Origin of the sequence: Flavobacterium chungangensis, from assembly GCF_042654045.1 — a bacterium.
Taxonomy (GTDB): domain Bacteria; phylum Bacteroidota; class Bacteroidia; order Flavobacteriales; family Flavobacteriaceae; genus Flavobacterium; species Flavobacterium chungangensis.
On the sequence record NZ_JBHSFY010000008.1, the window covers coordinates 1 to 57,671 of the forward strand.

General features: G+C 33.7%; 48 protein-coding genes and 2 tRNA genes (1 of these 50 running past the window's edge). 16 read left to right on the forward strand and 34 right to left on the reverse strand.

Translation table 11 applies throughout. The features are described 5' to 3' along the window. Positions 1-288: 288 nt before the first annotated feature. On the forward strand, positions 289-1,122 hold the full coding sequence (gene rluF, locus ACFO3N_RS13790; RefSeq protein ID WP_379798588.1) for a 23S rRNA pseudouridine(2604) synthase RluF: 834 nt from the start codon (positions 289-291) through the stop codon (positions 1,120-1,122). Positions 1,123-1,167: 45 nt separating this feature from the next. Here rluF and ACFO3N_RS13795 read toward each other — a convergent pair whose 3' ends face one another. The 11 genes from ACFO3N_RS13795 to ACFO3N_RS13845 form a co-directional block, all read right to left on the reverse strand. Beyond that, positions 1,168-2,559 (reverse strand): DUF4153 domain-containing protein, encoded by a 1,392-nt coding sequence (locus tag ACFO3N_RS13795; protein ID WP_379798590.1) that lies wholly within the window; start codon positions 2,557-2,559, stop codon positions 1,168-1,170. A gap of 60 nt (positions 2,560-2,619) precedes the next feature. Then, positions 2,620-2,910 carry a winged helix-turn-helix domain-containing protein gene (locus tag ACFO3N_RS13800; RefSeq protein ID WP_095929406.1) on the reverse strand — a complete coding sequence of 97 codons (291 nt, stop codon included), beginning with the start codon at positions 2,908-2,910 and terminating at the stop codon, positions 2,620-2,622. Between the two features lie 4 nt (positions 2,911-2,914). Beyond that, complete coding sequence (locus tag ACFO3N_RS13805) at positions 2,915-3,529, reverse strand: hypothetical protein (RefSeq protein ID WP_379798592.1); 615 nt, start codon at positions 3,527-3,529, stop codon at positions 2,915-2,917. A 301-nt stretch (positions 3,530-3,830) separates the two neighbouring features. Further along, complete coding sequence (locus ACFO3N_RS13810) at positions 3,831-4,757, reverse strand: magnesium transporter CorA family protein (RefSeq protein ID WP_250837351.1); 927 nt, start codon at positions 4,755-4,757, stop codon at positions 3,831-3,833. Between the two features lie 219 nt (positions 4,758-4,976). Then, positions 4,977-5,864 (reverse strand): bifunctional 5,10-methylenetetrahydrofolate dehydrogenase/5,10-methenyltetrahydrofolate cyclohydrolase, encoded by an 888-nt coding sequence (locus tag ACFO3N_RS13815; RefSeq protein WP_379798594.1) that lies wholly within the window; start codon positions 5,862-5,864, stop codon positions 4,977-4,979. 130 nt (positions 5,865-5,994) lie between these two features. Further along, positions 5,995-7,359 (reverse strand): signal recognition particle protein, encoded by a 1,365-nt coding sequence (ffh, locus tag ACFO3N_RS13820; protein ID WP_095929402.1) that lies wholly within the window; start codon positions 7,357-7,359, stop codon positions 5,995-5,997. 330 nt (positions 7,360-7,689) lie between these two features. Further along, entirely contained in the window at positions 7,690-9,372 is a 1,683-nt protein-coding gene (locus tag ACFO3N_RS13825; protein ID WP_379798597.1) for an MBOAT family O-acyltransferase, read from the reverse strand. A gap of 1 nt (position 9,373) precedes the next feature. Then, on the reverse strand, positions 9,374-10,702 hold the full coding sequence (locus ACFO3N_RS13830) for a GDSL-type esterase/lipase family protein (RefSeq protein WP_379798599.1): 1,329 nt from the start codon (positions 10,700-10,702) through the stop codon (positions 9,374-9,376). Between the two features lie 89 nt (positions 10,703-10,791). Continuing rightward, positions 10,792-12,270 carry an SGNH/GDSL hydrolase family protein gene (locus ACFO3N_RS13835; protein WP_379798601.1) on the reverse strand — a complete coding sequence of 493 codons (1,479 nt, stop codon included), beginning with the start codon at positions 12,268-12,270 and terminating at the stop codon, positions 10,792-10,794. Between the two features lie 287 nt (positions 12,271-12,557). After that, positions 12,558-13,973 (reverse strand): HmuY family protein, encoded by a 1,416-nt coding sequence (locus ACFO3N_RS13840; RefSeq protein ID WP_379798603.1) that lies wholly within the window; start codon positions 13,971-13,973, stop codon positions 12,558-12,560. 12 nt (positions 13,974-13,985) lie between these two features. Next, positions 13,986-16,151, reverse strand: a complete 2,166-nt coding sequence (locus ACFO3N_RS13845) for a TonB-dependent receptor plug domain-containing protein (RefSeq protein WP_379798605.1) — start codon at positions 16,149-16,151, stop codon at positions 13,986-13,988. A gap of 105 nt (positions 16,152-16,256) precedes the next feature. On the opposite strand from ACFO3N_RS13845, the gene ACFO3N_RS13850 reads away from it, so the two are divergent. Beyond that, positions 16,257-17,159 carry a DUF6607 family protein gene (locus tag ACFO3N_RS13850; RefSeq protein ID WP_379798607.1) on the forward strand — a complete coding sequence of 301 codons (903 nt, stop codon included), beginning with the start codon at positions 16,257-16,259 and terminating at the stop codon, positions 17,157-17,159. A gap of 79 nt (positions 17,160-17,238) precedes the next feature. Here ACFO3N_RS13850 and ACFO3N_RS13855 read toward each other — a convergent pair whose 3' ends face one another. From ACFO3N_RS13855 to argS, 3 genes are all read right to left on the reverse strand, one after another. Then, positions 17,239-18,696 carry a SusD/RagB family nutrient-binding outer membrane lipoprotein gene (locus ACFO3N_RS13855; RefSeq protein WP_379798609.1) on the reverse strand — a complete coding sequence of 486 codons (1,458 nt, stop codon included), beginning with the start codon at positions 18,694-18,696 and terminating at the stop codon, positions 17,239-17,241. Between the two features lie 16 nt (positions 18,697-18,712). Next, positions 18,713-21,874, reverse strand: coding sequence for a SusC/RagA family TonB-linked outer membrane protein (locus tag ACFO3N_RS13860; RefSeq protein ID WP_379798611.1), 3,162 nt, complete (start codon positions 21,872-21,874; stop codon positions 18,713-18,715). Positions 21,875-22,235: 361 nt separating this feature from the next. Continuing rightward, positions 22,236-24,014: an arginine--tRNA ligase gene (gene argS / locus ACFO3N_RS13865; protein ID WP_379798613.1), complete on the reverse strand. Its 1,779-nt coding sequence runs from the start codon at positions 24,012-24,014 to the stop codon at positions 22,236-22,238. A 330-nt stretch (positions 24,015-24,344) separates the two neighbouring features. On the opposite strand from argS, the gene ACFO3N_RS13870 reads away from it, so the two are divergent. Next, positions 24,345-26,765 carry a TonB-dependent receptor gene (locus ACFO3N_RS13870; RefSeq protein WP_379798615.1) on the forward strand — a complete coding sequence of 807 codons (2,421 nt, stop codon included), beginning with the start codon at positions 24,345-24,347 and terminating at the stop codon, positions 26,763-26,765. 100 nt (positions 26,766-26,865) lie between these two features. Here ACFO3N_RS13870 and ACFO3N_RS13875 read toward each other — a convergent pair whose 3' ends face one another. The 3 genes from ACFO3N_RS13875 to ACFO3N_RS13885 form a co-directional block, all read right to left on the reverse strand. Further along, complete coding sequence (locus tag ACFO3N_RS13875; RefSeq protein WP_379798617.1) at positions 26,866-27,537, reverse strand: copper homeostasis protein CutC; 672 nt, start codon at positions 27,535-27,537, stop codon at positions 26,866-26,868. A gap of 273 nt (positions 27,538-27,810) precedes the next feature. Beyond that, on the reverse strand, positions 27,811-28,134 hold the full coding sequence (locus ACFO3N_RS13880) for a GIY-YIG nuclease family protein (protein WP_379798619.1): 324 nt from the start codon (positions 28,132-28,134) through the stop codon (positions 27,811-27,813). Between the two features lie 480 nt (positions 28,135-28,614). Next, complete coding sequence (locus tag ACFO3N_RS13885) at positions 28,615-29,622, reverse strand: 3-oxoacyl-ACP synthase III family protein (RefSeq protein WP_095929390.1); 1,008 nt, start codon at positions 29,620-29,622, stop codon at positions 28,615-28,617. A 264-nt stretch (positions 29,623-29,886) separates the two neighbouring features. On the opposite strand from ACFO3N_RS13885, the gene ACFO3N_RS13890 reads away from it, so the two are divergent. Further along, entirely contained in the window at positions 29,887-32,295 is a 2,409-nt protein-coding gene (locus tag ACFO3N_RS13890) for an alpha/beta hydrolase family protein (protein WP_379798621.1), read from the forward strand. Between the two features lie 108 nt (positions 32,296-32,403). Here ACFO3N_RS13890 and ACFO3N_RS13895 read toward each other — a convergent pair whose 3' ends face one another. The 3 genes from ACFO3N_RS13895 to ACFO3N_RS13905 all read right to left on the reverse strand — a co-directional run bounded on the left by ACFO3N_RS13895 (position 32,404) and on the right by ACFO3N_RS13905 (position 34,680). Continuing rightward, positions 32,404-33,354 carry an ABC transporter ATP-binding protein gene (locus ACFO3N_RS13895; RefSeq protein ID WP_379798623.1) on the reverse strand — a complete coding sequence of 317 codons (951 nt, stop codon included), beginning with the start codon at positions 33,352-33,354 and terminating at the stop codon, positions 32,404-32,406. A gap of 107 nt (positions 33,355-33,461) precedes the next feature. After that, complete coding sequence (locus ACFO3N_RS13900) at positions 33,462-34,157, reverse strand: YiaD family glycine zipper/OmpA-like lipoprotein (RefSeq protein WP_250837367.1); 696 nt, start codon at positions 34,155-34,157, stop codon at positions 33,462-33,464. Between the two features lie 19 nt (positions 34,158-34,176). Continuing rightward, positions 34,177-34,680, reverse strand: coding sequence for a lipocalin family protein (locus ACFO3N_RS13905; protein ID WP_250837368.1), 504 nt, complete (start codon positions 34,678-34,680; stop codon positions 34,177-34,179). Positions 34,681-34,884: 204 nt separating this feature from the next. On the opposite strand from ACFO3N_RS13905, the gene htpG reads away from it, so the two are divergent. The 3 genes from htpG (at position 34,885) to ACFO3N_RS13920 (ending at position 38,688) form a co-directional block, all read left to right on the forward strand. Continuing rightward, entirely contained in the window at positions 34,885-36,768 is a 1,884-nt protein-coding gene (gene htpG, locus ACFO3N_RS13910; protein WP_379798625.1) for a molecular chaperone HtpG, read from the forward strand. Between the two features lie 195 nt (positions 36,769-36,963). After that, positions 36,964-37,797, forward strand: coding sequence for a hypothetical protein (locus tag ACFO3N_RS13915; protein ID WP_379798627.1), 834 nt, complete (start codon positions 36,964-36,966; stop codon positions 37,795-37,797). A gap of 135 nt (positions 37,798-37,932) precedes the next feature. Then, positions 37,933-38,688 (forward strand): DUF4369 domain-containing protein, encoded by a 756-nt coding sequence (locus tag ACFO3N_RS13920; protein WP_379798629.1) that lies wholly within the window; start codon positions 37,933-37,935, stop codon positions 38,686-38,688. Between the two features lie 54 nt (positions 38,689-38,742). Here ACFO3N_RS13920 and ACFO3N_RS13925 read toward each other — a convergent pair whose 3' ends face one another. From ACFO3N_RS13925 to idi, 8 genes are all read right to left on the reverse strand, one after another. Beyond that, entirely contained in the window at positions 38,743-39,156 is a 414-nt protein-coding gene (locus tag ACFO3N_RS13925; RefSeq protein ID WP_379798631.1) for a helix-turn-helix domain-containing protein, read from the reverse strand. Between the two features lie 490 nt (positions 39,157-39,646). Continuing rightward, positions 39,647-39,720 (reverse strand) — tRNA-Thr (locus ACFO3N_RS13930). Between the two features lie 112 nt (positions 39,721-39,832). Then, positions 39,833-39,906, reverse strand: a tRNA-Thr gene (locus tag ACFO3N_RS13935). A 76-nt stretch (positions 39,907-39,982) separates the two neighbouring features. Continuing rightward, positions 39,983-40,249, reverse strand: coding sequence for a hypothetical protein (locus ACFO3N_RS13940; RefSeq protein ID WP_111364281.1), 267 nt, complete (start codon positions 40,247-40,249; stop codon positions 39,983-39,985). 57 nt (positions 40,250-40,306) lie between these two features. Continuing rightward, positions 40,307-41,275 carry a type I phosphomannose isomerase catalytic subunit gene (locus ACFO3N_RS13945; RefSeq protein WP_379798633.1) on the reverse strand — a complete coding sequence of 323 codons (969 nt, stop codon included), beginning with the start codon at positions 41,273-41,275 and terminating at the stop codon, positions 40,307-40,309. A gap of 56 nt (positions 41,276-41,331) precedes the next feature. Then, positions 41,332-41,790 carry a peroxiredoxin gene (locus ACFO3N_RS13950; protein WP_379798635.1) on the reverse strand — a complete coding sequence of 153 codons (459 nt, stop codon included), beginning with the start codon at positions 41,788-41,790 and terminating at the stop codon, positions 41,332-41,334. A gap of 3 nt (positions 41,791-41,793) precedes the next feature. Next, a complete protein-coding gene (locus tag ACFO3N_RS13955) occupies positions 41,794-42,204 on the reverse strand; it encodes a 6-carboxytetrahydropterin synthase (RefSeq protein WP_066033610.1) in 411 nt (136 codons plus the stop codon). 20 nt (positions 42,205-42,224) lie between these two features. Continuing rightward, positions 42,225-42,752 (reverse strand): isopentenyl-diphosphate Delta-isomerase, encoded by a 528-nt coding sequence (gene idi, locus ACFO3N_RS13960; protein ID WP_379798637.1) that lies wholly within the window; start codon positions 42,750-42,752, stop codon positions 42,225-42,227. A 295-nt stretch (positions 42,753-43,047) separates the two neighbouring features. On the opposite strand from idi, the gene msrB reads away from it, so the two are divergent. The 5 genes from msrB (at position 43,048) to ACFO3N_RS13985 (ending at position 46,790) form a co-directional block, all read left to right on the forward strand. Beyond that, on the forward strand, positions 43,048-43,602 hold the full coding sequence (msrB, locus tag ACFO3N_RS13965; RefSeq protein WP_250837374.1) for a peptide-methionine (R)-S-oxide reductase MsrB: 555 nt from the start codon (positions 43,048-43,050) through the stop codon (positions 43,600-43,602). Positions 43,603-43,609: 7 nt separating this feature from the next. Next, complete coding sequence (gene msrA, locus ACFO3N_RS13970) at positions 43,610-44,215, forward strand: peptide-methionine (S)-S-oxide reductase MsrA (RefSeq protein WP_379798639.1); 606 nt, start codon at positions 43,610-43,612, stop codon at positions 44,213-44,215. A 397-nt stretch (positions 44,216-44,612) separates the two neighbouring features. Then, positions 44,613-45,065 carry a carboxymuconolactone decarboxylase family protein gene (locus ACFO3N_RS13975; protein WP_073408982.1) on the forward strand — a complete coding sequence of 151 codons (453 nt, stop codon included), beginning with the start codon at positions 44,613-44,615 and terminating at the stop codon, positions 45,063-45,065. 81 nt (positions 45,066-45,146) lie between these two features. After that, entirely contained in the window at positions 45,147-45,485 is a 339-nt protein-coding gene (locus ACFO3N_RS13980) for a YciI family protein (protein WP_012022379.1), read from the forward strand. A gap of 60 nt (positions 45,486-45,545) precedes the next feature. Beyond that, a complete protein-coding gene (locus ACFO3N_RS13985) occupies positions 45,546-46,790 on the forward strand; it encodes an RNA polymerase sigma factor (protein WP_379798642.1) in 1,245 nt (414 codons plus the stop codon). A gap of 206 nt (positions 46,791-46,996) precedes the next feature. On the opposite strand, the gene ACFO3N_RS13990 is transcribed toward ACFO3N_RS13985, so the two are convergent. Continuing rightward, complete coding sequence (locus ACFO3N_RS13990) at positions 46,997-47,434, reverse strand: META domain-containing protein (protein ID WP_379798644.1); 438 nt, start codon at positions 47,432-47,434, stop codon at positions 46,997-46,999. A 261-nt stretch (positions 47,435-47,695) separates the two neighbouring features. On the opposite strand from ACFO3N_RS13990, the gene ACFO3N_RS13995 reads away from it, so the two are divergent. Beyond that, complete coding sequence (locus ACFO3N_RS13995) at positions 47,696-49,108, forward strand: aminopeptidase P N-terminal domain-containing protein (RefSeq protein WP_379798647.1); 1,413 nt, start codon at positions 47,696-47,698, stop codon at positions 49,106-49,108. A gap of 172 nt (positions 49,109-49,280) precedes the next feature. Next, positions 49,281-50,240: a quinone oxidoreductase family protein gene (locus tag ACFO3N_RS14000; protein ID WP_379798649.1), complete on the forward strand. Its 960-nt coding sequence runs from the start codon at positions 49,281-49,283 to the stop codon at positions 50,238-50,240. A gap of 132 nt (positions 50,241-50,372) precedes the next feature. Here the strand turns inward: ACFO3N_RS14000 and ACFO3N_RS14005 are convergent, their stop codons facing one another. The 4 genes from ACFO3N_RS14005 to ACFO3N_RS14020 all read right to left on the reverse strand — a co-directional run bounded on the left by ACFO3N_RS14005 (position 50,373) and on the right by ACFO3N_RS14020 (position 54,262). Next, positions 50,373-51,458 (reverse strand): DUF6630 family protein, encoded by a 1,086-nt coding sequence (locus ACFO3N_RS14005; protein ID WP_379798651.1) that lies wholly within the window; start codon positions 51,456-51,458, stop codon positions 50,373-50,375. Positions 51,459-51,478: 20 nt separating this feature from the next. Then, positions 51,479-52,180, reverse strand: a complete 702-nt coding sequence (locus tag ACFO3N_RS14010; protein WP_379798653.1) for an SMI1/KNR4 family protein — start codon at positions 52,178-52,180, stop codon at positions 51,479-51,481. A 74-nt stretch (positions 52,181-52,254) separates the two neighbouring features. Beyond that, positions 52,255-53,814: an NAD(P)/FAD-dependent oxidoreductase gene (locus ACFO3N_RS14015; RefSeq protein ID WP_379798655.1), complete on the reverse strand. Its 1,560-nt coding sequence runs from the start codon at positions 53,812-53,814 to the stop codon at positions 52,255-52,257. Between the two features lie 25 nt (positions 53,815-53,839). Beyond that, complete coding sequence (locus ACFO3N_RS14020; RefSeq protein WP_379798658.1) at positions 53,840-54,262, reverse strand: hypothetical protein; 423 nt, start codon at positions 54,260-54,262, stop codon at positions 53,840-53,842. 479 nt (positions 54,263-54,741) lie between these two features. On the opposite strand from ACFO3N_RS14020, the gene ACFO3N_RS14025 reads away from it, so the two are divergent. Next, complete coding sequence (locus ACFO3N_RS14025; protein ID WP_250837385.1) at positions 54,742-54,981, forward strand: hypothetical protein; 240 nt, start codon at positions 54,742-54,744, stop codon at positions 54,979-54,981. A gap of 151 nt (positions 54,982-55,132) precedes the next feature. Here ACFO3N_RS14025 and recQ read toward each other — a convergent pair whose 3' ends face one another. Continuing rightward, entirely contained in the window at positions 55,133-57,328 is a 2,196-nt protein-coding gene (gene recQ / locus ACFO3N_RS14030; protein ID WP_379798660.1) for a DNA helicase RecQ, read from the reverse strand. An 86-nt stretch (positions 57,329-57,414) separates the two neighbouring features. Here recQ and ACFO3N_RS14035 point away from each other — a divergent pair, with 86 nt between their 5' ends. Then, positions 57,415-57,671, forward strand: the 5' end (the start) of a protein-coding gene (locus ACFO3N_RS14035; RefSeq protein ID WP_379798662.1) for a KpsF/GutQ family sugar-phosphate isomerase. It continues 709 nt past the right edge of the window; the window shows 257 of its 966 coding nt (coding positions 1-257); its start codon is at positions 57,415-57,417; its stop codon lies off the right edge, out of view.

Here is a 57,671-nt window from a genome sequence, read left to right on the forward strand (position 1 = left end):
CTAAAGTCTTAATCAGGATATGAGTCTCAAGCTCAGAGGAACGAACAGTTTACTTTTGCTTCCTTTCTCAATCATAAATCTACTTAAATTTTAAAAAACAAATCTAAAGGAGGAACGAAGGATCACACAAGAAACTACGCAATCAAAATCGCCAATCTTTGTCGAGCTACGAGTGTGATCCTTCGTTCCTCAGGATAACAAAACGGTATGAAATTCAAAACACCCCAATAATCTAAAGTCTAAATTCTAAAATTCTAAGATATCTAAACTTTTGTCTACTTTTGCAGTATGGAAGAAAATTTGAAACGTCTCAATAAATTTATAGGAGAAACTGGTTATTGTTCTCGTCGTGAAGCCGATAAATTAATCGAAGAAGGACGCGTTACAATAAATGGCGCTGTGGCTGAAATGGGAACTAAAGTTTCGCCAGATGATGAAGTACGTATAGACGGAAAATTAATCGTTGAAAAAAACGAGAAACTGGTTTATCTGGCTTTCAACAAACCAGTTGGCATTGAATGCACGACCAACTTAGAGGTTAAAAATAATATTGTTGATTATATCAATTATCCGAAACGTATTTTCCCAATTGGAAGATTGGATAAAGCCAGCGAAGGATTAATTTTTATGACCAATGATGGTGATATCGTAAACAAGATTCTTCGTGCCAGAAACAATCACGAAAAAGAATATACAGTTACCGTTGACAGACCAATTACAGATCGTTTTATTCAGCGAATGGGAAATGGTGTTCCGATTCTGGATACAGTTACTAAAAAATGTAAAGTAGAGCAAATTAGCAAATACACTTTCAAGATCATTTTAACGCAAGGATTAAACCGTCAGATTAGAAGAATGTCAGAATACTTGGGTTATGAAGTTACGGCGTTAAAACGTATCAGAATCATTAATATTTCTTTGGATGTTCCTGTTGGAAGATATAGAGATTTAACAGATGCTGAAATAAAAGAATTAAATCAGTTGATTGAGCCTTCTAGTAAAACAGAAGAAGCAAGTTTCCCTAAAGTTGAAACTTTGGATTCAGCTTCCACTCCAACTAGAAGAAAAAATTTCATCTCAAAACACGATCCTCGATTTAAAAAAAGAGGAGATAGTAAATAAACAAAAATCCCATTCACTAACGGAATGGGATTTTTCATTTTTGTTCTATTTCTTTTCTTTATTCAAAAAATCATAATACAAAGCTTTAGATAAAAAGCTAGCGTCTTGATAATTCCATATCATTTCTTCTCTAACTGATTCCGCATATTTTCCGTCTAAATTGTTCTTTTTAAAATATTCTCGTCGAGCTTCATCATTAAAATTTAATCCGCTAAGGAAAACTGGCTGTACTCCTTTGTTTACAGAAATATTGTAATTCGTAATTAAACCGCCCCAATTTACATAACTGCACAAAAGAATCGTTCCGTAGAAATACCAAAGCATTTGATTGAAAAGAAAAGCATTTGTTTTCTGTTTGCTGATTTTCTGAAATGAAACTACTAATCCGATAATGGCTAAAATTAGAAAAGCATAAACCCCTAACCTTTTATAAGTAAGACCATAAAAAGAAACATACTCTGAATTTTTAATAATCGCACTTATAATTAAAATCACATTTAGCCCTAGCCAAACTTTAGCCAGCGTTTTTAAAGAAGATGCTTTTTCATCAAAATTAAACCCTCCTTTAAAATAAAATAAGATTACGCCCACTGCCATTAAGATTGAAAAAATTACGGCGTTTACGCGTTCGTGCGTATCAGAACTTAGATTTGTTTTTTCTACTGCTTCAAAAAACTGTTCGTAATTGTAGGTTGCTATAAAAACTAGCAACATTATATTTAAAAGAAACAAAGTAATTGCGCCACTTTTCCTTTCAAAATCAAGATCTAAAAACGAAAAAGTACTTTGATTTTTTATTTCAGAAATATTGCTGAAATCATTATTTAATTTCGGATTATACTCATAACAAGTTTCTGGAACCCAATAATTCCAAAAACTGAATGAAATGTAAAATCCTAAAATAGTGATTCCGATTAATTGTGGCAAATTGATATCCAATTCATAATCGGTAAATAATGAAGAAAAATGATCACTTCCGAAAGAATACACGATAAAAAACAATCCGAGAAAAATAATTGGAATAAGAACAAAGGCAATTAATTTTTTAGCAAAATCATTATGGATCTTGCGCTCTGGAAGCCATTGTCTAAAAATAAATATTCTACCCACAGAAGTTAATCCGTTTAAGACTATTAGCGGGAAAACCTGAATCATTTTAAGTTCTCCATTTTGTGTTTTAAATTGTAAGAATAAAATGGATAAAGCTAAAGCAAAAAATGATGCTGCATCTCCGTACCATGCAAAGGCGAAACAAGACAAGATTGACGTCACTACAAGAACTAAATGTGATCTGTCGACAAACTTCTCCTGAAAGAAATAACTAATCAAGAGCGTAAGAACTACACCGAAAATAGAAATATTGATTCCTACCGATTGGTTGTAAAAAAGCAGTATAAAAACCGCTGTACAGGCTAAGATAATTTGATGTTTTTTCATGATTGATAGATTTAAAAGTACTTTGTAATTCAAAGTTTTTAGATAAAAAAATAGCGTTATTTATGATTTCATTAATTTTTCAAGGTACGATAAGTGCTCTTTAAAAGCTGCACGCCCCAGATCGGTTACCTGATAAGAGGTTTTTGGCTTTTTGCCCACAAATTCTTTCTTTACTTCGATATAAGCTGCTTTCTCAAGCGCAGAGGAATGACTCGCTAAATTACCGTCGGTGATATTTAAAAGCGCTTTCATCTCGGTAAAATCTACCCAGTCGTTAACCATCAGAACGGACATTATACCCAGTCTGACACGGCTTTCAAAATCTTTATTTAGCTTATCAATAATTCCCATTGGGTTATTTGTATTTTTTGAACATCACTAATCCGTATACAATATGTAGAATTCCGAATCCGATAATCCAGAAAACCAAACCATATCCTATATTAAAAAGTGCAATACATCCTAAAATCAGTTCCGAAAAACCTAGATATTTAATATCTGAAAATGTATATTTTTCTGCGTTTATAACGGCTAATCCGTAAAATATTAATGTCGATGGTGCCACTAAACCAAAATAACCGTGGTACATCATTGCCAAGCAAAACACTCCACCTGCTAAAAGCGGAACACCTAGATTGAACAACATCTTTTTTGTTGCCGAAGTCCAGATTGGCAAATTGTATTTTCGGCTTTTTCGAATGGTAAAAAAGATTCCGAATGCAAATGCAAATACTAAAATTATGATTCCGATCCAGAATAATTTTGAAACGAGATTGGCAGAATATAATCTATGCTCATCATTGAGATAATCCATTCCGTTTGCTTTAAAAAGCTGGTAAACATAGATTCCGCCAATTAAAGCCGAAAGACCTGCGAAAACTCCCGAAAGTCCGCTTAATGATATAAATCGTGAAGAGCGCTCCATCATGGAACGAATATGTGCTAAATCTTCTTGGTGCTTTTGATTCATAATTAAAGTACTTTGCGATACAAAGTTATTATTTATTTTGAATTGACAAATAAAAAAAGTGATTTTTTTATTTAAGTAAGACCTAACAGGTTTTTAAAACCTGTTAGGTCTCTCCGTAAAGTTGCGTGAGGGATAGGAGCTGGCTACCAAAGTAGCGCGGATAGCCCGACCGTACCGAGATAAGAAGGCGCATATAAGCAAAGTATGTTTGCCTTCTTATCTCGGTACGGTCACGCCCAAATTATAAAAACGAAAAAGCCCATTCTTAACGAACAGGCTTTTAATATTATGAAATTTGGAATTAAAACCATCTTCTTCTTTTGAATAGAAGAACTCCGAAAGTAGATAGAATTATAGAGACTAAAAGCAGAATCCAGATTCCGTATTTGCTTTCTTCTAAACCGTTTGGCACGTTCATTCCGTATAAACTGGCGATTAGGGTTGGAATCATTAAGATGATCGAAATCGACGTCATCTGTTTCATGATTGTATTCATATTATTTGAAATTACAGAAGCGTAGGCATCCATCATTCCTGTTAAGATGTTGTTGTAAATATTGGCGGTATCTTGTGCCTGATTTAATTCGATTTCGACATCTTCTAATAATTCTGGGTCGTAATTGGCTTTGTGTGCTTTTAGATTTTTAATTCTTTGAAATAAAACGTCATTTGCCTTTAATGAAGTGATGAAGAATACAAAACATTTTTCGATTTGAAGCAAGGCTTGCAATTCTTCATTTTTGATCGATTTCTCTAAGTTATCCTCGGCAAGTTTTATTTTATGATTGATTTGTTTAAGATATTTCAAATACCAAACGCTTGACGACAAAAGCAATCTTAGTACAAGGTTGAAATTGTCTTCAATTTCGATGTTTTTACGTTGTGAATACGACACAAAGTCGGCAATGATTTCTGTTTTATAAAAACTGATGGTCACACAGATATCATCTTTAAAAATGATTCCGAGAGGAACGGTATGAAAAGGAATTTTAATATCACCACTTTTAACTGGAATACGCATAATAATAAGTGTCCAGCCGTCTTCGATTTCGATACGGGGTCTTTCGTCGATATCCTCGATATCATTATAAAAGGCTTCAGGAATTTGAAGTTCTTCTACTAAATAGTTTTTATCTGATTCTGTTGGAGATTCGATATGAATCCAGCAATTTGAAGTCCATTTTTGGATTTCTACCAATCCGTTGTTGTTTGTGTAAAAGGCTTTCATTTCAAAATACAGGTTTTTAGCGCAGCATTTTGAAATTTCAAAAGCTGCTTAATTTAATACTAACGAATAATAATAATCGTCCATTTGGAGAAGTGTTTTTTAAGTGGTGCAAAAGTATCCTTTATTTTTAAGAACCAAAACTTTAAACTATTAATTATATATTAAAAAGACAAAGCCTGTTCGATTGAACAGGCTTTGTAACTATATCTGAACGAAATATTATTTATTTCTTGCGCTTCTCAACTTTCTTGCTAAAAGCGTATTTTTAAGCAACATTGCAATTGTCATTGGTCCTACTCCACCAGGAACTGGCGTAATAAACGACGCTTTTTTACTTACTCCGTCAAAGTCAACATCTCCTTTGATCACGTATCCTTTTGCGTTTGAAGCATCTTCTACGCGTGTAATTCCAACATCAATAACTGTTACTCCTTCTTTTACCATATCGGCTTTTAAAAATTCTGGAACTCCTAAAGCTGTAATAATTATATCGGCGTTTTTAGTAAATTCTGCTAAGTCTTTTGTACGGCTGTGAGTTAACGTAACTGTAGAATCACCTGGATTTCCTTTACGGCTCATTAAGATACTCATTGGACGCCCTACGATATGGCTTCTTCCAATTACGACTGTATGTTTTCCTGCAGTTTCTACTTTGTAACGCTCTAACAATTCCATAATTCCAAATGGAGTTGCTGGAATAAAACTTTCCATTTCAAGAGCCATTCTTCCAAAGTTAGTTGGGTGGAATCCGTCAACGTCTTTGTCTGGATCAATTGCTAATAAAATTTTCTGCTCGTCGATATGTTTTGGCAAAGGCAACTGAACGATGTATCCGTCTAGATTATCGTCTTCGTTCAATTCTTTAATTTTAGCCAATAATTCGTCTTCTGTAATGGTTTCTGGTAAAGCAACCAAAGTTGAATCGAAACCAATCTCTTGGCATGATTTTACTTTACTTCCTACGTAAGTTAAACTTGCTCCGTTATTACCCACTAAAACCGCTGCTAAATGAGGCACTTTTCCTCCAGCTGCTTTTATGGATTGAACTTCGGCTGCAATTTCGTTTTTAATGTCGTTAGATGTTTTTTTACCGTCTAGTAGTTGCATTGTGTGTTGTTTCAGGTTTTAATTTTTGTTTCAAGTTTCATGTTATTGTTGAAACTTACTATTTATTGAATTAAAAAAGTTTCAAGTTTTGGTTTCTTAACTTGAAACCTTAAACTTGAAACTCTTTTTATTATTTCGGCATTCCTCCTGGCATACCACCCGGCATCCCTTTCATACCTCCCATCATTTTCATCAGATTTTTTCCGCCTGGGCCTTGCATCATCTTCATCATCTTGCTCATTTGGTCAAACTGTTTCATCAGCTGATTTACTTGCTCGACTTTAGTTCCCGAACCTTTTGCGATTCTGGCTTTTCTTTTTACGTCGATAATGGCTGGTTTGCTTCTTTCTCCTGGCGTCATCGAATAAATGATCGCTTCGATATGTTTGAAAGCGTCGTCTTCGATTTCAACATCTTTCATGGCTTTTGAAGCTCCTGGAATCATTCCAACCAAGTCTTTCATGTTACCCATTTTCTTTACTTGTTGAATCTGCGTTAAGAAGTCATCAAAACCAAATTCGTTTTTAGCGATTTTCTTTTGAAGTTTTCTTGCTTCTTCTTCGTCAAATTGCTCTTGAGCTCTTTCAACAAGAGACACAACGTCTCCCATTCCTAAGATACGCTCTGCCATACGTTCTGGATAGAAAACATCAATTGCTTCCATTTTTTCTCCAGTACCAACAAATTTGATTGGTTTGTTTACAATCGATTTGATTGAAAGTGCAGCTCCACCACGAGTATCACCATCTAATTTCGTTAAGATAACTCCATCAAAGTTTAAGATATCGTTGAAAGCTTTTGCTGTGTTTACAGCATCTTGTCCTGTCATAGAGTCTACAACGAACAATGTTTCTTGTGGCTGAATTGCTTTATGAACACGTGCAATTTCGTCCATCATTTCCTGATCTACTGCTAAACGTCCTGCTGTATCGACAATAACAACATTGAATCCGTTTGCTTTAGCATGTTTAATTGCGTTTTGAGCAATTTCTACAGGATTTTTATTTTCTGGCTCAGAGTAAACCTCAACACCTATTTGATCTCCCACAACATGTAACTGGTTAATCGCCGCTGGACGGTAGATATCACACGCTACAAGAAGTGGTTTTTTATTTTTCTTTGTTTTTAAGAAGTTGGCTAATTTTCCTGAGAAAGTAGTTTTTCCAGAACCTTGAAGTCCTGACATCAAAATCACTGTTGGATTTCCTGAAAGGTTCACACCAGCAACGTCTCCACCCATCAATTCGGTAAGTTCGTCTTTTACTAACTTAACCAATAATTGTCCTGGCTGTAATGTTGTTAATACATCCTGACCAATTGCTTTGTCTTTTACTCTTGCAGTAAAATCTTTAGCAATTTTAAAGTTAACATCGGCATCAAGTAATGCACGACGAACTTCTTTTAAGGTATCGGCAACGTTTACTTCTGTAATTTTACCGTGTCCTTTTAATATATGGAACGCTTTATCTAACTTATCACTTAAATTATCAAACATATCATTTTCTTTATATGAAGTGCAAAGATAATCTAATTAGATATTTCAGGCAATTTTTATTTAACCGCTTTTTTTGCCACGAAGGCACTAAGGCACAAAGTTTTTTGGCTGCCAATTACACTAATTCCACGAATTACTGAAACGAATAGTTTTCTCTCGCAGATCTCGCAGATTTTGCAGATTATTTTTTGATTGAGAATAAAAAATCTCCTAAATCTGCGAGATCTGCGAGAAAAAAACTTTGCGCCTTAGCGTCTTTGTGGCAAAAACAAAAAAGCGCAAAGAATAAACCTTTGCGCCTTTGTTGCTATGTCTCTTTGAACCTTTATTTTAGAATTGAAAATAAATGAAAGGCTGTGAACCGGCTACTGCAGTTGCGTAAACAATCCAATAAACAAATCCTAAGATTATTGCTTTTACTAATAATGGCGTTTTATCGAAAACAGATTTCATTCCGTTTGTGAATGATTCTGGCAAGAAATGCCAAACATAACCGAACAGCATCAATCCGAAAACATTTTTATAACCTAATACAATTGTTTTCCAAAGTTCTGGTTCGAATGTTAATTGACCAATATTATTAATTACCTGCAAAGCTGTTTCGAAATCTCTAGCGCGGAAGAAAATCCAACAGAAAACCACAAAATGGAATGTGATTAGGATTGAGAAAAATCTCCACAAGAAATTTGGACTTTTGTCTTTCTTCGAAGGGAAAAATTCCATAAATATTTTATGAACTGCCAATGCTAATCCGTGTAATGCTCCCCAAACGATGAACTGTGCTCCTGCTCCGTGCCACAAACCTCCTAAAAGCATCGTGGTAAACAGATTGAAATTGGTTACTAAGGTTTGTTTTATTTTGCTTGAAAGCAAAAATGACAAAGCAAAAATCAAAATACTGACTCCTGCAATGATAAGCGGAATTATACTCTCAGTATAACAAGACATTCCCCAAAGCAATAATCCGAAGAAAAATAAACTTGGGAATAAATATCCTGCGAAAGAACCTTCTCTGTTTCCTCCAATCGAAATGTATAAAAAGTCTTTTAACCAAGTCGAAAGCGAAATATGCCATCTTCTCCAGAAATCGGTAATCGAAGTCGATTTGTATGGAGTTCTAAAGTTGACTGGCAATTTAAATCCAAGCAATAACGCAATACCAATTGCCATGTCTGAATATCCAGAGAAATCACAGTAAATCTGAATGGCATATCCATACGAAGCCATTAAGTTTTCGAACGAAGTATAACTCATTGGCGTATCAAAAACACGGTCAACAAAGTTTACTGATATATAATTTGAGATTACGGTTTTCTTTATTAATCCTCCAATAATCAAAAACAAGGCATTGTTTACATCTTGTTTCGTCAAGTTTAATTTTTGATAAATCTGAGGCAAAAAGTCTTTCGCGCGTACAATTGGTCCAGCAACTAATTGCGGGAAAAACGAAACGAAGAATAAATATTCAATGTAATTTTTTGTCGGTTTAATTTCTTCTCTATAAATCTCAATAATGTAACTCATGGATTGGAAAGTATAAAACGAAATTCCAACAGGAAGAAAAACATTGTGAAGTGCAAAATTACCATGAAACATATCATTGTAAGTCACAATCAAAAAGTTCATGTATTTAAAATAGCCTAAAAGGGCTAAGTTCAAAATAACACTTATTACCAAGTAAAATTTCTTAACGCTGTCTCTGCTTTCTCTGTAAATAATTTGGCTCAAACCATAATCTACAACAGATGAGAGCAATAACAACAAAAAGTAAATTCCGCTCGATTTGTAGTAAAAGAATAGTGAAAAGAGAATAACATACGTTAATCTCAAATAAAATGTTTTGCGTAAAAAACCATACACAAAATAGAAAACCAGAAATAAACCTAAGAATAAACCGGTATTGAATAAAAGTTTTTCGTCTTCATTATAAACGAACCAACTTTTAACTTGCTCTATTGTAATTGCACCAAAGTTTTGAATAAACCAATTATTAATGCTATCTATTGTTGTCAACTTACTTCTTTGATTTAAAATTATCGTATGATCTTAAAAACGCCTGAGTAAACAAATCTCCTTGTTTCTCGTATCCTCTTTTTGAATAATGAACCCAATCGGGTCCTATTAATCCTTGTACTTTTAATTGTCTGATGCCGCTCATTCCTCCAAACTCCTCGTATAAATCCCAAACGGCAAGATTTTCTTTCTGAGCTATATTGAGAATTTGCTTTGCATAATCATCAACATACGTATTTGGTTTTCTTCTTAGCAAAGATGGCGGCGGTGTCATTACAATGATCGGCGCATCTATTTTCTGTGCTCTTATATTGGAGATAAATTCTTTTAACTCCCGAATATATTTTTCTGGATCTAAATGATCATAGCTCTCATTTGTTCCTAAAGAAAAAACCAGTAAGTCAGGATGCAATGATTTTAATTGCTCAAAGAATAACGGATATTTATTGTAATCTGAATATTTAGCTCCGTTTACTCCAATTCCGCTGTAAATAATTCCGGGAGCGTCTTTTTCTAAAACAATTCCGTTTAACTCAAAATCCTTTGCTTCATTGTTCGGAATCAAGAAAATTCGGCTCAAAGCATTTTCAGAATTATAATAGTGCGAATACGAATCAGATTTTACTGCTAAGGGAACAAATTCTGACATTGAAATCGTCTTTTGTCTCGTTTCCTTTGTGGCAATTTTTAAGGTTCTTCCCGCTCTGATATTATTAGACTTTAAATGATTGTCTCTTTTAATTTCTGTAATCGAAACATTGTATTTGTCTGCAATTGTACCAAGCACTTCGCCTTTTTTAATTTTGTGCGTAATAACTTTTGGCTCTGTTGTCTGGATAGAATTGATTTTTGACGAAATTGCCAAATCAAACATATCCTGATTTTGTGGCGTAATAATTTTTATCGTATTGAATTTGTAAGCTAAATCTTTTACGTTCATTTCCATCACAAATCCGCCAGAATCTCTCCAAAGTCCTATTCCGCTCAACCCAATCGGACAATTCTTAACTGGGTGAATGTTTCTATAACTTTCCCAAGTTCTATTCGATTTGAAACGTTCGTTATAAGAACCATTTGTTTTAGCTAATTGATACGGAAATACTAAACCGCGTCCTGCATTACCAAATTTCTGCTGCAGTTTTTTTCTGATCTCATTAGTCATCAAATCACCTTGAATGTGCGAATCTCCGATATGCACAATATTGATTTTTTGACTCTTCTGATCTTCGTTTTTTTCCAGTTTCTGAAAAAAATCATTTAACGCTTTTGCATTATAAATTTGACCATCAGAAGGAGCATCAATTATTGCTTTATCTGCTTTTTGAATCATACTTTTGGGTGTTGGATGTACATCTGTTTTTGGCGTTTTTTCATTTGTTGCAAAAAAAAGACAACAAAAGAAAAAAATAAGTTTGTTTATCATACACTATCTTTTGTTACTGAAACGGAATCTGGTCTGGCTTTTCTCACTGGTTTTGGCTTAGTTCCTTCAGCATCTCTTTTTTCTCTGAGCACTTTATATTCTTCGTATCCTTTATTCAATTGTCCGTATAGCAAATTACCAATTGCTTTTGCACCACGTTGATTAAAGTGGGTATAATCTTTATTTGCTTTTGCAGGAGTTTCATCAACCCATTTAATCATAGAACCATCTCCTCCCATCAAAGTATATAAATTCACAAATCCTGCCTGCGCTTCCAACGCATAGTGTTTTTGTGCTTTCATTAATGGAACTACAGCAGAATCGGTCTTCATTTCTAAATCATATTTTGTTGATTTATCGGCAGTAGAAACAATCAGGATTGAAACTCCTGGAAACGATTCTTTAATTTTATTTACGGTTTTAGTCATTCCTTTTTCATACCAAGAATAATTTTTTGTTCCATAATTTAAAACGTTCGTTCCGTAATGTAGAATAATTAAATCGTATTTCAGACTATTATTAAAAGCTCTCATTACATCTGCATTGAACATCGAAATTGGAAGTCCAGAATTTCCTCTCTGCGAGAAATTATCAACATGAACTCCACTTCCGTTATCAAAATTAAATCCGTAAATCGGAATAGAATCTGCTTGAACGAAGTTTGCTTTGAAAGCTTTTAAACTTCCAGATGAAACTTTTAGTGTATTTACTAGACCATTTGGCGAAAGACTTTTCTTGATAGTATCTTTTCCGATAATGAAATTAACTTTTCCTGTTTTAGAGGAGCGACCGTAAAATAAGGTTGCATTATCTAAAGAAGTAGAATACTTATTAAGCCCAGCTTCGTACTGAACCCAAGTTGAATTGGATTTATCATTTGCAAAAAACACATGTCCGTTAACTCCAAAAGGACTTGTTGGCCTTTTTACATTTAAATAAGATTGTGTTTTCCAATTTTTAGAATACGTTGATTTTACAGAACCTCTAGAAGCAGCAGACTCTGAAGTAATAGAAACAAATCCTACTCCATTTCCTCCAAAACGTTCTTGATAATTAGTACGAACGTCTTGTACAATTAAATCTCCATCGGTCATAGAATCTCCATAATAAGCAATTCTAACCTTATTCTGAGGATTTTTTTCTAACTGATACAATTTCTCATAAAAGGAAATCAGGTATTGATAACCTTTGTAGTTTTCAAATGTTTCGGCTGGAAACTCGATTCCTTCGGTTTCATCAAAAACAATTTTCTGGCCGTTTAGTGCTCGCTCACTTTTTGCAATACTGTCTTTGTCTACCGATAGTGAATCTTCGGCAACAGATTCCAAAAGCATACTATCTATCAATATATTTTTAGAATCTAATTTAGTCTCAGAAAATATTTTGTCTGGAAGAATTTGCTTAAACCCAATAAAAGCAACCAGCGCTAACGCAACGATCGCAAAAGACTGAAAAAAATAAGATTTTGTGTTCACCTAAATAATTATAAAATATGAAGAACTGCATTCAAAAATCAAACCAATTAAATAATGGTTAACTTATTGCAGAAAAAATTTGTGCAAAGATAGAATAACATTTTGTTTCTAATTCATTTTAACAAGAAAGTAGAACAAAAAAAAGAGGTTAGAAATTCTAACCTCTTGAATCAAAAAAAAAAAATAAAAAAAACAAAGCTAATGATTAACTAGATTTTAATGCCGAAGCATTTTTTAAGTTAAAATGAAATATTCTTTATAATCTTTAGATTTTTTCATTTATGAATTTATTTTAAGATAGCATACTGGAAAGTAGGATAACCTCTTTCTCCAGCAGCATTTACACCTGCGGTAAATCTCACTTTATAAACGTTTCCTGCTGGATCTTTAACAACATAGAAACGATCTGATCTTGCTGCAAATCCAGAAGTTGGATTGCCATTTGCATCTGTTCCTCCCACTGTTCCTCTCCAGTTCGAACCAATATTTCTTTGATCGTCTGTGAATTTTGCACTTTCAACATTTGCCAATGTAAAAGCATCATATGCGAAAGCTGTTGTAAGTACTTGGTAAGCTCTTGCACCACCTTTAACATTATTTAAAATGAAATCCGCAAAATTATAAGGAGCTATACCTCCTGACTGTGTACCTGTTGTATTAGTAAAACTTGTAAAACTAATATCCCATTGTGCTTTTTGAGGCTCAACACTAACTGTTTTTTTGTCTAATAAACTTAAGAAAGTAAAGTTATAAGCTGCATTTTTAGTAACAATGATTTCGTCGTGAGTAGTAGCGGCAATATCAGCATATTGTACTTTATAATCATTTCCGCTTCTTAAAATTCTAACTTTTTTCCAGCCTCTAGAAGGCCCAGTACCTGTACCCTCAGATCCAACTTTAGGAGCAACTGTTCCAGGATTACTTCCCATATTTATTACGTATACTTTATTTTCAGCATCTGTTGCAGAGATTACTGCAATAGCGGTTTTAGTAATATCTCCTGCAGGATCATCAATTTGAGTAGTGCTTCCTTCACCATTAACAAGCATAGTTGCATCTTCCGCTTGAACTTCGTCAATATTCACACTAGTCGTTTGTTTAGCAGTCATTTTTACAGTATGATTTATTATAACTCTAAAATCTGTCCCAGAATAGAATCCTAAATCCCATGAAACTCTTGGAACAGCAGTCATTTTTCCACTACTCAAATCAACAAAAACTTGATTCGGTTCTGTTGGTCCACCAACTTCCGGAGCTAATGCATTCCCTAAAGAAGCTGTTTCATTAAAGTTTACCTGAATAGACTTATTTTCAGAAATCACAGCATTGATAGAAGCACTACTAATAGTGAAAACTACATTTTTAACTTCGCCTTCAATAGCTTCTTTTAATTTCTTAAAAGTAAATGTCACAGAAGAAACATTTTGATCAAAAGGAACGATTAGTTTACCAGCAGCGATTGCTGGCGTAGTACTATAATCTGTGCCACTTGCAACTGCTGTTTCAGTGTAAGTTAAAGTTAAAGAACCTGCCGATGCAGTTGGAGAAGCAAATTTAATTTCGATTGGAGTCGTTTCAGCAGATAAATTTACTGAAGTCGCTGCAAAAGCTACAACATTGGCTTGAACTGCTTCATCATCACTACTACAAGCGCCAATGGCAAGCAATACAAAAGATAATATTAAAATAAAGTTTTTTTTCATGGTATTGATTTATTAATTAAAATTTAGATTATATGAAAGTTTTAAGAAGTAAGATCGGCCGTAGCCAAGCATCATATCGCTAGAAGTTCCTCCTCCATGCGCGCCGCCACTTGCATCGCCACCGCCGCCATTTTGCACAGATTGCAAATTGGTTACGTTAAATAAGTTACGAGCTCCAAGTGTAACTTCAAATTGATTTTTAAAAAATGCTTTTCGAATAGAAGCATCCATCCAACTGTAAGATTCCAATGTACTTAAGAAGAAACCAGATTTCCCGTCTGTACCAGTACCTGCAACATATTGTTGCTGTTGTCCATTATATTTATAAAAAACAGCTAACAAAGTATTCCATTTCGGAATGTTATAAGAAATACTTGAATTTAATCTGAACGAGTAGAAAAACTTATCATCAGAAACCAAATTTTCAGCTGCCAAATCCAATTTTCTAGAAATACCTACTACAGCTGCTCCCAACATTACATTCCAGTTTTTATAAGTATATTGTTCAACTGTAGAAATGTTCCACATTTTATATTTGTTGATGTTCATATATCTATAATTCCAAGTGGGAGTTACCTGTGTAACCACCATATCAATTCTGTCATCAACATCTAAATACGTAACAGCTAAATTGTTAGATATTTGAGCGCCCGAATCAAAAGAGCAAGCTCTTTTAAAACTAACTTCATACGATGTACTGTTTTCAGGAATCAGATTTGGATTTCCTTGCATATTATGGTTTGAATCAACAAAATAAGTATACAGCTCATCAAAGTTTGGAGTACGATAGGATTTACCTAAAGAAGCTCTTGCTTCTAATCCTTTATCAAAAAGATATCTTAAACCTAATGAACTTGCATATTGATTGTTAAAAGCACTTTGAAATGAAAATCGAAGCCCGGGACGAATGGAGAATTTCTCGTTTACGCCAATTTCTGCAACTGAATAAATATCATAATTTTCAAGTCTCTTTCTAATATCTACGCCTTGCTGATTATCATCTCTAAATGCCCCAACTGAAGAGTCATAGAAACCATTCTCGTTTGTGATTTCGTAGCCAAGCTGAAAGTCTACACTTTTATTATCAAAGAAATTGCTAAGTGTACCTGTCGAATAAAAGACCTCTTTTGATTGATAAGTGGCTCTTTGATTATCTACCTCCTGTTTTGTATCTATGTGGTAGACAAAATTTTCCAAATCACGTTCTTGTTTCTGTTGAGAAACGGAAACATTATATTTTAGTTTCGAGAAAAGATTTCCATTGGCATTTAAATGGTGGTAATAACGATTGGTAATATATCTTTTATCTCTAGAAAAATAAGTATCTGGAAAAGGATAATTATCCTGTATATTTACTTGTGGATTGTAATAGTGAACATCTTCACCATAATAATCAAATTTGTAAAAAATTCTAAAACCATCTTTTTGGTAGCCTAAAATTGCATTCCCTACCAATTGTTCTTTCGGAAGCTGGGTATAACCTCTAAGCCCATCATTTTTATCATAATCTTTTCCTTTCTTATCGTCATAATAACCGGCCATCGCATTTCGATTTCCTCCAATATTGACAAACCAATTTTCATTAAAATTGTAACCAATTTTAGCCGATTGAATATGACGACCTTTATCAAAAAATGCAAATTCTTTACCTACTGTTTCTTCTTGAACGGTAGCATTAATCTGCCACTTATAACCTCCTCCTTTTTTTGTAATAATATTTAAAATACCAGTAACTGCATTTGCTCCATGGGTTACTCCCATTGATCCTTCGATAATTTCGATTCGCTCAACGTCGTCTAAGTTTACTTGGGTTAAATCTACATTTGTTCCCATTCCTGTATCGCTTACTAAAGGTATATTATCAACCAAAATTTTAAAATATTGAGAATCTAATCCAAACATTGAGACTTTAGAACGTCCGTCATCTCCATTAGATGTCACAGTAATATTTAAATACTGATTTAAAACATCAGCCAAATTATTTGCTGCCAGCTGTTTTATGTTTTCTTTAGAAATCACTCTAACATTAAAAACAGACTTTTTTATAGATTGTGGCTCAAACTGTCCCGTAACAACAACCTCAGAAAGCTTTTCCTTAGAAGCAATACTATCTTTCTGCTGAGCAAAAGAATATGTACAAAATAGAAATCCAGCAAAAAAGGTAATTTTAATTTTCATTATTTTTATTCAGTCTTAATAATCGATGCAAATATATAACTATTTTTAATTGTTCTAAATTAAATTTATATATTTGCGAAAAATTTAAAAACAAAACAATAAGTTATGATTTCAAAAAGCCTTTTTATGTCAGCCGCTTTGGCCTTAACATGCAGTCTTGGTTTTAGTCAGGACAAGAAACAACAAGACATTAAGTCAATTAAATCAATGTGTGGTTGTTACGAAGTGAAATTTAATTTCACAGAAACATTTTCATATCCAAAAGACACTCTTACTTATAAGCCGTCAGAAACAAAACATGAATCTGCATTAGAATGGGTAGAGTTGTTAGAAGATACTCCAAACAAAATTGTAATGCAGCACTTATTGATTGTAAGCGACGATATGATCATCAAGCACTGGAGACAAGATTGGCTATACGAAAACACAGACTTATATTCTTTCGATAAAGGAAATTCTTGGAAATATAAAAAACTAGATAAAAAAGCTGTTAAAGGGCAATGGACTCAAAAAGTATATCAAGTAGATGATAGTCCTAGATATGAAGGTTCTTCAACATGGGTTCACGTTGACGGAAAAGATTACTGGGCAAACGTTGCTGATGCACCGCTTCCAAGAAGAGAGCAAACAAAACGTAACGATTACAATGTTTTAAAAAGAAGAAATATCCACGAAATCACTGCTACAGGATGGAATCATGAACAAGACAACGACAAATTGGTTCGTGACGATGCTGGAAAAGATGTTTTGCTTGCTCAAGAAAAAGGATTTGACGTTTACACTAAAGTTCCAGATGTTAAATGTATCGCTGCTCAAAAATGGTGGAAAGAAAATAATGTGTTATGGAAAAATGTTCGCGACAAATGGCAGACTCTTTTTGACAGACACCAAGATCTTAACTTAGAAGCTAAAGTTGAAAGAAAAGCACTTTACTCTCTTTTATTTGATTTGAAACCAGATACTGCAAAAGCAGAAACAGATAAAATCATTGACAAATTTGTTAAGTAATTAGAATTAGTTGTTAAAAAAAAATCCGAAAGTTTTTAAAGCTTCCGGATTTTTTTGTTTTTAAATTCAAAGAATAATATTATCTAGTACCTCCTGCCCACCAAACATTTTGCGAATAAACATACATTCCATCACCAAATGCATCTTTGAGATTGTTGTTAGTAGATACATCTGAATTTCCATAAGGTAATCTAAGTGGAAATTTTGTTTCATTTAATGGGTTCGCTAATTGAATTGGATGAGCAGTTGCCGAACCATACATAGCTAATAAACGTCTATAGTCATTATATGCTTCAATAGATTCATTTTCATAGAATGAAAAATATTTCTGAACCGCAATTTCTTTTAGTAAATCTGCATTAGTCACAATATTTAACCCCGCAACATAACTAGCAACATTTGTAGTTGAAAAATTAACAGCTTCATCTTTGTTAAAAGCTGCAGTTACAGCCGCAGTTAAACTAGCTGTACTTGTAACCGCATTAGATTTTCTTGCTTCTGCTTCAGCCTTAATAAATAATAGCTCATGATAACTTAACATAAATATCGGATTGCTTTGATTTATTAATGCAGAATATGAATAATTTTGACTTTGAGCACTAATTCCATTTTCAAAAAACTCATAAGTAAGAGGAGCTCCACTTGTTTTTTTAATTTTTTCAAAATACCCTTCAGTTCTTGGGTCGTTCAATTTAGAATTCAACTTATCAAATAAACTTTTACTTGCAAATAGATACCCTCTATCGTTATCAAATTGATAAAATGGATTAGGAATACCATCATTTTTCATCTTAAATTCTTCACTTTTATTGGTAAAAGATTTACTAACATAAGTTAAAACTTTATCATAGTCAGGACTTTTAAAAGAAAGACGTAAGGTGTAACGGGCGAGCAAACCATTTGCAGCTTTTATCCATTTAGCATTATTTCCCTGATAAATCAAATCCTGAATTCCTAAAGCAGGATAAGATGATGTTTTTTGTAAATTCACAATAGCATCTTCCAAAGTTGTAAAAATAACCTTATATAAGTATTCTTGACGATCTAATTTCGGCTGGTAAATCACTCCAGGCTGAAAAGCCTCAGAGAAAGGAACGTCTCCATACATATCAGTAAGCAAAGCTAAATTATATGCATATAAAATCTGAGCTATACCTAATGTTGTATAATTTCCTTTTTCGCTACCACTTGAACATTTCTCGATTATCAGTTTTAGGTTATACATTGTCTGATATTGATTGTTCCAAGAATTGTTAAAAGTTGTTGCATTTTGAGGTTCACCATTTCTAGTTTCTGCATTATACATCTGACCAAAACCACCTGCATTTAATTCTATATAAATACCCGTATAGAATGATAAATCTGAACCAGTGTTGCTAAATGCCGTACTTGTCATCGCATCAGTAATTGCAAAACGAGTTGGTACATCTGTTGGATTATTCACGTTTTTGTTGATATCGTCCATTTTATCTTCTGAACAAGAATTAAATGAAATTGAGGTAATCACCAAAAGTAAAATGACTATATATTTTTTCATGATTTTTCTAATTATATTAATTAATCGTTAGATTTATTCCGACACCAATACTTCTTGTTTGTGGAATAGACAACCTTTCAAAACCTCCAGCAATATTGTTGTTTCCTTGTGATGATTCTGGATCTAAATTTGGCATTTTAGCTGATAACAAAATGTTTCTTGCAAATGCAGAAATTCGCATATTGATATCTTTTGAAAATTGTGGAACAGTATATCCGAGTGAGATTTCACGTAATTTTACAAAAGACGCATCATATACAGCGCTTTCTGCAATGTTTGAATATCGTGTATAGGTCTCTTGTTTTGTTGCTCCTATGGTGTTTACAGCTCCATCTTCAGTTACTCCTTTTTGAACCATAAGTTCGTCACGATTTCCTGTTTTGGCACTCAATCCGTAAGTATCAAGCAACGTATTTGTTCCACTATAAATCTTACCTCCATTTTTCCAATCAAAAGTTGCTGCAAGAGTTAGTTTTTTGTACCTAAAAGAAGTTGTTCCTCCTAAGTTGAATTTAGGTGCTACTTCTCCAAGTGATTTAGTTTCTCCCGCTATAGCTAATCCCTTAGAATCAACTAGAATATTTCCTTGCTCATCTCTTTTAAAAGATGTTCCATAAATGACTGGAAAACGTTCTCCTATACTAGCTCTAATTTGTGGCGTTACAAAACCTCCTAAAAAAATATTTGACACACCGTCTTTCAAATCATCCACATAATTAACTATTTGCGTATAATTTGCTGACACTGTCCATTCAAAATCAGTTGTTCTAACTGGAGTTGTACTTACTACCAATTCATGGCTGTTAGTATGAATTTTTCCTCCATTCATTACTAAACTCGAAGCACCAGTTGAGCCAGCCAATGGAACTTGGAAAATTTGATCCACTACATTTTGTCTAGAAAATGTATAATCTATACTGATAAGATCATTAAATAATTTTAATTCGCCACCAACTTCATAAGATCTTGTATTTTGAGGTTTCAAGTTTGGGTCATACATTATATTATTTGGTATATAAGAATTAACACCTCCAATTGGATAACTTATAGGGGCATTCCCCCAGAAACCTCCTCCATAACTAGGTACTGAATAAAAATTTGCATAGTAATTTCCAGCTTGGCCAACCTCTGCCCAAGACCCTCTTATTTTAGCAAAAGATATTATTGAGTTCCCTTTTAGAGCTTCTAACTCCGATAATACTACACCTAATGAAACTGAAGGATAAACAAATGAGCGATTATTTCTTGGCATTGATGATACAATATCATTTCTTAATGTAGCGCCTAGAAAAATAAAGTTTTTATATGAAAGATTTAAATTCCCAAATAAACCAAAAGTTCGATTATTAGAGATATTATCGGTAGCAACAGTTTGCTGTGTATTCTTTAAATTAGGCCAACCACCAAAATTAAGATCATACCCTTCCATTTCATAGGATTTTTCGTGCTTATCGTTAATTTCATTACCAACTAAAACAGTTAAATTTAAATCTTGTGAAATTTTATATTCATAATTCACTGTGAATAAAGAATTTACTGTTCTAGATGAGATTCCATAAAGATCAAGATGTCCTGCAGTAGTTTGTTGATTTCCGTATTCTTGTATATCTCTGTAATTCGTTGAATAAATGTCAGCTCCTAGTTGATAACGGAAAGATATTTTATGTTGATTATTTGATGAGATGCTAGGGCTAAACTCAATATAGCTATTTCCGTAAAAGCGATCAGTTTGTTCATCAAATATATTATGTTCAGCAGCCCAATATGGATTATTAAATCCTGTTGGTCTGTAATAAATTTGTTTATAAGGATCGGTAGAACTTTCATATCCGTTTCCTTTTAAATCATAACTTATAGGGCTCGCAAATGCCCCAGCAACAGAAGAATCATTTGCTCCTGTAGCTTTTTCGATTTTAGTACTAACATAATTACCTACAAACCCAGTTTTCCATTCGTCATCTAACTTTGTACTAAATGCTGCTTTTGCATTGTATCTATCAAGCCCCGTTGCTGGAATAAAACCATCTTGATTTGATGAACCTAGACTAAATGCATAATTACTTTTTTCAGTTGTTTGTGTTATACTTAAAGAATTATTAACTGTAATTCCTGTTTTAAAAAAAGCACCAAAATTATCATATACTCTAGGAGTAACCCAAGGATCCAAACCTGCTGTAGCTCTTTGTGGCACATAATATTTGCCTGCATGAGTACTTATATCACCTCCATTTAAACTGTTCGGAACATTACCTCCATAACTTGCACTATTTGGTAGCTCTGAAATTTTAGGTCCCCAAGATAATGAATTTGTTGGATTGTAAACACCAGCTGTTCCTTGTGCATATTCATTTTGAAAATCAATTTTTCGTGATACATTGTCCCCAGTGACTGAACTTGAAAAATTGATTGTAGGTTTTCCATTTTTAGAAGCTCCTTTACCACTTTTTGTAGTAATTACAACTACTCCGTTTGAAGCTCTAAGACCATAAATTGCAGATGCAGCTTGTCCTTTCAGAATATTGATTGATTCAATATCATTAGGATCAATATCTACAGCTCTGTTGGAAATATCTGATCCGCTTACACTATTTCCCGTACTGTAATCAGCCGTCGAGGCTATCGGCATACCATCAACTACATATAATGGAGTGTTATTTCCTGTGAATGAGCGGGCACCACGAATTACAATTTGTGATGAAGCTCCTGGTGCACCACTAGAAGGCGTGATTTGCACCCCTGATAATTTACCTTGAAGAGCTCCAGCTAAACTGCTATTATTTCCTTTTGTTAATTCACTGGCCTTAATTTCCTGAGTGGCATATCCCAAAGCTTTTTTCTCTTTCTTAACGCCCATTGCCGTAACAACAACACCTTCTAATTCTTGTGCATTTGCATCAATCATTTTTACATTAGTAGTAGAAGAATTTACATTTATTTCCTGAGTTTTCATCCCCATGTAAGAAAAAACCAGAACATCACCTGTTTTTGCTTTAATCTGATACTTTCCTTCAAAATCGGTTTGAACTCCATTGCTAGTTCCTTTAACCACAACATTCGCACCTGGAATTGGTCCGCTTCCATCTGATACAATTCCTGAAATTGTTTTTTCCTGCGCAAAAAATAATTGAGCAGTCAACAAGAATACAAGAATTGCAAACCCTTTAATTTTTCTTTTCATTATAGTTTATTTGAATTAATGGGCGCAACTTATAAAATTAATTTAATTTTAACAAGACTTTACATCCATTTAACATAAATAATTATAATAATAAACTTACAAACTATTAGGTAAAATAAAAAAACCATCTACTTCTAGATGGTTTTTATCCTTATCATTTATACTAAAAGCTTACTAATTCAAAATAGTTAAAAAACGAATATTAGGAGATATCTTAATGACTATGCAATTAAATACTGTGAAATATGACACAAAACTAATAAAGAATCAAACTGCAAATATTACCCAATAAGCCAAAAAAGCAATAAAAAAAGCCAATAGTTCGAAAACTATTGGCTTTAAAATTCTTAAGCTTTAATTCTTACATTCTCTCTGGAACTTCAATTCCTAATAATTGGAATGCAGATTTAATAACCTCTGCAACTTTTTGAGAAAGCTGCACTCTGAATATTTTTTTAGTTAAATCAACCTCTCCTAAAATATGAACTGATTGATAAAAAGAGTTGTATTCTTTTACCAAATCATAAGTATAATTGGCAATTAATGCTGGACTATGATTCTGAGCTGCATTCTGAATTACTTCAGGGAAAAGTTCGATTTGTTTTACCAATTCTTTCTCTTTTTCATGCAATTCTTCAATTTCAATTTTCGCAGAGAAATCAAAATCGGCTTTACGGATAATTGACTGAATTCTCGCATAAGTATATTGAATAAATGGCCCCGTATTTCCAGCAAAATCAACAGATTCTTCTGGATTAAATAAAATACGTTTTTTAGGATCTACTTTTAAAATGTAATATTTCAAAGCTCCCAAACCAATTGTTTTGTACAACTTCGCTTTTTCTTCGGCAGAATAGCTATCCAATTTCCCTAAATCTTCTGCGATTTGTTTGGCTGTATCGGTCATATCTTGCATCAAATCATCAGCATCGACAACTGTTCCTTCGCGGCTTTTCATTTTTCCAGAAGGTAAATCTACCATTCCGTATGATAAATGATATAAACTTGAAGCCCAGTCAAAGCCTAATTTTTGTAAGATTAAGAATAATACTTTAAAGTGATAATCCTGTTCGTTACCAACTGTGTAAACCATTCCTCCCACATCTGGCATGTCTTTAACACGCTGAATTGCAGTTCCGATATCTTGCGTCATATAAACCGCTGTTCCGTCAGAACGCAAAACAATTTTTCGGTCAAGGCCTTCGTCTGTCAAATCAATCCAAACAGAACCGTCTGGGTCTTTTTCGAAAACGCCTTTATCTAAACCTACTTGAACAACATCTTTACCTAAAAGATACGTATTGCTTTCGTAGTAATATTTATCAAAATTAACTCCAAGATTAGTGTAAGTTGTTGCAAAACCTTCATAAACCCATTCGTTCATTTTTTTCCAAAGTGCAATCACTTTTTCATCTCCAGCTTCCCATTTCTTAAGCATATCTTGCGCTTCGATAATGATTGGAGCTTGTTTTTTGGCTTCTTCTTCTGTTTTACCAGTTTCTATTAAGCCATTAATTTCATTTTTGTAAGCTTTGTCAAACTCTACGTAGTATTTACCTACTAGTTTATCTCCTTTTAAACCAGAAGTTTCAGGCGTTTCTCCGTTTCCGAATTTCTCCCAAGCCAACATCGATTTACAAATATGAATTCCTCTATCGTTGATAATTTGAGTTTTATACACTTTTTTACCCGAAGCTTTTAAAATCTCTGCAACAGAATATCCTAACAAATTGTTACGAACGTGTCCCAAGTGGAGAGGCTTATTTGTATTTGGAGAAGAATATTCAACCATAACTGCTTTTTCAGCTGGATTTGGAGCCACAAAACCAAATTGCTTTTGGTCTTTTATTCCGTTAAAGAAATTCACATAATAGCTGTCTGAAATCACAATATTCAAGAAACCAGAAACTACATTAAAGCGCGCAACTTCAGAAACATTTTCTACTAAATAATTTCCAATTTTATTTCCCAATTCAGCTGGATTACTTTTAATCACTTTTAGCAATGGGAAAATTACCATTGTAATATCTCCTTCAAACTCTTTTCTAGTAGTCTGAAACTCGATTTTATCAACAGTAACATCAAATAATGCTTGTATTGCTTTTTGTATAGAAGGTGTAAGAATTTGTTGTAATGACATGTAAACTTATTTTAAAGTGAGCAAAGATACTGCTTATTCATCAATTAGAGAAAATCAAAAACATATTAAATTCAGAAAAAGAGTTTCAATTTGACAAAAAAGCGCTTTTTTTAATTGTTAAAATTATCAAAAAATCAAAACCGTAATCTCTTACAAAACAGCCAACGAGAAAAAAAACATACTTTTTTATTTAATTTCATGTAACATATCAACTGTAAAAGAGTCTTAATAGTGACTCTAATTTTTTTAAAGTCAAAAAAAGAAAAAAAGAAAAACTAACAAAACGAAATCATCATCATCAATCAAATCAAAAATAATCAGTAAAAAATCATGAAATTAAAATTCTTTCTGTTTGCATTATTAGGTATAATCGCAACTGCACAGGCCCAGAATACTGGAAGTATTACTGGAAAAATTACAGAAAAGTCGAACAATGCGCCGATTTCTTATGCAACAGTTTCGCTTAAAGAAAATGGAAAAGTGGTTTCTGGGGTAAATACAGACGATAACGGAGACTATTCATTTAAAAACATTGCTTTAAAAAGTTACACCATCGAGATTCAATATATTGGATTTAGAAAATATATCGGTTCTGTACTTTTAAGCGAAAACAAAAAAAATGCTACTGTAAATGTAGCTCTTGAAGAAGAAGCAACGCAATTAAAAGGTGTCAACATTATCGCAGAACGTTCTACAATCGAACAAAAAATTGATAGAAAAGTAGTGAATGTTGGTAAGGACTTGACAACTGCTGGAGCTTCGGCATCTGATATTATGAACAATATTCCTTCTGTAAATGTAGATCAGGACGGAAAGCTTTCGCTTCGCGGAAATGATAATGTTCGTGTATTAATTGATGGGCGTCCAAGTAATATTGATCCTGCTCAATTGTTAAAACAAATTCCGTCAACTTCTATCAAGAAAATTGAATTGATTACGAACCCGAGTGCAAAATACAATCCAGAAGGAATGTCTGGAATCATTAATATCATCTTACACAAAAATGCAAACACTGGTTTTAATGGAAGCTATAGTGGTGGTATTACTTTTGGTAAAACGGCAAAATACAATCAATCTTTAGATTTAAATTACAAAACAGGGAAAGTAAATTTCTTTGGAAATGTGGGGCAAAACTTTGGTACTTACCAAAACACAGGATTCATCCAAAGATTTGATCAAGATATAGTTCAAAATATAGCTGTTTTGAATGATAATGATTCTTACTTATACAAAATAGGAATGGATTATTTAATTGATGACCATAACACCTTGTCTTTCTATACCAATCAAAACAAATCTAACGGAAAAGGTTTTGTAGACACTGATATTGATTACAATAATGTAACGGGTTCTGATATTTCTAATATCTTTCAAAAATCAAGCTATTGGGGACCTGACAGAGTTGGAACATACAATTTGGCCTACAAACACATCTTTAAAAAAGAAGGCCATACTTTAGATTTTGAAGCAAATTATAGTGATAATAAAGAAACTCAAAATGCTGCTTTTGACACTAAAACGACAAAAATTGACAATACTGCCTCGGGTATTGTATATAATGATTTCCTAGAAGGAACCAGAAAACTAAGCACTGTAAACGTGGATTATGTTAATCCGTTAAACGAAAAAACAACTCTTGAAGCTGGTGCTGAAGCTAGAATTACGAGAACAGCTAACGATTATGTAACTGGAAATCCTTTGTTACCAGTAGCAGACCAAACGTCTCACTATACTTATGACACAGATATTTATTCTGCCTATGTAACATTTGGACAGAAATTCAAAAAGTTTAGCTATCAATTGGGTGCGCGTTTTGAAAGCTATAAAGTACAAGCTAACTTAAATTATGGTCAAACTAAATTTGATGATGATTATATTACATTGTATCCATCAGCATATTTAACTTATAATTTGAATGAGAAAAACACGTTGCAGTTTAGCTACAGCCGTCGTGTAGACCGTCCGAGTTTAGAACAGACAAAACCTATTCGTGAATTTGCTACTCCTTTAGTTACTTCATTAGGAAACCCAGAATTAAGACCTCAGTTTACCAACTCAGTTGAAGTAAATTATACTAAAACTCTTGAAAAAGGAAGTTTTACAACTGGAGTTTTTGTGAGAAGCATTAATGACCAAATCAGCAGAATTTTATATCCTGATCCAGCAGATCCGAGCATGGAAAAACAAATCATGAGTTTTACCAACTACGATCACAATACAGCTTACGGATTTGAAGTTTCTTTCAATTACAAAATTACAAAATGGTGGGATATCCAACCATCGATTGATTTCTCAAGTATTAATCAGCAAGGTATTGTATTCCAATACGATCCTGTAACAAATACAAGTAACCCAATCGATAGAAAAATCACTGTTGCTGCTTTCAACGGACGTATGAACTCTAACTTTAAAGTAAACAAACGTTTAAGTTTCTTAGCTTTCGGATTCTATAGAGGTGCTACAGACGGGCTTCAAAATAACAGCCACGAAATGTATAAAATGGATATTGGTACACGTTATACCTTGTTGGACAACAAAATGAATTTAAGCGTTCGTTTCAATGATGTTTTCAATACAATGAAATATGCTTTTGACACCATGTATCCTTACCCTCAAGCAGGTCAATTTAAATGGGAAAGCCAAACAGTTTACTTTGGTTTGACTTACAACTTTGGAGGCGGAAAAATCAAAAACTTACAACGTAAACAAAGAGATGACAATACTAACAAAGGCGGAGGCGGAATGTTCTAATCTTGCCTGAGAAAATTTTTTAAATAATTTTTTGAATAATTTCTTGTAGAAAAAAAGTCTGGAGATTGCCACCTCCAGACTTTTTTTGTTTTATTCTATTCTATAAAAAGTTACGCAACTCCTTTATTTCTTCTGGATTTGCAGTTTCAGAATTATCTGTGATTGCTGAAGAATGATAAAAAGTGAGATCTAATTTTTCTTGCAACAGTTTGATATTCGACGATCTTAAACCTCCTCCTGGCATAATTTCAATTCTGTCTCCCGCTAGTTCTTGAAGTCTTTCTAAAGCCAAAATCCCTTCTTCTACATTTACACCTTGACCTGAAGTCAAAATGGTTTTGAAGCCACAATCAATCACATCTTCAAGTGCTTTTTCAGGATTTTTAACTACGTCAAAAGCGCGGTGAAAAGTACACGATAAAGGATGCGCCAAATGCACTAATTCCTTATTCTGCTTTTTATTTACTTTTCCGTTCTCTTTTAAAATCCCGAAAACGAAACCATCAACGCCTAGTTTTTTATATTGCTTGATATCTTGTTTCATTTCGGTAAGCTCTTCGTCAGAATAGACAAAATCACCTCCGCGAGGTCTTATAATAACATGCATTTTTATATTTAAACTTTCACGGACTTTTACTACCAAGATTGAGTTTGGAGTCGTCCCTCCCAGTTTCATATTCTCACATAGCTCAATTCTATCCGCGCCGTTTGCTTGAGCAATTAATGCCGATTCATAATTAAAACAAGCTATTTCTAGTTGATTTTTTTTCATTTGTATTGTATTAAAATGGCTTCGACTCCGTTCAGCCTGACAAGCTGCAAAAAAATTATGTTCAATCTTTGTCTCCCTGAGCGGAGTCGAAGGGCGCTCCTATTGGAACGTGGGCTTCGACTCCGCTTAAACTGACAAGCAAAATAATTATGTTCAATCTTTGTCTCCCTGAGCGAAGTCGAAGGGCGCGCCTATTGGAACGTGGGCTTCGACTTCGCTCAGCCTGACAAGTCTCCTTTGTTATACTAAACAAAACCGACGGCTAATTTAATACTAAACATTCTTTTTATTAAAATTTTTATGAGTTGTTTTATTCAGACATTGAGAAAGTTTTTTCAAATCCTCCCATTTATCTTTTATTATAGCTTCTTTCTTTTTTCTGCTCCAGCCTTTTACTTGCTTTTCAAATGCGATGGCTTGGATAACATCATTAAACTCTGTACAAAATACCAACTCTAAAGGTCTCTTATTAAATGTGTAGCTTTCTTTATTTAAACCATAATTATGTTCATTTAGTCTTCTATTTGTATCGTTTGTCATTCCTGTGTAATAACTTCCATCAGAGCATTTCAAAATATAGACGTAATATATTTTCATGATTTTTTATTTTTACAAAAATAAAAGTAAGAAATTTAATTCAAAAACACGCAGGAAAATGTGCCAATTGGAACGGGGCTTCGACTTCGCTCAGCCTGACAAATAGAAATCAATCACATGTTATCGTCAAAGATTTGTCTCCTTGAGCGAAGTCGAAGGGCGTGCCTATTGGAACAAGGGCTTCGACTTCGCTCAGCCTGACAAATTAGAAATCAAGAAGTTCTATAATCCTTAAAGTTTTGTCACCCTAAGCGAAGTCGAAGGGCTTACCTATTGGAACGAGGGCTTCGACTCCGCTCAGCCTGACAAATAGAAATCAATCACATGTTATCGTCAAAGATTTGTCTCCCTGAGCGAAGTCGAAGGGCACTCATATTGGAACGGGAGCTTCGGCTTCGCTCAGCTTGACAAATGGGTATAAAAAAAACCTGCTCCCAATAAGAAGCAGGTTTTAAAAAAATATAATGTAAGATGATTATTTTACCATTTAATAATAGCACTTGCCCAAGTAAATCCACTTCCGAAGGCTGCTAAGACTACAGTATCTCCAGATTTGATTTTCCCTTGTTCCCAAGCCTCAGTCAAAGCAATCGGAATAGATGCTGCGGTTGTGTTTCCGTATTTCTGAATATTGTTATGAACTTGGTCATCTGTTAACTTGAATTTATTTTGGATGAATTGCGAAATTCTCAAATTGGCTTGATGCGGAATCAACATATCAATGTCTGAAACCTGAAGACCATTTGCCTCCAATCCTTCATTGATTACTTCAGCAAAACGAACTACAGCATTTTTAAAAACAAATTGTCCGTTCATGTAAGGATAATAACTTTCATCATTTGGGTCATTATCTGCAATAATATCGGTTACCCAACGCGCTCCCATTCCTGGCGCTTGCAAAGCCAATTCTTCTGCATGCTCTCCTTCAGAGTGTAAATGTGTAGATAAAATTCCTTTGGTCAAATCTTCTTCACGGCTTAAAACGGCTGCTCCTGCTCCATCTCCGAAAATTACAGAAACTCCACGTCCGCGAGTTGTCATGTCTAAACCTGTAGAGTGAACCTCAGAACCAATAACCAAAATATTCTTATACATTCCGGTTTTAATATATTGATCTGCAACAGAAATTGCATAAACAAAACCAGAACATTGGTTTCTAACATCTAATGCTCCAACTGTTCTTAAACCTAAATCTCTTTGAACCAGAACTCCAGGCCCTGGAAAATAATAATCTGGACTTAATGTAGCAAAAACTACAAAGTCAATATCTTCTTTGGCAACACCAGAACGCTCTATTGCAATTTTAGCTGCTTTTACTCCCATTGAAGTAGTAGTGTCTTCTCCGCGGATAATGTGTCTTCTTTCCTGAATTCCGGTTCTTTCCTGAATCCATTCGTCATTGGTATCCATTATCTTAGACAAATCATCGTTAGTCACCACATTAGAAGGAACATAATACCCTAAACCAGCTATTTTTGAATGATACATATATCTATTATTATTTATTAAAAAATTCTATTGCAAATTTACGCATACTTTAAAATATACGTACACAAAATACTATTTTTTTCGTTATTAGCAATTTAATATACTCTAAATATAAACTAACTTATTACGATTTACTTCTTGAAAAGGCAATTTTTGGACTCAAACATTGAAAAAAATTAAAAATCAGGCTCAAGATGTAACAAGACAAAACTATCTTAGACAAACATTTTGAATACCGATTTACAAACCCATAAAATTCAAACTATGAAATTAAAGGTTACACTGTTTTTATTTTTAAATATAAGCTTTTTCTCTTTTGCACAAGAGAATCTAACTTATCAAAAACCTTCAAAATCTATTCTAGATTTGGCAGACTATCAAAGAGCTCCTTCAGTATCAATGGATACAAAAAAAGAGAACATGCTCTTGATGTATCGCAATACTTATAAAACGCTCGACGATTTAAACCAAGAAGAAGTTCGTCTGGCTGGTTTGAGAATTAATCCGGTTACAAATATTTCAAGTACTGTAACGTATTTAATCAATCTTAAACTAAGAAAAATAAACGGAAAGGAAGAAATTCAGGTAAAAGGGCTCCCTGATAATCCGAAAATATCAAACATTCTTTGGTCGCCAAACGACAAAAAAATCCTATTCTCGCACACTACCAATTCTGGTGTAGAACTTTGGGTTTTAGATGTTGCAAGCGCACAAGCGACAAAACTTACAGAAGCTAGAGTAAATGCCAATCTTGGAAATCCGTTTAGCTGGTTTTTAGACAGCGAAACTATCTTAGTAAAAATGCTTCCTAAAAACAGACCACCACTTTTAGATTCTAAAAAAGATCTGCCTATTGGGCCGATTATTTCAAATACTTCAGGAGAAAAATCTCAAAACAGAACGTATCCGGATATGCTGAAAAACAAAAACGACGAAGCTAATTTTGAAAACTGCATAACTTCTGAATTGTATAAAGTAAAACTAAATGGAGATGCTGTTTTATATAAAGACGCCGCAATGTTTGCTGGAGAAAAAATCTCGCCAGATGGTCAGTACATTATGCTGACAACAATTCAAAAACCATTTTCTTATGTAGTTCCATTGAATAGATTTCCATTCAAAACCGTTGTTTATGATTTAAGCGGAAGAGAAATTAAAACGGTCAATGAGGTTCCTTTAAATGAAATTATGCCAAAAGGTTTCATGGCTGTTCGAAAAGGAAAAAGAGAAATGGCTTGGAGAAACGACAAACCTGCAACTTTATCTTATGTTGTAGCTTTAGACGAAGGAGATCCCGCAAACAAAGTTGATTTTAGAGATGAAGTTTTTCTTTGGAATGCGCCTTTCGACAAAGAAGCTTCTTCATTAGCAAAAACTCCACAACGTTTTAGCGATATTATATGGGGGAATGATAATCTAGCTGTTCTCTCAGAAGAATGGTATGACACGAGAAGCACCAAAACATTTTTGATTAATCCATCAAACCCAAATCAGCAACCAAAATTGATTACGGATAGAAACTCGCAAGATGTTTATTCTGATCCTGGAGTTTTTGAAACAAAAAAGAATGCTTACAATAAATATGTTTTAGCTGTCGAAAAAAACAACTTGTATAGAATTGGTGAAGGTTATACTAAAAACGGACAATTTCCTTTTGTAGACGAATTCAATATAGAGACTTTAAAATCAAAACGCATCTACACTTCTCCGTACAAAGATAAAAAAGAGGATATTTTAGAAATTGAAGATTTCAAGTCTGGGAAAATCTTGGTTATGATTCAGTCAAAAACAGAATACCCAAATTACTATTTCAGAAATATTAAAAAACAAAATAGCCTAACACAAGTTACTGATTTTAAAAATCCGTTTGAAAGCATTAAAGACGTAAGCAAAGAAGTAATTAAATACAAACGTAAAGACGGATTAGAACTTTCGGGAACTTTATATCTTCCTGTTGGTTATGATAAAACTAAAAAAGAAAAATTGCCATTATTGATCTGGGCATATCCTGCAGAATATAAAGATAGAAATAGCGCTTCTCAATCGACTCAAAATTCAAATGAATTCACTTTTCCTTATTATGGCTCATTCGTATATTGGGTAACAAAAGGATATGTGGTTCTAGATGATGCCGCTTTTCCAATTATTGGCGAAGGAACTACGGAACCAAATGACAATTTTATTTCGCAATTAGTAGATAATGCAGCAGCAATTGATGCCGTAGATGCTTTAGGTTATATTAACCGTAAAAAAGTGGCTGTTGGAGGACATTCTTACGGAGCCTTTATGACTGCCAACTTATTAACCCATTCGGATCTTTTTGCATGCGGAATTGCAAGAAGCGGCGCATACAATAGAACATTAACTCCATTCGGATTTCAATCTGAACAAAGAAATTACTGGGAAGCGCCAGAAGTTTACAACGCAATGTCTCCTTTTATGAATGCAGAAAAAATGAAAACGCCAATTTTATTAGTTCATGGAGAAGCAGACAATAATCCGGGAACTTTTACTTTGCAGACAGAACGTTATTTTCAAGCGTTAAAAGGATTAGGAGCACCAGCAAGAATGGTTATTCTGCCAAAAGAATCTCACGGTTATGTAGCAAAAGAAAATATTTTGCACCTGCTTTGGGAACAAGATCAGTTCTTAGAAAAGTATCTAAAAAACTAAATTCATAATTTGATTGCAATAGTAAACCCGACAGGTTTTTGAAACCTGTCGGGTTTACTATTTTAACAATTAGAAATTATCTAATTTTCTAATTGACACATTCTCTAATTACAAATAATTTAAAGCCAGAAAAACTTCTTGTTCAAGCGGCAAATCTATTTCGCTTTCAAAGAAAATCAATTGCCTTTTGTAAACTGTTTCAATTAAATAATGACTTCCTCTAAAATAAGTTCTTCTAATTTTCACCATCAATTTCGATTCTGAAACCATTTTAAATTGATGTGGGTAAACCAATGTTTTATGTGTTTCATCTGTGTAAGACAATAATAAATGAGTCGGAATTTCATTTACTTCTCCAAACAAAGACGCTACATATTTAACCTTTGGATCTTCATATATTTTTGAAGGATCGTCTTTTACCAACACTTCTCCGTTTCTCATCACGATTGCCTGATCGGCAAAAGACAAAGCATCTGTACTATCATGTGTTGCAATAATACACGTAATTCCTTTTTGTTTTAGATAACGAAATAAATTACGACGCAGAGCATTTTTTCTAAAAGCATCTATCTGACTAAATGGCTCGTCCAACAAAATCACTTCTGGTTCTAAAGCCAAAACTCTAACCAGTGCCACTCTTTGCTGTTGCCCTCCACTTAGAAATTTTGTCTTGACATTAGCAAACTGATCCATTTCTACCATCTCCAACAATTCCTGAACACGAAGCTTCTTCATGTTTGCAAAACCGTTCGAAAGAAACTTACCTACGTTTTCTGCAACCGTTTCGTATGGAGACAAATCAAAATCCTGTGCCAGATATTTCATATAAGGCATCCCTGGAATCAAATTGAACTTTGGTCCCAAGATTGGTTTATCGCCATAAAAAATCTTCCCTTCATCCAGATCGTATAATCCGTATATAAGCTTGAGTAGCGTACTTTTTCCGCAGCCACTCTCACCAATAATCGCAATATTCTGGCCTTTTTCAATAGAAAAAGAGATGTTTTTTATAACGGGGTTTTCGGTGTACGAAAAAGATATATTTTGAATGTCAAGCATGAGTTGTAATATGAGTCGTCAAATTTACAATGTTTAATTTCTAAAGTCAAAAAAAAGCTGCTTCAATTATTTGAAACAGCTTTTTTGATGATTTATTTTATTAGAAACTATTTTCCAGCTTCTGCTTTAGCGTCATTTACCATTTTGTCGTTTGCTGTAATTGAGAATTCAACACGACGGTTTTGAGCTCTACCTTCTGGAGTATCATTTGTTGCAATTGGATCTGCAATTCCTAAACCTGAAGTTTTGAAACGGCTTGATTTTAATCCTTTTGAAACTAAATAAGCTTGCACAGAAGCAGCTCTTTGCCCAGAAAGTGTCAAGTTATATTCTGGTTTTCCAGTATTATCTGTGTAACCAAAAATTTGAATATCTGTATCTCCGTACTCATTAAATACAGGAACTAATTTATCTAAATTAGCTTTTGCTTGAGTTGTCAAAGTAGATTTATTAGTATCAAAACGAACTGCATTTTCGTTTAATGTCAAGTGAATACCTTCACCAACTCTTTCAACAGAAGCACCTGGTAAGGCTTGATCAATTTCACGAGCTTGCTTATCCATTTTATTTCCGATCAAAGCTCCAGTTCCTCCACCTACAGCAGCTCCAATTGCAGCTCCTAAAGCAGCGTTTCCGCCTCGTCCGATATTATTTCCTAAAATACCACCAATAACACCACCTGCAACTACACCAATTCCGGCTCCTTTTTGCGTATTATTTGCGTTTTTTACTGAATCACAGCTTGTAAAAAAACTAGCTATAACCATTAAACTACTTAAACCTAAAACCGTTATCTTTCTCATTTTCTATATCTTTAAAATATTAATTAGCTCTTTGAAATTGGTAAACTACATCTTTTACCTGACCACCTACATTGATATTATCAATTAACTGAAAAGAACTTTCAGTTACACCTGCAACTTTTAGCAAATAACCATCTCTTACTTTCTTCGCTTTTTCACCTGCATTAAGAATTTTCAACACAAACAAACCTTGGTTGTTGATACTCCATACAATTGGCGAAGAAAATCCAGTACAACTTGGCGAAGTCAAAGCCATTGTTCCTTTATTATTATTCGAAATAAAACTCCAAGTACTTCCAATAAAACATTTTGAATCTGCAAGATCAAATGAATTTACTTTGATGTAATCAGAACCTGGGTAAGAAACATTGGTAAGTACCCAATTTCCTTTTAGCGCTACTTGAGTCGATTTGTCAAGTTTTGTCGAAAGCGTAGTAGCCTCAGAAGATGAAGCTGTTGACGAAGCTGATTTACACGCAAAGAACATAGCGGCAATCAAGCATATAAAAATACTCTTCTTCATTTTGTACAATTTTTTTTTAGATTAATACTTGCCTTTTTAACAATTATTGTACCACAAATATACGATTCATAAAGATAATTTTCGTTTTAGAATCTATTTATTTTCTTTCAAAATTAACATTTGCGACATTTTGTCACCCAAAATACAATTGGTATTTTATTTGAACGAATGAAAATCATCAAATTAAATCAAAAATTAAAAAATATGGCAACAGGTAAAATTAATGTTTCAGTAGAAAACATTTTTCCTTTAATTAAAAAGTTCTTATACAGCGACCACGAAATTTTCTTACGCGAGCTTGTTTCTAATGGTACTGATGCTACTTTAAAATTAAAACATCTTATTAGCATTGGTGAAGCTAAAGTTGAATACGGAAACCCAATTATTGAAGTGAAAGTCGATAGAGAAGGTAAAAAAATCCACATTATCGATCAAGGTTTAGGGATGACTGCTGATGAAGTTGAAAAATACATCAATCAGGTAGCCTTTTCTGGGGCTGAGGAATTTTTGGACAAATACAAAGACTCTGCTAAAGATTCTGGAATTATCGGACATTTTGGTCTTGGTTTCTATTCTGCTTTCATGGTAGCTGAAAAAGTTGAAATCATTACAAAATCGTATAAAGATGAACCAGCGGCACATTGGACATGTGACGGAAGTCCTGAATTTACTTTAGAGCCAGCTGACAAAACTTCACGCGGAACAGAAATCATTCTTCATATTGCTGAAGATTCTCTTGAATTTTTAGATGATTCTAAAATTAGCGGTTTATTAAACAAATACAACAAGTTCATGCCTATTCCGATTAAATTCGGAACAAGAACTGAAACGCTTCCAAAACCAGAAGACGCTCCAGAAGATTACGTTAATGAAACAGTTGAAACTGACAATATTATTAACAATCCAAATCCAGCTTGGACAAAACAACCTTCTGAATTATCTGATGAAGATTACAAAAACTTCTACAGAGAATTGTATCCAATGCAGTTTGAAGAGCCATTATTCCACATTCATTTAAATGTAGATTATCCTTTTAACTTAACTGGTATTTTGTATTTTCCAAAATTGGGTAATGATATGCAAATCCAGAAAGACAAAATTCAGTTGTACCAAAACCAAGTTTACGTTACTGACAACGTAGAAGGAATTGTTCCTGAATTTTTGACAATGTTAAAAGGGGTTATCGATTCTCCAGATATTCCATTGAACGTTTCTCGTTCTGGTTTACAGGCAGATGGAGCTGTTAAGAAAATCTCAAACTACATTACTCGTAAAGTAGCAGATAAATTAAAAGCTTTATTTAACGAAAACCGTGCTGATTTTGAAGCAAAATGGAACGATATTAAAATCGTTTTAGAATACGGAATGCTTTCTGAAGAGAAATTCTACGAAAAAGCAGGTGCATTTGTTTTATATCCAACTGTAGATGACACTTACTTTACTTTAGAAGAATTAAAAGAAAAACTAAAAGAAAATCAAACTGACAAAGACGGTAAATTAGTAGTTCTTTATGCTGGAAATAAAGATGCTCAGCACTCTTACATTGAGGCAGCAAAAGATAAAGGTTACGAAGTATTGCTTTTAGATTCTCCGATTATCTCGCATTTGATTCAAAAAATCGAAAACGATAACAGCGGATTAACTTTTGTACGTGTTGACTCTGATCACATTGACAATTTAATCAAAAAAGAAGAAAACACTATTTCTAAACTTTCTGATGACGAAAAAGCAGCTTTAAAAACTTCTTTAGAAGCTTATATTCCAAAAGCATACAGCGTTCAATTGGAAGCTATGGATTCTCAAGCAGCTCCATTCATCATCACGCAACCAGAATTTATGCGTAGAATGAAAGAAATGAGCCAAACAGGTGGCGGCGGAATGTTCGGAATGGGTAATATGCCAGAAATGTACAATTTGGTTGTAAACACCAATTCTGATTTAGCTTCAAGTATTTTAAATACAGAAGACAAAACACACCAAGAGCATTTAGTTAAACAAGCTTTAGATTTAGCTAAGTTATCTCAAAACCTATTAAAAGGAGAGGCTCTTACGGCTTTCGTAAAAAGAAGTTTCGAAATGATCAAATAAGCATTTAGATGCTATGTTACTAAAAGCTGCCCAGTTTGGGCAGCTTTTTTTGTTTCTCATCCTTTCGACCATAATTTTTTCTTCAAAAATTCGTTATACAGCGCTATAGATTACCACTAAATGATCTTTATTGCAATTCAAATTTTTTATTACATTTGACTGCCTTATTAATCTAACCCAAAACAAAAAGACCCTATGAAAAAAACTGCCATTTTACTTACAACAATTTGTGCTACAGCACTTTTATATGTTTCTTGTTCAAGCGACAATAACGACCCAGCCGTTTCGACAGACCTGACCAGCATTGGAGCATCAGTTGCTGTTGATGCAGCAAACGAAATGGATCTTAACACCAGTCTTTTAATCAGTACAAGCACCTCAACTTCCGGAAAACCTGCCGATACACCTCCTGGAATTTGCGCAACAATTACCATTACAACGCCAAATGGAGGAAATTACCCTAAAGTCTTTTTGGCCGATTTTGGAACAGCAGGATGCAAAGACGCAAATAATCTTACGCGTAAAGGAAAATTAGAAGTAACGCTTTCGGGACCAATTACAGAAAGCGGAAGCAAAATGACAATTAAAAGAATTGACTATTCTATAAAAGACATCAAACTAGAAGGAACTATTGAATATACAAACACTACAACTGTTGCTTCTACACCGCAATGGACTAGAAAAGTCACTAATGGTAAATTAACAGATTTACAAGGAGGAGTTTATACCACTTCGGGAACTTACACCACAAAACAAACTGCAGGCGCAGACACGCCTTTGATTTTATCTGACAATGTTTATGAAATTATCGATGGCACGCATACCGTAACATCTTCAAATGGTGTAGCACTTACTTTGACAGTAAAAGAACCGCTAATTAAAAAATATTCTTGCTTATTTATCTCCAAAGGACAATTAAAAGTACAAGGCGGTATTTTAAACGGAGTTATAGATTACGGAAACAATGACTGCGATGCAACTTACACTTATACGCACGAAAATGGCACTTCGTTTATTTTGTCGATGTAAACCCTTTTCTTGCATTACTTTAGAATCCCAATTTAGAAATAAATTGGGATTTATTTTTTTTATAAAAATAAAACATCACCCCCCTATTTACATTTAAACTATTTTCTTTATTTTGCACCAAAATCTCAAAAACTAATGAAAAAAACACTAATTGCTTTTGTTACTCTTGCAGTCTTAGCATCTTGTAGCAAAAAAGAATCAGCTGCTGATAACCTACACATCACAGGAAACATTAAAGGTTTAAAAACCGGAACTTTATATATCCAAAGAATTGTCGACACTTCTCTTGTTGCTATTGACAGCATCAAAATTGATGGAAACTCAGCTTTTGAAAGAGATATTAAATTAGAATCTCCAGAAATGCTCTATTTATATTTAGATCGAGGCGTAACAAACTCATTAGATAATAATATTTTGTTTTTTGCTGAACCAGGAACTATCAATATCGATACTAATTTAGACAACTTCATCGCTGGTGCAAAAATTACTGGTTCTAAAAATCAGGAATTATATGAGGAATACCAAAAAATCAATACGCGTTTTAGAGACGAAAACTTGTCTATGGTTGAATCAAAATTCAAAGCTTTAAAAAGACAAGATCAAAAAGCAATTGATAGCATTGACGCGAAACAACAGTCAAACATCAAAAGAAAATATTTATACGCTACAAACTTCGCCATTAACAATAAAGATCACGAAGTAGCGCCTTATATTGCGTTAGCAGAAATTTACGACATTAACCTTAAGTTTCTTGATACGATTCAAAAATCAATGACTCCAAAAGTAGCACAATCACTTTACGGAAAGAAACTGACAAAATATGTAGCTGAAATTAAAAAAGAAGAACAAAAAGCTCCTGCAGCCGAAACAACTCCTGCTCCAGCTGAATAAAACATAAAAGCAACAATAAAAAACGCCCTGAATTATCAGGGCGTTTTTTATTGTTTATTTATTTAATAGTTTTTCCAAATATTCAACTTTTTCTCTTTCTGCTTTTAAAAGTCTTTCGTAAAGATTTTTGATTTCATCTACAGATTCAATAAGTTTATCAAGTGGATTAAAAGTGCAATTATTATTATTACTTGCAAAGTGGCTATTATTTACAGCTTCATTAAAAGTATTAAAAAAATTAATCATATTTTCTTCTGAAAAGTTTTTAATAGCTTCCACATTTACCCCAAGTGCTCTTGCAACTTCTGCCAGTTTTTCATCATCTATTGTTTCGCTGTTTTCCATTAGAGAAATAGCTTGCTGATTAGTTCCTAAAGCCTGCGCCAATGCTTCCTGCTTCATATCACGAAGTTCACGAATACGGCTTATTTTTCTGCCAATGTGATTTGGTTTTGTTAGTGTGCTCATAATTCAAAGATAACAATTAAGTAAATACCTTTAAACTGTAAAAAACAGATTTAAAACGTACGATACCATAAAAACTAAATTTTTGCTGCTGTTTTTTATTCAAACGCAAACAAAAATACAATTTTTCCGACAGGAAAAATTAAGCTTTATCGAAATTGTTTTATCAAATAGTAGTTTATCAGCATAACCAAGGGTTTCAATTGTTGTAACGCCATTATACGCTACAATACAACGCATTTCCCGGAGTTAAAACCGTAAATTGTATTTGATCCTAAAATCTAAATTTTACTCATTTAAAAAGCGCGCAATGTATCATTTAAAATTCGACAAAGATTACTACTGTGCTTTGGAGTTCTAATACCGTTTATCTCCCAAAGCTTTCGTCGAAATTACAATACCTGCGTTTATAATTTAATGAATAGAAAACTAAAAAAAGGGGATTTTCATTTTTGGGCATAAAAAAACCACCACATTTCTGTGATGGTTTTTGAGCCGATAGAGGGACTCGAACCCACGACCTGCTGATTACAAATCAGCTGCTCTAGCCAGCTGAGCTACATCGGCCTATTTTGCGAGTGCAAAGATATAAATGTTTTTTAATATTCCAAAAAAAATTTCACACCACTCTCTATAATTAAAAAAACCACCACATTTCTGTGATGGTTTCCGTTTTTTGAGCCGATAGAGGGACTCGAACCCACGACCTGCTGATTACAAATCAGCTGCTCTAGCCAGCTGAGCTACATCGGCGTCATTACGGGTGCAAATATAAAGCGGTTTTTCAATTTCCCAAAATAAATTTGCACTTTTTTACACTTTTTTTTGCTTATAAAGCGTTGATTTTTTCAATTAATTGATTAGCAGCTTGTTCTAATTCAACATTAATTTGTTTGAAGTGTGCTTTTTTATTTTCAACGTTCTTTGCGTTCACTTTTGTAATCAAAGTATCGAATGCAGCAATAGCTTCATCGACCAAAGCATTCGTTTCTGGAGTAGGATTTCCTGTTGTTGACATCTCAAACAAGTAAACTGCCTCAATAATATCTCCTAATACGAAGTTGATGTCTTTCTTTAAATTCTTAACGTTTGCCATTTTTCTTATTATTTTAATTTGCGTCTGCAAAAGTACATATTATCTTTAAATTTAATGCTAAGAAATGTAAATTTCTAAAATTGAAGCTTTTCCGCTCAAATTAAATGCATTTATCGCAGCTGGAATTAAGACAGTATCTCCTTTAATATAAGTATGCTTAAATCCGTCATATTCGATTTCGAAGCTTCCTTCAATACACATATAAACCGTAAATGTTTCTCCGTTCTTAACCACTTCCAATTTGTTTTCTAAAGGAAGGAAATTAGTTGTAAAATAAGGACAGTCAACAACGGTATTTGAAGTATTCACTTTAGACTCATATTTTTTCTGCGTATCAACTTTATTATAGTTAATGGCATCTAATGCAAGATCAACATGCAATTCTCTTTTATTTCCCTGCGCATCTACACGATCAAAATCGTATAAACGATATGTAATATCAGAAGTCTGCTGAATTTCGGCAACTACTAATCCAGCTCCAATTGCGTGAACTGTTCCGGTTTCTAAGAAAAAAACATCTCCAGATTTTGCTTTTACATCATCTAAGATCGAAACCAAAGTATTGTCGTGTAAATGTTTCAAATATTCTTCTTTGCTAGAATCTTCTTTAAAACCAACAATAATTCTAGCATCGGCATCGGCCTGCATTACATACCACATTTCAGTCTTTCCGAATGAGTTGTGACGCTCTTTTGCCAATTTATCATTTGGATGCACCTGAATAGAAAGATCTTCTCTTGCATCTAGGTATTTAAAAAGCAACGGAAATTGTTTTCCGAATCTTTCATAAACTTTAGTTCCTAAAATCGCATCTGGTGTTTCATCAATCAAATCCATTAACGATTTTCCTTTTAAAACTCCATTTGCAACCACACTCACATCGCCTGGTACAGTAGATAATTCCCAGCTTTCGCCAGTAATTTTAGAAACGATTGGTTTATTTAAAATAGTTTTTAATTTTTCTCCTCCCCAGATTCTTTCTTTTAAAATCGGTTCAAATTGCAAAGGGTATAGATTTTGACTCATGTTTTTAGGCTAATATATTTGTTTAATTAATTCTAATTTGATACTATTTTGGTAATCTACGATACTAATTCTTGAACGATTTCTAAGGCTTTCTGTATATGTTTTGCAGCATTTGCGCTGTCAAATATCGAAATTAGCAAACCATTTTTATCAATTATATAGGTAACGCGTCCTGGCAGAAGTCCGAACAAATTATTGCGGACACCAAAAAGTTTTCTTAATCTTTTATCCTGATCAGAAAGCAAAATAAAAGGCAATTTGTGTTTAGCCGCAAATTTATGATGTGATTTTACACTATCGCTGCTAATACCAATTACCTCAGCTCCTAAATCTTTAAAATCTTCGTATTGATCCCGAAAACTGCAAGCTTCGGTTGTACATCCTGGCGTATTATCTTTTGGATAAAAGTAAATGACCACTGGCTTCCTTCCTAAAACGCTTTGGCTTTCAAAAAGTTCTCCATTGTTGTCTTTCGCAGTAAAATTCGGAACTATATCTCCTATTTTTAATGACATTTTTTATTCTCCTTTATAAGTTACAAAATTTCGTTCCGTTTCGTTCAGTACCACTTCAAGATCAAAGTCGGCATGAATTCGTTGTCTAATTTTATTCCATATCACAACAGCAATATTCTCTGCCGTCGGATTCAAATCTGCAAATTCAGGAACATCCAAATTCAGATTTTTGTGATCAAACGGAATTTCTACTTCTTCTCGTATAATATCCGCCAATACTTTCACATCTAAAACAAAACCAGTTTCCGGGTCAATTTTTCCTGTAACACTTACTGTTAAACCATAATTATGACCATGAAAGTTCGGGTTATTGCATTTTCCAAAAACAGCATCGTTTTTTTCAAATGACCAATCCTTTCGATGCAATCGATGTGCCGCATTAAAATGCGCTTTTCTTGATATGGTTACTCTCATTTATGTTTCTGGTTAGTTGGCTATAATTTATGGTCTTCTAGATAATGATCAAATTCATCAAAAATTATCTTAAACCATACGGTATAAATTTCGGGCTGTTTTTCAATATCTGCTTTAACATCTTCAATACTCATCCATTTCCAGTCTTCTACTTCGTCTGGATTTATGTTTGGTTCCTGATTATAATAACCAATCATAACATGGTCCAGTTCATGTTCTGTCAAACCGTTATCAAAAGGTGCTTTGTATATAAAGTGAAACAACTCTTTTAATTCGGCTTTAAAACCCATTTCTTCAAACAATCTGCGGGTTCCCGCTTCGATGTTGGTTTCCCCTTCTCTCTGATGACTGCAGCAAGTGTTTGTCCAAAGCAACGGAGAATGATATTTATGATGAGCACGCTGTTGCAACATAATTTCGTTTTTACTATTCAAAATAAAAACCGAAAAGGCACGGTGCAAAAGCGCTTTTTCATGTGCTTCTAATTTTGGCATTAAGCCAATCTGTTCATCGTTTTGATTAACTAATATTACGTTTTCTTCTGTCATAAGGCTTCTTAAGCAAACAAAAATACGAAAAAAGAAATGGCTTAAAAATGCTAATTCAGCTTGTCTAAAAGTAAGCTTCTGACCAAATTTCTATTTTACTGATTTACAATATTATAATTTATCCTAAAAATTTAAAAGCTGTTAAAATTAAGACATAAAAACTACATTGTCTTCTTTTACGTAACTAATAAAAAGTTAAAACACACTTAAAAAAATCTCAATAATAATAAACACTGTAATTTGAAGCTAATTCTCAACGTATCTTTGATATACAGATTAATCTACCTAAGAACTTATGAAATCTAAAAACCTAATTTTCAGCCTTTGTTTTTTGATTCCGCTTTTTATTTTTCAGGCCTGCGGACAAAACACAAAAAAACAAACTGCAAAAACAGCCGTTATGGAAAATAAAATCAGTAAACCCGGAAATCCTTATTATTCAAATACCGACACCACAAAACTTAACGTAAGCAATGCCGAATGGAAAAAGGTTCTTCCAGCAGATGTATATGCCGTAATGCGTGAGGCTGATACCGAAAGGCCTTTTACTGGCAAATATTGGAATACCGATGAAAAAGGAACTTATTACTGTGCTTCATGCGGTAATTTGCTTTTTAGATCGACAGCCAAATTTTCCAGCACTTGCGGATGGCCGAGTTTCTTTGAACAGGAAAACAAAAAAAGCATTGTTTTTAAAGAAGATAATTCTCTTGGAATGGAAAGAACCGAAACTCTTTGCGGACGCTGCGGCGGACATTTAGGACACATCTTTGACGATGGTCCAGAACCAACCGGAAAACGCTACTGCATGAATTCGATTGCACTTGATTTTATTCCAGATACTAAATAAACTACAAATGAAAAATATACTTTTAATATGTCTTTTTGCACTTTCGCTGAATGGCATTTCACAAAACAAAAAAGCCAATCTGGAAACCATAACACTTGGCGGAGGCTGTTACTGGTGCGTTGAAGCTGTTTACGAAAATCTGGACGGAGTAAAATCTGTTGTTTCTGGGTTTTCTGGCGGAAAAGTCGCAAATCCGACTTATGAAGAAGTTTCCACAGGAGAGACAGGTCACGCCGAAGTGGTTCAGATTACTTTCGACAAAAATGTAACTGATATTAACGAAATCTTCAAAGTCTTTTTTACCGTTCACGATCCCACAACTTTGAATCGTCAGGGAGCAGATGTTGGAACGCAATACCGTTCTGTTATTTTCTACAAAAACGAAGAACAGAAAAAAGCAGCACAAAGCATTATTGCCGACCTCAACAAAGCAAAAGTCTACAATAGTCCAATTGTGACAAAAGTAGAACCTTTTAAAGTTTTTTATAAAGCCGAAGATTACCATCAAAACTATTATGCAAACAATAAAAATCAGCCGTATTGCAAAATGGTCATTCAGCCTAAAATAGAAAAGTTTGAAAAAGTTTTTAAAGATAAGCTCAAAAAGAAATAAAGAATATTAACCTATATTATAAAGACTGTCTTTTCGGAGACAGTCTCTTTTTTTTTCAAGCTTCGGAGAAGCGAAATATTTATAGTAAAGAATAAATATATACAACATAAAGCTCCGGAGGAGCGGCATATAATTAGATTATAAAAAACATGTCGCTCCTCTGGAGCTTTTTTATTTGTCTTATCGAAATTCTATAAATATTTTACCCCGCTGGGGTTTGCTGACAAGATAATTTTATAAATTCTTCGATTTAATCATTCTTTTTTTGTTTACTAACTCCTTATAAATATTAGCTTCTCCTCTTAATTGAAAAATAATTTCACTTTTTTCATCTTTTTTTGTCCAATCCTGAAAGTTCGATTGTTATTAGGGTATAAACAATTAAAAAATATACATTATGGAAACTAGACTTAATTTATTCGAACAAGGTCAAAAAGCAGTAAGCACATTATTTGGAATTAGCGGATACTTAAAAAAAGCAACAATCGAAGCGTCTCTTATGGAATTAATCAATTTCAGAATCTCTCAAATCAACAACTGCGGTTATTGTTTAGACATGCATTCAAAAGAAGCTTTAGCTGCTGGAGAAACAACACAACGTTTATTTGGATTAAGTGTTTGGAGAGAAGCTCCATATTACACAAAAAGAGAAAGAGTTGCTCTTGCTCTGGCAGAAGCAGTAAATGCCTGCGATGTTCCAGACGAGATCTACGAAATTGCAAAAGCTGAATTTACAGAACAAGAATTAATTGACCTTACGCTTGCAGTTGCTGCAATTAATGCTTGGAATCGCTTAAACATTACTTTTGCTAATACACCAGGAACTTACAGAGTTGGACAATTCGGATAAATCCTAATTGATTTTTATTTTCTAAAAACAATTAACTTTATACGACTTAAAGCAGATTATTCAATTATAAAACATAAAAAAATGAATGAGTTTTTATTGATTTTCAGAAGAGATTTTAAAACAAAAGAAACACAGCCGTCGCCAGAAGAATTGCAGCAGCATTTACAGCAATGGCAAAACTGGTTTGGAAGCCTTGCTGCTCAGGATAAACTAGCAAGACCCCTACAACGCTGGGATGGACAAGGAAAACTTGTAAACTCGAATAAAGGAATTACCGACGGACCTTTTGTTGAAATTAAAGAATCTATTGGCGGATTAATCATTATTAAAGCCAAAGATTACGATGAAGCTACCGAAATCGCGCAAGGATGTCCTGTTTTAAATTTTGGCGGAAATGTTGAAATCAGAATGGCGGTTTAGATTTGAACTAACTTATATAAAATGCCTTTGTATCTTTACTTAGGCATTTTTCCTTAAAATATGGAGCACAAAGAACTTATTCCCAATTTATTCAGAACCGAATATCAAAAAATAGTTTCAGTTCTCTGCAGCTTATTTGGAATTCAGCATATCGAAATTGCAGAAGATATTGTAAGCGACACTTTTTTGACTGCTTCAGAAACTTGGGCCATTAAAGGAATTCCCGAAAACCCCACTGCATGGCTGTATACTGTTGCCAAAAACAAAACCAAAAACTACCTGAAAAGAAATAACGTTTTTGAAACCAAAATAGTTACCGAAATAAAACACAATACTCCATTAAACAATCCTGAAATCGACCTTGATTTATCTGATCAAAATATTGCTGATAGTCAGCTCGCGATGATATTTACAGTTAGTAATCCGTGTAACTCCGAAGAAGCTCAAATTGCTCTTGCTTTAAATTTACTGTGTGGTTTTGGAGTTGGTGAAATCTCCGATGCTTTCTTATCTAATAAAGAAGTGATTTATAAAAGGATAAATCGCGCCAAAGAAAAACTCAAAGAAGAAAACATAAAAATTCAACATCCGAATAGCTCTGAAATAAAAGATAGAATCCAAACCGTTCTCAAAACTATTTACCTGCTTTATTCTGAAGGCTACTACTCTATTTCGCAAAATACTACTTTACGAAAAGACCTTTGCACCGAAGCCATGCGTCTGACTTATTTATTGATTCAAAACGAAAGCACCAATCTGCCACAAACCAATGCTTTAATGGCTTTAATGTGTTTTCATTCGTCAAGATTTGATGCCCGAACGGGTTTAAACGGAGAAATTATTTTATATGAAGATCAAGATCAATCGCTTTGGAATAAGGAATTAATAGATAGAGGAACTTATTTTCTGAGTCAGTCTTCAACCGGAAATACACTTTCAAAATACCATTTAGAAGCCGGAATTGCGTATTGGCATACTATAAAAAAAGAAACAACTGAGAAATGGGAAAATATTCTGGAGCTCTACAACAATTTAATCATTTTAGAATATTCGCCAATTGTGGCTTTAAACAGAACTTACGTGTTATCTAAAGTAAAAGGCAAAGAAGAAGCCATCAAAGAAGCCGAAAAACTAAATTTAACCGATAATCATTTTTATTATTCCTTACTTGGAAATCTTTATTTTGAAGTTGATACAAAAAAATCGTTACAGCATTTCGAAACCGCATTTGGTTTAGCAAAAACTACATCCGACAAAAACATTATCAGCAAAAACATCGAACAGTTGAAGTGGAAAACAATTTAGCTTTTTTAAGCTCCAAAGGAACAAAATATTTATAGAAAAGAATAAGCTCTGGAAGAGCGAAATATTTATAGCAAAAATATAAATGTCTACAGCATAAAGCTCCGGAGGAGCGACATATTTATATCAAAAAAATGAATTTTATAACATTTCATCCAACAAAAAAGCTGTCCTTATGAGACAGCTTTTTTTTATTTTGATTTTGAATACTATTGCTTTGCTACTTTTTTAAATCTCATCATTGGCACATCGCCTTGAATTAAATTTAATTTGCCATCTTTATCAATAGAATAACTTGTAATTAGCCTGATTTGTTTTAAAAACTGCTGTTCTCCACCACCTTCACAAAACATCATTGTAGTTGGTCCCTCTTCTCCAAAAGTCAAAGACTTTCCTTTTAGGGTATAAGATGCGCTGTAACCATTACATCCGTTATTTCCATACACTTTTGTTTCTTTTTGATCAAAAGTAAGCTGTGGTTTTTTATTCGGATATAATCCTTCAAAAGCAATTCTTGGTCCAGAGATGTATTCTAATTCCCAAGTTGTACCAAATAAGTCGTCGGCACTTTTATCTGTTTTTGACGTCTTGCATGAAGCAAATAATAGCGTTAAAACTGAAAGGACGGCAAATGTGTATTTTTTCATAAAAATGTTTTTTAAAGATTTATAATTTGTTTTGTTTTTTGAACTAAAATAATTCTATAAAATCCTATTCTCAATATTCATGCCCAGTTACAGCTTTTATTAAGTTTAAATTTTAACCGAAGCTGTTATTTTCTGTCTCTAAGTTACTACAAATTATTTAAAGTTTTATAGCCCAGATGTTTAAAATAAAACAAGTGACACTATTTTTTTTGTAATTTGCATCAATCAAAAAGACCAAAATCATCAATAAAAAACCAAAAAATGAAACAATTCCTATTTATGTTTGTATTTGCATTGACCACTTCGCTTGTTCAATCGCAAGAAAACCTTCCAACAGATTATCTCACAAAAGAATTTCATCAAGGACGACGCGAAGCTTTTAGAGCTTTAATGCCCGCTAATTCTGTCGCAGTTGTTTTTTCTTATCCAGAAAGAGTCTTTTCTAGAGATATTGATTATAATTACCACGCAAATCCTGACATGTATTATTTATCAGGATACAAAGAACCAGATGCTATTTTATTAATTTTCAAAGAAGCACAAGGAACTGAAAAGTACAATGAAGTTCTTTTTGTTAGAGAAAAAAATGCAACTCGTGAAATGTGGACAGGAAGACGTTTAGGAATTGAAGGCGCAAAATCAAAGCTTGAATTTACAACGGTTTATAACGGAAAAGATTTTAACGCGTTTGCGATTGATTTCTCAAAATTCGATAAAGTTATTTACGATGAATTTCCTACAGACGCAAAAGAAAGCGACCATCCTGACAATTTATACGTATTGCTAAAATCATTTAAATCTAAAGCAGGAATTACGAAAGCAAATGAAGATTCAACAAATTTATTCTCTAAAATCACCAGTTCTCTTCGCGAAATAAAAACACCAGAAGAGCTTGTCTTGATGCGCAAAACGGTAAAACTTTCGTGTATTGCACACAACGAAGTTATGAAAGCTGTAGGTCCAGATATGAGCGAAAATGAAGTTGATGGAATTCATGCTTACATTCATAAACATTATGGAGCAGAAGCCGAAGGTTATGGTCCAATTGTGGGAGCTGGAGCAAACGGATGCATCTTGCATTATTGGGAAAACAACGCCACAAAAATTGATAACCAATTATTACTAATGGATGTGGGTTCTGAATATCATGGTTATTCTGCAGACGTTACAAGAACAATTCCTGCAAACGGAAAATTTACTGAAGAACAAAAAGCAATTTACCAAATCGTATATGATGCTCAAGAAGCTGTTTTTAAAATCTGTAAAGAAGGAACTCCGCTAGTGGCTTTAAACGAAACCGCAAAAGATGTTATAGCCAAAGGCTTGATTAAATTGGGAATTATTACAGATCCAAAAGATGTAAGATTATATTATCCTCATAGCTGTTCACACTTTCTTGGTTTAGATGTTCATGACAAAGGAACTTACAACGGACCGCAGACTCTTATAAAAGAAAACATGATTCTTACTGTAGAACCTGGAATCTACATTCCAGCAAACAGTAAATGCGATAAAAAATGGTGGAATATTGGCGTTCGTATCGAAGACGATATCTTGATGCTTAAAGATTCATACGAAAACCTATCTGCAGATTCTCCTAGAAAATGGCAAGATATAGAAGCTTTAGCCAAACAAAAAAGCACTTTTAATGATATGAAGTTTCCTAAGATCTAATTAGTTTTTAGCCACAGATTAAAAGGATTATTAAGATTTTTAAATTAAAAACAAAAAAATCTGTGTAAATCTTTTTAATCTGTGGCGAATAAAAAATAAAGCAAAGCCTCAATTTTTTTGAGGCTTTTTCTTTTGATTTTTCCCGAACTTTACATTCTTAAATTACTCAAAAATGAAAGCACTTACCTTTTCTTCTTTTGGAGAATCAGATGTTTTAGAATATATAGAAATCCCTAATCCGCAATTAAAAAAAGATGAAATTTTAGTCGAGATGAAAGCCATCGGACTAAATTTTGCCGATGTTTACCGCCGAAAAGGAAATTATCATTTAAAAGGAAATCCGCCTTTTATTGCAGGTTATGAGGGTGCAGGAATTGTGGTCGATACCAACAATCATCCGGAATACAAAGTTGGTGATCGCGTGGCTTTTGCCGACTCTCCATTTGCCAATGCAGAATTGGTTGCCGTAAATGTAAATCACATTATTCCATTATCTGAGAATATTTCTTTTGAGACTGCAGCTTCTGTTTTGCTTCAGGGCTTAACCGCTCATTATCTTGCTACAGACAGTCACAAAACCCAAAAAGGAGAAACTGTTTTAATACATGCGGTTGCTGGCGGAGTTGGGCAGCTATTAACTCAAATCAGTAAACTTTTGGGTGCAACTGTTATTGGTTTAACCTCATCTGCAGAAAAAGCAAAAATCGGATTTGAACAAGGCGCAGATCACGTTTTTCTTTATAATGACGATTGGAAATCGCAAGTTTTTAAAGTTATTCCAAACGGTGTTGATGCCGTTTATGACAGTATTGGAAGTACTTTGATGGACAGTTTTGAAGTCACTAAAGAATGCGGACAAGTCGTTTTCTTCGGAATGGCGGGCGGAGATCCTGCACCTGTAGATCCTAGAATGCTAATGGACGGTTCTAAAACTTTAACCGGAGGCGATTTATGGAGTTATTTGAATTCTAAAGAAGAACGGATTAAACGTGCAACTCAATTATTCGATTGGATTACAGAAGGAAAGATCAAACTTTCTGAACCAACTTCTTTTAAATTATCAGAAGGAAAATTGGCTCATGATTTTCTAGAAAGCAGAAAAAGCACTGGGAAAATTATTTTGATTCCTTAGCGGATCGTCTTTTTTGTCATCCTGACGAAGGAAGGATCACACACGGAGCTTCACAAAGAATATCTCCAATCTTTGTCGAATTACTAGTGCAATCCTTCCACCGTCAGGATGACAAGGGATACGTTAATAAACCTACAATTGATCAATCTCAATTTTAGTAATTTCAGATAATTCTAAAATTCGACCCACATCTTCTTTATTGGCTACAAAAAACAAGTAATTATCTCCATTTGTATTGTAACTCATTAATTCGAAACCGCGTTTTTCTAGAGCTGATTGAATATAAGGAAACAAATCATGACTGTAGGTTTCTTCCGGATATTCGAAATTAAGATCTTCGCCAATCATTTCAGAAATAAAATATTCAGCATCTTCGGGATCAAATTTCCAGTCACTGTTCCAAGCATCTATGCTTTCAAAAAAATCAAAATGACCATCAACAATATCGTGATATTCATTTGTTCCTTTTTGATAGTCTTTAAAGAGCTTTTTAGATTGTTTTTTTAGCTCTTTTTCTTCGATATTTTCTCTTGAAACTAATTTGATAAATTCTTCAAAAGATTCTAGAGTAGCTTCTACACTTTCTACTAAATTTTCAGACGAAGGAAGTTCGACCGTTTCTGGAATTTCAATATTTAAATATTGGCAGATTCCCTGCAAAACCAATTTAAAATCTCTAATTCCAATTGCTTCACTTTCATTCTTCGGATTATTTACATCCAAGAGTTCGCTTTCCAACAATCCCTTTGTATAATCGAAGAAATGTCTTCCTGAATACAATATTTTAAAATCGTTTACTTCTAAACTATTGGTGCAACAAAAAAAGATTACAAAGTTTTTTATCGAACGTTTAAAAAACTTTTTCTCCTCTGCGGTTGGCTCCGAATAAAACTGAATATGTATAAAATCATATTCTAAACCTTCTTGTATGGCTTCATCTGAAAGAACACCAATATTCACTTTTTTATAAAGCTCGCTTAGAACTTCATACGAATTATTAAAACCAGCTTTTTTAATTTCTTCTTTTCCTTCTTCATGATCGAAAGAACTTGGAAAGAAAAATAAATTTACCATAACATCTTCTTGAATTCCTTTTACTTTAAATTCAAGGCTAGATTCTTGGTTATATAAATACGAATAAATGGGATCGACAACATCAAAAGAAATGATCGATTTTGGATCGTTATTTCTATTAAATAGATTGGAGAAAAAGCTCATAAAAATATCTTGTATAAAAACTAATCGTTTGAATATTTAAAACTCTGATTCATTTTATCAAAAGGAATCACTTCATTGACAATCGATTCTAATTCGAAATCTGTTAATAATCCTCTAGCCGATTCTACGATTTTTGGAGAAACATGTATTTCGTAATCAATAATATCGCGTTCTAAAATAGCGGACAGAATTGTATTTTGCTGTTCTGTCAAATACTTTTTGTGCGATTTAAAAACCGATTTAATGTCATTTCTAAATTCTTCATCAGTAAGTTCATTGTAAACATCTTGTTTCGACATATCGATCAATAAAACTTTGAAGATAAAATCCTGAAGATTTTTTGCCAGATAATTCACTTCGTTCATGTCATGCCAAACAAAAACGATCGGCACATCTCCATTATTTTCTTCGTTTAAAAAAAAACAATAATGATCGCCACCGCCACTTTTAGCGAACGGAATAAATTTAAATTCTGGATTTATATTTCGATAATCTTCTGGATCTTGAAGTTCTTCTATTTCTTCGGCAACCGATTTTAAATTCAATGATTCAAAATCATAGGAATGTAAAAGCAAAGGCGGATTCTCTTTTAAAGTAGGATAAACCTCTGTATACCAATTTGGGCCATATTCACCGACATCAAGCATGCCGTCTGCGTCTAACTGTTTGTATAAGAGCGGAAATTCAAATCCGTATTTTTTTTCGATTTCTTGTATTGTCATCTTTGGGGGAATATTCTATTAAAATCAGAATACTAAGATAACAATCTTTTCCTACATGAAAAGTGCGAAGCCAATTATTTCAAGGATTCCGCAATCATTAAGGCACATTTTTCACCATCAATTGCTGCAGAAATAATTCCGCCCGCATAACCTGCACCTTCTCCGCAAGGATATAAACCTTTGATTTGCAAATGTTCTAAAGTCATAGGATCTCTCGGAATTCTCACTGGAGATGAAGTTCTGCTTTCTGGTGCATGTAAAATTGCTTCGTTAGTTAAATAACCTCGCATTGATTTTCCAAAATCCTGAAATCCCTGACGCATAATCTGAGTTAGAAATCCTGGAAAAACCTGTCCCAATTCTACCGAAGTAGTTCCTGGCACATAAGACGTTTTTGGAATATCTGCAGAAACTTTACTTTGTGTAAAATCAATCATTCTTTGCGCTGGAACTTTTTGAGTTTGTCCAGCCAAATGCCAAGCTTTTTGTTCGATACTTTTTTGAAATTCCATTCCAGCCAAAGCGCCGAATTTGGCAAAAGGCTTAAAATCTTCTAATTTCAATTCGACTACAATTCCAGAATTTGCTGTTGACTGATCCCGTTTTGATGGTGACCAACCATTTGTAACTACCTCTCCTGGACTTGTTGCACATGGCGCGATTACACCTCCTGGACACATACAGAACGAGTACATTCCGCGACCGTTAACTTGTTTTACAATAGAATATGGCGCTGGCGGCAAATGTTCGCCACGGAAATCACAGCTGTATTGAATACTGTCGATTAATTCTTGCGCATGTTCTGCACGAACTCCCAAAGCAAAAGGTTTTGCTTCTATTAAAATTTTCTTTTTGTCTAATAATTCAAAAATATCACGCGCAGAATGTCCTGTTGCCAAAATCAATTTATTGGCGTGAATTTTATCTCCGTTTTGTGTTACGATTCCTTCGACTTCATTATTCTTAACTAAAATATCGTCTACACGAGTTTCAAATAAAACCTGACCTCCAAATTCTCTAATTTTATTTCGGATATCTTCAATAATTTTAGGCAATTTATTAGTTCCAATGTGCGGATGCGCTTCTACCAAAATATCTTCTGAAGCTCCAAAAGCTACTAGAAGTTCTAAAATTCTAGTTACATCACCTCGTTTTTTAGAACGCGTATATAATTTCCCATCAGAATACGTTCCTGCTCCTCCTTCGCCAAAACAATAATTAGAATCTTCATTAACGATGTGTTCGCGGTTTATCGCTTTTAAGTCGCGACGACGGCCTCGAACGTCTTTTCCGCGTTCTAAAACAATTGGTTTCAAACCTAATTCAATTAATTGCAATGCCGCAAAAAGTCCTGCTGGACCAGCGCCAACCACAATAACTTCTTGCGCATTCGAAACATCCTTATATATAGGAAGCTCGATTTTGGTTTCCTGAAAAGGTTCGCCTTTTAAATAAATAAGAACTTTTAAATTAATTTTAATCGCTTTCTGACGTGCATCAATAGAGCGTTTTAAAATTGAAACATGCTGAATTTCTTGAGCAGAAACTTTAATCTGCTTAGACAAATAGTCTTTTAGCAATGATTCGTTTGCAGCAATTTCTGGTGTTACTTGAAGTAAAAGTTCTTTAGGCATTTTTATAAAAAGGTAATTAATATTATTAAAAGATTCTGATCACTAAAAAATATACAATAGCACATAGTGGCGAAATCCCTATTGATATATAATGAAATTTTAAATATCTAAATGAAAGCTCTAATGCCTCTGAATCATCATCTCTAAAAGCTATTCTAACATTTGAAGAAAATCTATACAAATAATAAAGCGGAAAAAAACAAATCGCACTAGCCGTTAAAAAAATGGGTAATAAAGTCATGATCATTATATATCCTACACCTCCGCCTGAAGGAACGTCATCCCAATTAGAAAGATTCATATAGTCACTAATCAAGCTTATAATACTATACGTTACTATAATAAGTCCAATAATAGATATTACATAAACCCAATTTCCAGCCGTTCTCAAATGCTCCTTTGCAGATTCACTCAAGAACAATTCATTTGAATCTAAATTTTCTTCCATTTTATTTTTTTATACTTTTAGATAATTTCAATAAGATCAAAAATAGATTGCAAAAGTACTATTTTGAACTGACTTTATATAATTAACCGCAAAGTGCGCTAAGTTTTGTAAAGGTATGGTTGTAGAAAAACACAAAGTTCGCAAAGCTATGTGTTGATATAGCTTTGCGAACTTTGTATTTTCTAAAAGTAAAGCAAAATTAAATCTTAGCGCACTTTGTGTTTAATTACGTAACAAATTTACTCTTCCTAAAATCTTTACTATTTGTTTTTAGCCACAGATTATTGGGATTAAAAAGATTTATTTAAGAACGGCTATACATACTGTCGTGCGTCTAACCTATTATGGGCACACGTTGCGTAGACGCACTGCAGTGCGTCTCTACACAAAAAAACTTAGAACCTTAGCATCTCAGAATCTTAGAACCTTTAAAAAAGACTTTGTACCTTTGCAACTCTCAACCTTTGCACCTTAAAAAAATGTCTAGAAAAATAAAACTGATTTGGGATTTCCGTGGTCCTGCTTCTGCAAAAACAGCAGAACATCACGAGATTCATTTGAAAGAATATATAGTAATTGAAAAGCTACCTTTAAATATTACAGGATTTAAAATCATAGACGATATGTACGCCATAGCTTTTATGGTTGTAACCGATGAAAATATGATTCAGGTAAGAGATGCTTTGAAACCACATCGTGGGGAAGTTTATAGTGAATAAAATTCCAAAAAAGAAAATTCCAAATTCCAATTACTTAGAAAAATCTCAAATAAAAAATTCCAAATTCCAATGCTTTAGATTGCTTGGAATTTGGAATTTGTATTTTTTAATGTTTAATTATTTTGGAATTTGGAATTTCTAAAATTGGAATTTAATTAGCAACCTCGCTAATAAACTTAATACGCATTAAACGCAATTCGTCTATATCGTAGTCGCCATCAAATTCTTTTAAGGCATCTTCGATTTTATCAGATTCTGATTCCATGAAATAATCGTGGATTTCTTCCTGCTGATCATCATCAAGCATATCATCAATCCAATATTTAATATTTAGTTTGGTTCCAGAATAAACGATTTGCTCCATTTCTTTAATCAGTGCATCCATCGAAAGTCCTTTCGCGGAAGCAATATCACTTAAAGGAAGTTTTCTATCGATATTCTGAATGATATATAATTTATTAGCAGAATTTACTCCAGTAGATTTTACTACCAAATCGTCTGGGCGAATAATATCATTGTCCTCAACATAACGGCTGATTAAAGCAACAAATTCGCTTCCATATTTTTTAGCTTTACCTTCACCAACACCATGAATATTGTATAATTCTTGAATTGTTATCGGATATTTCAAAGCCATATCTTCAATCGAAGGATCTTGGAAAACTACAAATGGAGGCACTCCAAGTTTTTTGGCCACTTTTTTACGAAGTTCACGAAGCATCCCTGTTAAAACCTCATCGGCTGTTCCAGAAGATTTTGATGATGTTACTATTGCTTCATCATCTGCTTCGCTGTATTCATGATCTTCAGACATCATAAATGAAACTGGCTTTTTGATAAAGTCAAGACCTTCTTGCGTAATTTTTATTACTCCATAGGTTTCAATATCTTTTGACAAAAGACCTGTTACTAAAACTTGTCTCAACAAGGCCATCCAATATTTTTCGTCGTGGCCTGAACCTGAACCAAAATAAGGTTGTGTATCTGTTTTGTGCGCTTTAATTACAGCATTAATACGCCCTATTAAAGTAAATACAATTTCTTTTGACTTGTAAATATGTTTCGTATCGCGAACAACTTCCAGCAGCTTAACCACTTCTTCTTTGGCTTCTACTTTATGTTTTGGATTACGAACGTTGTCGTCCATATCGGCACCTTCTCCTGTTTCGCTGTCAAATTCTTCACCGAAATAATGGAGAAGGAATTTTCTACGCGACATTGAAGTTTCGGCGTAAGCCACAACTTCCTGTAAAAGTGCAAAACCAATCTCTTGTTCAGCAACTGGTTTTCCAGACATAAATTTCTCTAGCTTTTCTACATCTTTATACGAGTAATAAGCCAAACAATGTCCTTCTCCGCCATCACGTCCAGCACGACCCGTTTCCTGATAGTAGCTTTCTAATGATTTTGGAATGTCGTGGTGAATTACAAAACGAACATCTGGTTTATCAATTCCCATTCCGAATGCAATTGTTGCTACAACGACATCGACATCTTCCATCAAGAACATATCCTGATGTTTAGCCCGCGTTTTTGCATCCAAACCTGCATGATAAGGAACAGCGCTGATTCCATTTACTTGTAACACTTCGGCAATCGATTCTACTTTTTTACGGCTTAAGCAGTAAATAATTCCAGATTTGCCTTTATGCTGTTTGATAAATCGAATAATATCCGATTCGATATTTTTTGTTTTTGTGCGAACTTCATAATATAAGTTCGGTCTATTGAAAGACGCTTTAAAAGTATTTGCGTCTGACATATCAAGGTTTTTCAGAATATCTTCCTGAACCTTTGGTGTTGCAGTTGCAGTAAGTCCAATAATAGGCACTTTCCCCAGTTGCTTAATTATATTTCTCAGATTTCTGTACTCTGGCCTAAAGTCATGTCCCCATTCTGAGATACAGTGTGCTTCATCGATAGCAACAAAAGAAATAGGCACACTTTGTAAAAAGGCTACATATTCTTCTTTTGTTAATGATTCGGGGGCGACATACAAAAGTTTGGTCAATCCAGACGTAATATCTTTTTTGACTTGTGCAATTTCTGTTTTAGTTAGGGAAGAATTTAATACATGTGCAATTCCATTCTCAGACGAAAGACTTCGAATTGCGTCAACCTGGTTTTTCATCAAAGCAATTAAAGGAGAAACAACAATTGCTGTTCCTTCTTGAATTAAAGCTGGCAGTTGATAGCAAAGAGACTTTCCACCACCAGTCGGCATTATTACGAACGTATTCTTTCTGTCTAGGATACTCGTAATGACTTGCTCTTGCAAGCCTTTAAATTGGCTAAAGCCGAAATACTTCTTTAATTCTTTATGTATTTCAATTTCATTTGAATTCATTCTCTATATTAATGGTATTTTGTATAAATTTGCAACACATAAAGATACAACTTTCTTTTATACATACAAATTTTAAATATTCTGTTTTGATCACAAAAGAAAATATATTGGCGATTGCCAAGAAAACAATACTCTCTGAAAGTGAAGCAATTACAAAACTAATTGATTTTTTGGACGAAAATTTTTACGAAGCTGTCCAACGCATATACGAAACCAAAGGCCGTTTGATCGTGACGGGGATTGGAAAAAGCGCGATCATTGCACAAAAAATGGTGGCTACTTTTAATTCAACCGGAACTCCTTCTATGTTTTTACATGCCGCAGAAGCAATTCACGGCGATTT

Bases quoted from the DNA above. Each gene is read 5' to 3' on its own strand.
- ACFO3N_RS13995 (WP_379798647.1), top strand. From the start codon at position 47,696: ATGAAACAATTCCTATTTATGTTTGTATTTGCATTGACCACTTCGCTT.
- ACFO3N_RS13810 (WP_250837351.1), bottom strand. From the start codon at position 4,757: ATGAAAGCCTTTTACACAAACAACAACGGATTGGTAGAAATCCAAAAA.
- ACFO3N_RS13855 (WP_379798609.1), bottom strand. From the start codon at position 18,696: ATGAAAAAATATATAGTCATTTTACTTTTGGTGATTACCTCAATTTCA.
- ACFO3N_RS13850 (WP_379798607.1), top strand. From the start codon at position 16,257: ATGATTTCAAAAAGCCTTTTTATGTCAGCCGCTTTGGCCTTAACATGC.
- ACFO3N_RS13975 (WP_073408982.1), top strand. From the start codon at position 44,613: ATGGAAACTAGACTTAATTTATTCGAACAAGGTCAAAAAGCAGTAAGC.
- htpG (WP_379798625.1), top strand. From the start codon at position 34,885: ATGGCAACAGGTAAAATTAATGTTTCAGTAGAAAACATTTTTCCTTTA.
- ACFO3N_RS13845 (WP_379798605.1), bottom strand. From the start codon at position 16,151: ATGAAAATTAAAATTACCTTTTTTGCTGGATTTCTATTTTGTACATAT.
- recQ (WP_379798660.1), bottom strand. From the start codon at position 57,328: ATGAATTCAAATGAAATTGAAATACATAAAGAATTAAAGAAGTATTTC.
- ACFO3N_RS13925 (WP_379798631.1), bottom strand. From the start codon at position 39,156: ATGAGCACACTAACAAAACCAAATCACATTGGCAGAAAAATAAGCCGT.
- ACFO3N_RS13815 (WP_379798594.1), bottom strand. From the start codon at position 5,864: ATGCAACTACTAGACGGTAAAAAAACATCTAACGACATTAAAAACGAA.
- ACFO3N_RS13890 (WP_379798621.1), top strand. From the start codon at position 29,887: ATGAAATTAAAGGTTACACTGTTTTTATTTTTAAATATAAGCTTTTTC.
- ACFO3N_RS13985 (WP_379798642.1), top strand. From the start codon at position 45,546: ATGGAGCACAAAGAACTTATTCCCAATTTATTCAGAACCGAATATCAA.
- ACFO3N_RS13795 (WP_379798590.1), bottom strand. From the start codon at position 2,559: ATGAAAAAACATCAAATTATCTTAGCCTGTACAGCGGTTTTTATACTG.
- ACFO3N_RS13880 (WP_379798619.1), bottom strand. From the start codon at position 28,134: ATGAAAATATATTACGTCTATATTTTGAAATGCTCTGATGGAAGTTAT.
- ACFO3N_RS14020 (WP_379798658.1), bottom strand. From the start codon at position 54,262: ATGGAAGAAAATTTAGATTCAAATGAATTGTTCTTGAGTGAATCTGCA.
- idi (WP_379798637.1), bottom strand. From the start codon at position 42,752: ATGACAGAAGAAAACGTAATATTAGTTAATCAAAACGATGAACAGATT.
- ACFO3N_RS13905 (WP_250837368.1), bottom strand. From the start codon at position 34,680: ATGAAGAAGAGTATTTTTATATGCTTGATTGCCGCTATGTTCTTTGCG.
- ACFO3N_RS14005 (WP_379798651.1), bottom strand. From the start codon at position 51,458: ATGAGCTTTTTCTCCAATCTATTTAATAGAAATAACGATCCAAAATCG.
- ACFO3N_RS13915 (WP_379798627.1), top strand. From the start codon at position 36,964: ATGAAAAAAACTGCCATTTTACTTACAACAATTTGTGCTACAGCACTT.
- msrB (WP_250837374.1), top strand. From the start codon at position 43,048: ATGAAATCTAAAAACCTAATTTTCAGCCTTTGTTTTTTGATTCCGCTT.
- ACFO3N_RS13870 (WP_379798615.1), top strand. From the start codon at position 24,345: ATGAAATTAAAATTCTTTCTGTTTGCATTATTAGGTATAATCGCAACT.
- msrA (WP_379798639.1), top strand. From the start codon at position 43,610: ATGAAAAATATACTTTTAATATGTCTTTTTGCACTTTCGCTGAATGGC.
- ACFO3N_RS13955 (WP_066033610.1), bottom strand. From the start codon at position 42,204: ATGAGAGTAACCATATCAAGAAAAGCGCATTTTAATGCGGCACATCGA.
- ACFO3N_RS13840 (WP_379798603.1), bottom strand. From the start codon at position 13,973: ATGAAAAAAAACTTTATTTTAATATTATCTTTTGTATTGCTTGCCATT.
- ACFO3N_RS14015 (WP_379798655.1), bottom strand. From the start codon at position 53,814: ATGCCTAAAGAACTTTTACTTCAAGTAACACCAGAAATTGCTGCAAAC.
- ACFO3N_RS13875 (WP_379798617.1), bottom strand. From the start codon at position 27,537: ATGAAAAAAAATCAACTAGAAATAGCTTGTTTTAATTATGAATCGGCA.
- ACFO3N_RS13940 (WP_111364281.1), bottom strand. From the start codon at position 40,249: ATGGCAAACGTTAAGAATTTAAAGAAAGACATCAACTTCGTATTAGGA.
- ACFO3N_RS13860 (WP_379798611.1), bottom strand. From the start codon at position 21,874: ATGAAAAGAAAAATTAAAGGGTTTGCAATTCTTGTATTCTTGTTGACT.
- ACFO3N_RS13950 (WP_379798635.1), bottom strand. From the start codon at position 41,790: ATGTCATTAAAAATAGGAGATATAGTTCCGAATTTTACTGCGAAAGAC.
- ACFO3N_RS13800 (WP_095929406.1), bottom strand. From the start codon at position 2,910: ATGGGAATTATTGATAAGCTAAATAAAGATTTTGAAAGCCGTGTCAGA.
- ACFO3N_RS14000 (WP_379798649.1), top strand. From the start codon at position 49,281: ATGAAAGCACTTACCTTTTCTTCTTTTGGAGAATCAGATGTTTTAGAA.
- rluF (WP_379798588.1), top strand. From the start codon at position 289: ATGGAAGAAAATTTGAAACGTCTCAATAAATTTATAGGAGAAACTGGT.
- ACFO3N_RS13900 (WP_250837367.1), bottom strand. From the start codon at position 34,157: ATGAGAAAGATAACGGTTTTAGGTTTAAGTAGTTTAATGGTTATAGCT.
- ACFO3N_RS13980 (WP_012022379.1), top strand. From the start codon at position 45,147: ATGAATGAGTTTTTATTGATTTTCAGAAGAGATTTTAAAACAAAAGAA.
- ACFO3N_RS13830 (WP_379798599.1), bottom strand. From the start codon at position 10,702: ATGATTCAAAAAGCAGATAAAGCAATAATTGATGCTCCTTCTGATGGT.
- ACFO3N_RS13895 (WP_379798623.1), bottom strand. From the start codon at position 33,354: ATGCTTGACATTCAAAATATATCTTTTTCGTACACCGAAAACCCCGTT.
- argS (WP_379798613.1), bottom strand. From the start codon at position 24,014: ATGTCATTACAACAAATTCTTACACCTTCTATACAAAAAGCAATACAA.
- ACFO3N_RS13990 (WP_379798644.1), bottom strand. From the start codon at position 47,434: ATGAAAAAATACACATTTGCCGTCCTTTCAGTTTTAACGCTATTATTT.
- ACFO3N_RS13805 (WP_379798592.1), bottom strand. From the start codon at position 3,529: ATGAATCAAAAGCACCAAGAAGATTTAGCACATATTCGTTCCATGATG.
- ACFO3N_RS13920 (WP_379798629.1), top strand. From the start codon at position 37,933: ATGAAAAAAACACTAATTGCTTTTGTTACTCTTGCAGTCTTAGCATCT.
- ACFO3N_RS13945 (WP_379798633.1), bottom strand. From the start codon at position 41,275: ATGAGTCAAAATCTATACCCTTTGCAATTTGAACCGATTTTAAAAGAA.
- ACFO3N_RS14025 (WP_250837385.1), top strand. From the start codon at position 54,742: ATGTCTAGAAAAATAAAACTGATTTGGGATTTCCGTGGTCCTGCTTCT.
- ACFO3N_RS13885 (WP_095929390.1), bottom strand. From the start codon at position 29,622: ATGTATCATTCAAAAATAGCTGGTTTAGGGTATTATGTTCCTTCTAAT.
- ACFO3N_RS14010 (WP_379798653.1), bottom strand. From the start codon at position 52,180: ATGACAATACAAGAAATCGAAAAAAAATACGGATTTGAATTTCCGCTC.
- ffh (WP_095929402.1), bottom strand. From the start codon at position 7,359: ATGTTTGATAATTTAAGTGATAAGTTAGATAAAGCGTTCCATATATTA.